Here is a 43,526-nt window from a genome sequence, read left to right as displayed (position 1 = left end):
TGTATAAGAGACAGGTGGGGAGTGGGGAGTGGGGAAAGTGGCGACAGTGAGGGGTTTACCTGGACTGATAGCTACAGACTGAATATGAATTTCCGCCCCCAGTGATTCCAGGATTTGATCAATATAGTCATAATCGCCTACTGATACACCACCAGACGATAAAACTATATCAGCATGAGTTATGGCATAGGCGATCGCCTCTCTCAAAGCATCTGGATTATCTTGAATAATACCTAACAATAATGGTTCTCCCCCCGTCTCTTTCACCAAAGCAGCTAAAGCGTATTGATTAGAATCGACAATTTGACCAGGTTCCAAAACTTTATCAGGCGTTACCAACTCGTCACCACTAGAAAAAATTGCCACACGGGGACGACGGTAAACACTTAATTCTGCACATTGCGCCGCCGCTAAAACTGCAATTTCTGGAGGATTTAATTTCACTCCTCTGGGTAATAATTGTTTTCCAGCTTGGTAAAAAGCCCCTTTGTGTCTAACAAATTCCTGTGGTTGGGGTGCAGCTAAAATAAATACAAGGTTATCTTCTCGGCGTGTTTTTTCCTGCATCACCACAGTATCCGCCCCCATTGGCATCACTGCACCTGTAAAAATTCGCGCTGCTTGCCCTGGTTGAACTATAGACTGGGGTTGATATCCTGCGGGAATTTCTTCGACAATTTCTAAACTTGTTGGCTGCTGGACATCTTCGTAACGAACTGCGTAGCCATCCATTGCCGAATTATCCCAATGGGGAAAATCTAATTTACTGGTGACAGGAGTGGAAATAATTCGTCTGTCTGCTGCCAATAAATCTATAATTTCTATATCCCGTTGCGGATCTAACGGTTGCACCAAATTTAAAATAATTGCCTCTGCATCGCTAACTGATAGCATGGCCAATGAGTCTGACTTTTTAGGAAAGCATATCATAATGGCAGTATGAGTGATGACACCCAACCAGAGAATGAAGGACAAGACGAATTTGATCCAATAACCGATACTAGAGATTGGTCAGCAGCAGCCACAGAATTAGCTTGTTTTGCCCTAGCTAGAAGCAAAGGTAAGCGATTGGTGAAAATCATCAATACCAAAAAACTAACCATGCCATTTATTTGTATTTTTGAGGACTACCTTGGATGACACCTGTAGCTACCCAAATCCCAATTATGACAATTATTCCGATACTAACTGCTATAGGCGATCGCTCCTGGCAACATTTCCAAGAACTGGAAGCAGATTTTGTCTCCCAGTATGAGTTGGAAGTGTGGCAAGAAGTTTTTAACTTCCGTGTTTTGCCAGCACTTGATCAGGATTCTCGTCGCTGGTTACTGGTGCAATGGTGTGGAGAAGGAATTAACTCGGTGCAAAATGTGGCTTAATGAACGACATTAGCCAAGCGATCGCCTCAGTCCTGACTTTAATATAAACAACAGGAGCCATAATTATTTTCCCAGCTAAATAAAAACACCTATTTTTTATGACTATAGAACGAGTCCCCGAAATACACTATCCCAAAGCTGATATTGGCCGGCGAGGAATGGCATTAGGACTGGATTTCCTGGGAGTCTGGTTAATCAGTTCTATATTGGGAGGCAATCAAATCGGTATCCAGTGGGTGCAAATTCTCGTTTTTCTGTTCTGCTGGGCAATTTTTCGGATACTGGTGGTTTACAACAATCAAGGACAAAGCTTAGGGCGTTGGGCTTTTGACCTGAAAATTCTCGAAGTCAGGAATGGCGAAATCACAGGCAGAGTTCCTACCTTGCGATCGCTGCTCAAACGAGAAGCTATAATCGGTTTTGGTGCGCTTTTGGTGTCAATTGCCCTGAGCAACATCAGAGCCAACCCCACCGCTATCATGCTATTGATTCCCCTGGCAATTGATTGTGGTGCTGCTTTATCTGACAATCAGATGCAGCAAGCTCTGCACGACCGCTATGGTAAAACTTTCATAGTTTCGTCGCGTCGGGGCTACTCGCTGGATATAAAAATTAAGCGATTAGTTGGAAAAATGCTCCGAAGTGTGAGAAGATAGTAATTTGTGTTAATTCTCTTCAGGCTTGACTGTTTGTAAGATTATGGCTAAGAGTAAAGGTGCGCGTATAATAATGACACTCGAATGTACAGAGTGTCGTTCTAACCCTGATAAGCGATCTGCTGGTGTTTCCAGATATACCAGCACCAAGAACCGTCGCAACACGACTAACCGTGTAGAACTGAAAAAGTTCTGTACACACTGCAACAAACATACTGTACACAAGGAAATTAAGTAAAGATGAGTTACTATCGTCGTCGCCTGTCTCCCATTAAGCCAGGAGATCCCATCGATTACAAAGATGTTGATTTATTGCGTAAGTTTATTACCGAACGGGGTAAAATATTACCACGTCGGATTACTGGGCTAACCTGTAAGCAACAACGGGATTTGACATTAGCAATTAAACGGGCGCGGATTGTGGCTTTATTGCCATTCGTCAATGCGGAAGCTTAAAAAAAAGTCACTCAATTTTGGATTTTAGATTTTAGATTTTAGATTGACCTCATACCTGAAGGTAGTTGCTCAAAATCTAGAATTTAGGATTTGGGATTTGGGATTTTAAATTTGTGCCATGAATCAAATCAGTGGCTTCAAAGTTTTTTAAATTTTGATTTTTCAATCCAAAATCCGAAATTTAAAATCTAAAATTAGGTGATGAGTTAAGAATCAAAACTCCTAACTCTGAACTTAAAACTATAAAAAATGTTCACCAAATAATTGCGAGAGTTGTGGATAAGGGTACGCTAGTTGAATTTAGGGTTCAAGGCGATCGCCGTCTGGGTGTCGTAGACCGCCCCGACGGTAAAACCCGTTGGTTTGTGGTAGATGAACGTGGTCAATCTCACAGCCTCGCGCCTAGACAAATTAGTTATACAGTTAACGGACAAACCTATAAGCCCACTGACATCAGCAGTTTTCAAGGGCAGGTTCAACCTTATATAGATCCCTCTAGTCTGGAAGTAGCTTGGGAATTACTGGTTGAGGATGGCGAAACAGTCACACCATCCCAAATGGCGACTCTGCTGTTTTCGGAATCAGAAGCGGCTACTTGTTATGCAGCCCATTGCTTGTTATCAGAAGATAAACTCTATTTCAAGCAAAAAGGAGACGCTTATGAACCACGAACTGCGGCCCAGGTAGCAGAACTCAAACACCAGACAGAAGTCAAAGCACTGAAAGCTAAGGGACAGAAAGAATTTGCGGATCGTGTAGAACAAGCCCTCCAGGGTGAAGTGGTAGAATGGCAACGCCACGACCGCCAGCGATTAGAAGCACTGGAAAAATACGCAGCATTGCTGGCTGATGTCGTCCGAATGGGAGTAAATTATGATACTCTCGCCCGTGCCTATCCGCCGCCAGCCCCAGTGTTAGAAACAATGAATATGCTGGAACGTCCAGCAACTCCCCCAGGAGCTTTTCAGTTATTAATAGACTTAGGTTGGTGGGATGCCCATGAAAACTTGTTTCTGCGTCGTTCGTCAATTTCGGTTCAGTTTCCTAGCAAGGTATTAGAAGTGGCGCAACAGCGTTTGGATTTCCCACCCACCGACTTAGATGCAGATCGCCTAGATTTGTCTCATTTAAAGGTCTACACAATTGATGATGAAAGCACTACTGAAATAGACGATGGTCTCAGTTGGGAATTACTACCAGATGGGCGAGAACGGTTATGGGTGCATATTGCCGATCCTACCCGGTGGTTAGTCCCAGAAGATGAATTAGACTTAGAAGCCAGAAAACGGGGCAGCACAGTATATTTGCCTACGGGGATGGTTCCCATGTTCCCGGAATTATTGGCAACTGGTCCCATGAGTTTGGTACAAGGAAGGGTTTCTTGCGCCTTGAGTTTTGGGGTGGTTTTAGATGAAACTGGCTGTGTAGAAGATTACACGATTCATCCGAGTTTTATTAAGCCGACTTATCGCCTCACCTACGAAGATGTCGATGAGATGCTGGAATTAGGTGTGGAAGCCGAACCAGAAATTGAGGCGATCGCTAACTGGGCAAAGCGACGGAAATCTTGGCGGTATAATCAAGGAGCCATCAGTATCAATATGCCGGAGGCGACGATCAAAGTCAAAAACGACCAGATCGATATTGATATCTTAGATGATTCCTCATCACGGCAATTGGTAGCGGAAATGATGATTATGGCTGGTGAAGTGGCCGCCCGTTACGGTCAAGCCCACAATATACCTTTGCCCTTCCGCGGTCAACCACAACCAGAATTACCTCCAGACGAAGAATTGCTGTTACTCCCAGCCGGATTTGTCCGCTCCTGTGCCATGCGTCGTTGTATGCCCAAGAGTGAAATGAGCATCACACCTCTACGTCATGCTGGTTTAGGTTTAAATACATACACTCAAGCAACTTCTCCCATTCGCCGTTACAGTGATTTACTGACGCACTTTCAGTTAAAAGCCCACTTACGGGGTGAAATTCTCCCCTTTACCGCCGACCAACTGCGAGAAGTAATGATGGCAGTTACCTCTACCACCCAAGAAGTGACAATGGTAGAACGGCAAACTAATAGATATTGGGCTTTAGAATATTTGCGCCGTCATCCCGATAAAGTTTGGGATGTGACAGTTTTAATGTGGCTACGAGAAGACAGCAACTTGGCACTAATTTTGTTAGAAGATTTGGGCTTGCAGTTGCCGATGTTCTTTAAACGTTCCGTAGGATTAGGAGAACAGGTATTAGTGAAAGTTAGTCACTCTGATCCGCAAAAAGATATGATTCAGTTTCAGGAAATAATTTATCAAGAAAGCCATCAAGCAACGAATTAGCTGTTAGGAATAATGGGAAGATTGATACTTTGTTAATAACTACAGCATCAGAGTTAGTTTTACAGATAACAGGCTAATAAGTCTAGTTATTTGTAGCACAATCTAAAATTCTTTCGCATGAGGAATTGTCAGATGAACGCTCATAAAATCGAAGTTATTTTAACTGAAGATGGAACTTTGACATTGCAAGGTTTACCCTTTCATGCGGGCGAAGCTGTGGAAGTGATAATTTTGGAAGCTAAAACGCTACAAAATCAAGCAGATCCAAAATACAAATCAGATAAAAATCTTTATCCTTTGCATAACACACAGCCATATCAGTATGATGACCCCACAGAACCTGTTGCTTTAGAAGATTGGGAAGTTTTGCAATGATTGTACTTGACACTCACATCTGGGTTTGGTGGGTACAAAACGATTCACGACTGACCGCAAAACATAGACAATGGTTACAAGATTATGAGAAATCCGGACTAGGAATCAGCATTCTTTCTTGTTGGGAAGTAGCAAAATTAGTTGAAAAAAATAGACTAATTTTGCCCTTATCTATTAATGAATGGTTAGAAGTTGCTTTGGCTTATCCTGGAGTACAGCTATTAAATTTGACTCTACCAATAGTTGTTGATTCAACTCAATTAAAAGGTTTTCATAATGACCCGTTTGACCAACTTATAGTAGCAACAGCCAGGTTTTATGATTGTCATTTATTAACTGTTGATGCAAAGATTCTTAATTATCCTGATGTCAAGACGCTCAAATAAATAGCGTTTGTGCTTTTAAACAGTCAAAAATTCCGAATTATTCCTCATTTGACCGTTGAAAGTGCGGAATATTGGCACGATATTGACAAACTTCTGGATAAAAAAGAATTTAGAGACGTTCCATGCAACGTCTCTACAAAGATTCAACTAACTAGCGATCGCCTCGGCTTTTTCCTCAGCTTTTTTCTCTACCAATACATAAGGTTCTTCTGTCCCTTGTGCCAAATACGCAGCTACCTGACTTTCTATTTGCTCGCGGACAATTTGGCGATACTCTAGAAAATGCTCGTTGTGAGCGCAGGCAGATATATAATGTTCCAGCACTCCTGGGTTACGCTTGAGGATACTAAACAAGTGATGCCAGAATTTCCAGCGAGTTTCGCGTTTAATACCTTGTCGCCAAATTACAATCAGTAGCGCCTTCACAACTATCCATTCCGGCATTTTGGAAGGTGCTTTCCATTTGGGTAAACCCATCATCAAGAAACAGCGATAGGTACGATCCAAATAGTTGACTGGATCATATAAAGTGCAGAACGCTTCAATATATTCTCTGCCAATATCTTCTAGAGGACGGGTAGGAAGGAAATTCATCAACGTTGTTTGGTTGATGTTACCATCTTGATTTTCCCGCAGTCGTCCTTCTCTTTTCAGACGATGCCACAATGCTGTATTGGGTAAGGCTTGCAACATTGCGAAGGTAGTAGAGGGAATTGCGGCTTGTTCGGCAAATCTGACAATGCGATCGCCTGCGCCTACTTTTTCCCCATCAAACCCGATAATAAACCCAGCCATTGGCCGCAATCCAGCCTTAATAATGGTTTGCACTGCGTCGGCTAGGGAACTGCGAGTATTTTGAAACTTCTTCGTTAATTGCAGACTCTCTTCATCGGGTGTTTCAATTCCCAAGAACACCGCAGAGAAGCCAGACTCCACCATCAACTCCAGCATTTCTGGATCTTGTGCCAAGTCAATAGAAGCCTCAGTATCAAAGCGGAAGGGATATTGATGTTCTTCCATCCAGACTTTCAACTCTTTCAGCAACAATTTCACATTGCGCTTGTTACCGATAAAGTTGTCATCCACCATAAACACACCCCGCCGCCAACCCAACTCATACAGACAATCTAACTCTGCTAATAGTTGTGCTGGGGTTTTGGTGCGCGGTTTGCGTCCGTAGAGAACAATAATGTCACAAAATTCGCATTGGAAAGGACACCCGCGCGAAAACTGCACCGACATCATGTCATAAGCATTCAATTCTAATAAATCAAACCGGGGAATTGGTGTACCTGTGACATCTGGTTTTTCTGTGGCGCGGAAAACACCAGAAGTTTCACCCCGTTGAATCGCCTCAATAAACATCGGTAGGGTGATTTCCCCTTCATCGAGAATCAGGAAGTCTGCACCGACATTTTCCACTTCATGAGGGACAGAAGTAGGATAAGGACCACCCACAGCAACTAACTTACCACGTTGTTTTGCTTCTTGAATTTGCCCTAATAAATCTTCCTTCTGGACAATCATCGCCGAAAGGATTACTACATCTGCCCATGCCCATTCTGCTTCTGTGATTGACCGAATGTTGCGATCAACCAGCTTGAACTCCCATTCTTGGGGCAGAATTGCCGCCACCGTCACTAAACCCAAAGGTGGTAACAAAACCTTGCGATCGACTAACTCTAGAATTTTCTCATAAGACCAAAAGGTTTTGGGAAATATTGGATATACCAGTAAGATTCGCATATAGTATTAATCCTCACACTGTGATTGTTATCCCAACTTTAACGAAAATTAAGACTTATTGACTTTTTATGAAATTTGCTTTAGTTTACCGTTATTTTTTTGACTTGGCAATTATACTACAGTGACCTGATAGCTAAGTTTTCTGTTCCAATTAAGAATAAAGTTATTGCAGAGGTTGTTTGAAATTGCAGGCGATCGCTTTCAGCATGACCTATTAACCACTCACTCGTAGCACATTATTTGACATTTTTGCTCAGAAAAATTAAATAGTTACAATAAGTGATATCATTAGTTGGTTGCAAAGAAAGTTATGGAACGCGAAGCTTTAACAATCCGTTTTCCTTCTCAACTGCTTGCGAAAGCCAGAAAACTCAAAGACAGTAGTGAATCATTTAATGATTTAGTGGTTAAAGCTTTAGAAAATGAAGTGCGACGTAGAAGGGGATGGGCTGCACATCAGCGAATTATTGCCCGCAGCGAAGCCGTCAAACTCAAAACCGGCATACAACCAGCTTCTACAGACTTAATTCACAGCTTGAGAGCAGGTGAGGGAAGACTTGACTAGACTTTTGTGTATAGATACTAGCGTTTGGATTCCCTACCTTGTCCCAGAGGTTTATCAACTCGAAGCCAGAACCTTAGTAACGGAGGCATTAAGCTTAAATTTACGCTTAGTATCTCCTGCTTTCGCCTGGGCAGAAGTAGGGTCTGTATTACGGAAGAAAACCCGACTAGGAGTCATTACAACCGAGGAAGCACAAGGATTTTTTGAAGATTTCTGCGAACTTCCGATTGATTACATAGAAGAAGAAGCAATTAGGACAAGAACTTGGGAAATCGCCGAGCAATACGGATTATCAACTCTCTATGATGCAGCTTTTCTTGCTTGTGCTGAGATTACATCTGCTGAGTTTTGGACTGCTGACGCTGCACTGGTTAGACAACTCACACCCAGACCTGCTTACCTGCGTGAAATAGGGTAAATAGAAGGAAAATATATCATTTTGAGGAAATTAAGGGTAATTTGCTAAACATGATCTGATTTCTCTTGACTAAAAAACTGACATTTTAACAGTGAGACCTGACTTAAGAATTGACATTGTTAAATTAATAGTCTAAGCTCATCATAGAAGCAGGCTCTTGTTGGAGGTCGAACCATGCCTGACGGGGATAGATTTCATGGGCTTTCAGGACTTTATCAGAAGCCATACAGAATCCTGTGTGAAGGAAAGTTTGAGCGCAACGAATGTGCCTGGATAATGATGGAAGCCTTTTTAAAGGATCTCAAGAGAAAAGGTGCTGCTGCTATTGTGTTAGCCAAGCAGATGGGAGAACTCCTAACCCAAGAAATTAAAGACTCTGGTAATAATGAATCTATAGTTTGGGGCGATTTAAATAAAAAACTTGATAGATTCGTACAAACAGCCAACATACCAAATCGAACTAAGTCACTTGTCCTTGATGCTGGAAAAAGTGTTCTCCATGATTTACGTTATGGCCAGCAATTTGAAACCAGCACGATTGCAGAGGCCATAACAGAAGGATATATGCAAAAAGTGTATGTATCAGAATTTGAAGGACGAATTCCACTCATTCCCAATCACCACGAAAAATTTGACATTTTAACTTTTACAGAGCGTGCAAAAGCAATAAGGAAAGATATTTATGACCAGATCAGTAAATGGGCAAAAAAGGCGAATATAGATGATGATGTAGCCAAGCTAAAACGAAGTCGGCGATCGCAAGTTAAAGCAATAGACCTTGAGGAGGATCTGCTATGAACTACAGACCTTCGTTTCAACAAAAATCTCATGAAAGTGATTACAGCGATTACACCTTGCACTTTCAACCTGTGTCTAATAAGAATGGATCTGTGCTGTTTGTTGATCACTCTAAGAATAAAAAGCTAATTATTGGTATTAATGTAGATGATATAGAGTTCAAATATAGGGTTAAGGTAGAGTTTCCAGCTATTGTTGCCGATCTCATTGACCTTGCTGTTGCCATATATACTTCAGACCGTCTTGCCCCTCAAAGTCTTACAGAGAAGCAGCGCCGCTTTCATGTGATATTGCCATTACGTCATCCAGAATTGCTGAGTGCTGAACCATTTCGCACAAAACTAGATGACCTGCTTAAATGGACAACTGATACCGAATGGGTTTTCGACTTTCAAAAACGGATTGCACCGGAACGCCTTGTTGAACACCAATCTCTTCCCATAGCACCCCAAGGATGTGAAGTGACGTTGTGGAGTGGTGGACTCGATGCGCTGGCGGGTTTGTACACTCGCCTGTTAATGTATCCAGAAAAACAGTTCGTCTTGTTTGGAACTGGCAGTAACAAGAGTCCTACATATCCCCATCAGGAAAGAGTATATAAGGAAATTCAGTCTATTTTCCCTGGTAGTTGCAATCTTTTCCGCGTCCCAATTAAGGTTAATAAAAGTAGTGAGCAGCATAAAAACAAACTTTCCCGTGCGCGGGGTGTTGTCTTCACTCTTATTGGTTCTGCTTGTGCGTACCTTATGGGGCAACAAGTTCTTTATCTTTATGAAAACGGAATGGGTGCAATCAACCTTCCATATCGTGAATCTGCTGTGGGGTTGGATCACTCTCGTTCTGTTCATCCTCTGACTTTGCTCATGGTAAGTGATCTAGTTTCTGAGCTTTTAGGAGAAGAGTTCCAGGTAAAAAACCCCTTTCTGTTTTGGACTAAAGCCGAAATGTGTAAAGCATTGGCTAAAAATGGGAGAGACGATTTACCACCTTTCACTATGTCCTGTGACAGTCCACATCGCCAAAAGCCAGTTCAATGTGGTTACTGTTCCTCTTGTATTTTAAGGCGACAATCACTTGCAGCCAGTAGCATAAAAGATAGAACTCGCTATGTAGTCTTGCATGGAAAGCGTCCAGTGAAAGAGCCAAGCTTATATTTCCTGAATATGCAGGCACAGATTCAAACCTTAGACTCTTTATTTGGTCTCTCAGATGAACCTTGGAAAAATCTGACTAAAAAGTTTCCTGAGCTGGATGACATTGTTGATCGAACTGCTGTAGCAGAAAATTTATTGCCTGCTGATATGCGAATTCGTCTAATTCAACTCTATCAAAATTACGTTTCCGAATGGAATGCTGTGGAATCGCAGATTGCAGAGGGATTATTAAATAAAAGTAGTTATCAGAAGGCATCTAGCAGATACGTAGTCTCATCTCAACAAGGTTGAGGGATAAAAATTATGGCTACCAACATCCTGGATAACATTGACCTGCGGATATTGGGTGAACTCCTGCAACAAGCACGCAAAAAGTGCGGAATGACTCAGGCTGATGCAGCTAAGGTGATTGATGCTGCACGCACTACTGTGATTGCTATTGAGAAAGGAGAACGCCGTCTCAAGGCCAATGAACTGATTAAACTGGCTCGCGCCTACGGACGTTCTGTGAGTGAATTCGTGCGATCGCGTCCTGTGGTACAACCTTTTGAGGTGCAGTTTCGGGCAGTCTATCAACGCAGTCAAGAGCAAGAAACTGAAATTAAGCCATTCATCGTTCATTTAGAGGAATTGTGCCAAAATTATCTAGAACTTGAGAAGATTATGGACGCACCACTACCGCAGAATTATCCTCTAGAATATGAGGTAACAAATATGCCCATCAAGGCAGCTGCGGAAAGTATAGCAGTTGCAGAGCGTCAACGGCTAGGACTGGGAGACGCGCCAATTTCCAGACTGCGGGACGTTCTAGAGCAAGATGTGGGTTTACGTATCTTCTATTTGAAGATGCCACAAAAATACTCAGAAGTATATAGTTACAACGAACAACTCGGCGGTTGTATGGCAATCAATGCGAATCACCCAGAGGAACGAAGACGTTGGTCAATGGCGCATGGATACCTTCACTTTTTAGCACATCGACAAAAACCTGAGTTTCACTATGATGGACAGTATCAAAGATTTCCCGAAAGTGAGCAATTAGCGGAGACTTTCCCCAAATATTTTCTGATGCCGACAAGTGGATTGCTCAAACGGTTTAATGATATGTATCGTACACACGGCAAATTCACTCCAACGAATTTATTTACACTCGCTCATTACTATGGTGTTTCTGTAGAAGCACTTGTTTATCGCTTAGAAGAAATGGAACTGCTGCCTTCAGGGACTTGGGATAAATTACGAGATAGAGGTTTAAAAGTCAGAAAGGTACAGGAAGAACTTGGCTTAGAACAAATCCCGCAAAGAATTGATATGATGCCACTTCACTATCAACACCTAGCAATTGAGGCATTCGATCAGGGTTTGATTACTGAAGGGCGTTTTGCTGATTTCCTTTGTGTTGACCGCTTAGAAGCCCGTCGCATTGCCGAAGCATTAAGAGAGTATTCAAGCGGAATGATGGAGGAAGATACAGATTTTGATTTGCGACAGACAGAGACTGGTGGGAAGTGAGGACAATTTATGCAAATTACTCACTCCCACGTTCTTCTTGATGCTTGCTGTATTCTCAACTTTTGTGCGTCAGGGGAATTTTTAGCAATCTTGAAATCTATTCCTGCTGAGGTTGTACTTACTAAAGTTGTACAAGACGAATTAAAGACTCTACAACGGCTGAAGGAAGAGGATAACGAGGGTGCAATCCAGTTTGAGGAAGCTATTAAACAAGGTCTACTAATGGTTGTAGATTTTGCAGCAGAAGAGGACGAATTATTTGTAAACTATGCTGCTATTCTGGGTGATGATGGTGAGTCTGCAACTTGTGCGATCGCAGTTTACCGAAAATGGGCGATCGCAACTGATGACAAACGAGCGATCCCGTTTTTTAAACAAACAGCCCCAGACCTGCAAATTTTATCAACTCTAGATATCATCAAACATTGGTCAGAGTCCGCAGGGGTTGATTCTTCAAAACTAAGTGATATACTCAATGCGATTCGGTTTAAGGCACGGTATTTACCAGGCACAGGTCATTCTCTCCGAAGTTGGTGGGAACAGGCTATGAAGAATTAATATTGAACTGTGATTTTGTCTTCAATTTTTCCCCCCTTTGACACCACTAATTTTTAAAACATCGCTCATAGTGGCACAGTAATTTGGTAAACCAAAGCTAGCGGGATTGATGACATTTTCATAACTAAAATGACGATTGTTCATGCAGAATCTATCCCAAGCAGCCATTTGAATCCGAAATACAGCAATAATCAAATTAGCTAATGCTAACGATAGCGGAATGCGGAAATAAATCTTTTTACCCAAATAGGCGCAGACTTCTTCCACTGCTTGATTAGCTGTTAACGCTTGTTGTCCCAAAACAAACTTGCGTGGTTCGTTTTCCTGGGGAGGAGAATCAATTAAATATTGTACAGCAGTCGCAATGTCTCGCCCGTGGATAAAATGAAAACTACCATCTACCTGCAAACATCGAATTAAATTAATATATTTGGTTACTTCTGGTATTCCCGATGTCAAATGAGAATAAGGTTTTTTATCATCACCACCTAAAACTAAAGTTGGGAAAACCTTAGTAATTTTCGGGGCTATTTCTAGCTGCGACATTTTTTGTAAACAATCATATTTGGAACGAATATAATCTGTCCCAATTTCCCCAGCTTCTTTCAGGGGTTGATTGTATCTATCCAAAACACTAGCTGTAGAAAAATAAATTACTTGTTCACAGCGCTGCGGATCTAACATTTGCATCAATTCTAGAGTCTTGGAGACATTAATATCAAATGTCTCATCACCACCCCAAGCCGTAGCAGTGAGGACTGCTGTATCAATTGTGGGGAGTAAATCAGCCAACAGGCTAATTTTTTGCATATCACCCTGCAAAACAGTGATACCTGGACGCGCCTGAATATCAACTTGCAATTTTTGCGGATTTCTTACCAGTAAATACAACTCGTGATTAGTATTTTGAATTAAGGCTTCTGAGATGTAGTGACCTACACAACCGCTTGCACCTGTCACTAAAATCCGTTTCTGATTCATAGTAAGATTTAAAATAAATTAGTAATTAAAACTTAAGAGTTAAAAATAAACTTAAAAGTTCCACTCTTAACTCTGTGTTCTCTGTGCCTCTGTGGTTAGATAATTGATTTTTTTACCACTGCTTTTAATAGACATCTGGTGACAAAGGATATAGAGACGTTCCATGGAACGTCTCTACAGTGGTTTTGACTAGATTCAAGCTTTCCTGATTAAACTTCTACAGATTTGAGTTGTTTTGCTGTTTCAAAAAAGAAAGCCACATTTTCTTCTGGAGTTTCTGGTAGTACACCATGACCAAGATTGAGAATATGACCCCAATTACCAGCTTTACGCACTGTATCCAGAATGCGATCGCGGATAAACTCTTTAGAACCAAATAACACACCTGGGTCAAGATTTCCCTGGACTTTGACGTGTTTGCCTAATCTGGCTCTTGCTTCCGCCATATCCACAGCCCAATCGACAGTGACAATATCTGCACCAGATTTAGGCATTCTTTCTAGCACACCTGCACTACCGCTAACCAACAAAATCAACGGTGTATCAGGATGAGTTTGCTTGACTTGCTGAAAAACTCTTTGCTGATAAGGCAGAGCAAAGGTGTCATAATCTTGGGGACTCAATTGACCAGCCCAAGAATCGAACATCTGCACAACTTGAGCGCCGCAGTCAATTTGATAGCGTGCATAAACGGCGATCGCATCAGCAAATTTAGCTAAGAGCTGATGTAACATCGTCGGATCTGAGAACGCCATATTTTTAATCACCGAGTAGGTTTTGGAACCTTTACCCTCCACTGCATAAGCAGCTAAAGTCCACGGCGCACCCACGAAGCCTAAAACAGTTGACTGATTGCCTACTTCTTGGCGTAACGCCTGCAATATGGTCTTAATAAACGGGAGTGATGCTTCTGGTTCTAAAGGACGCAGGCGGTCAATTTGTTCTTGGGTACGAAGGGGCGAGTTAATGATTGGGCCTTTACCTTCCGCAATGTCCATCTCAATGCCCAAACCAGGCAACGGGGTCACAATGTCGGAAAATAAAATCACTCCGTCTGGCTGGAATGCTCTCCAAGGTTGCAGGGAAACTTCTATCGCCACTTCAGGAATTTCCGAGCGATCGCGGAAAGAAGGATACTTTTCCCTTAAATCTCGATATGCTTTCATATATCGTCCCGCTTGTCGCATCATCCAGACGGGGGGACGATCTACTACTTCACCACGCGCCGCCCGGAGGAGATGAGGAGCCGTTAACGAAACACCCATTTAACACTTCATCCTAAGTCATTATATTTATGCCACTGTTTAGCTTATCATTCTGAGATTACGCTTTTTCAGGAGGTTCGCCTCAAACAACAATAGTTAACTTAATATGCAAACTGACTCGAATAGTCCAACTGATGCGGTATCTAGCCGCCACCCAGGAAAATTCTTGATTCCGCGCCCCCAAAGACAAAAGTTTTTTCTCCAGTTTACCTTGATGACAGTCTTGGGGTGGGTTGTCGGTGGCATTGCCAGCATAGGTTTAGAAAAAAACATCCTGGGAGGCCTACCCCCTGCGGATTCTTTTCATTGGGTCAAAATACTTGGTAACATCGTGTTTGCCGTAGTTTTTGCCGCCGATCAAGCCCTGATCCTGCGTCGTTATATCTCCGGTTGGCTATGGATACTGGCTACCAGTATAGGTTGGTTGATTGCTAACAGCATTGCGATCGCCTGGGTGAAATATATTTCCGCGATCGCCAGTTCCTTCAATGAAGGTGTATCTCCTGAGTTAGCCTTACTTTGGGGATTTTTGTCAACATTTTCATACATTTCCACGGGGATTTGGCTGGGACTGTGCCAATGGTTAGTGTTACGGCGCTACCTCAAACAAGCGTGGTTGTGGATTTTTCTCCCTTCCGTGTCCTTCTTCTTGATCAGTGTTTTCGTTTGGTTGCTGTCCCTTGTGCAAGATTTGATTCCAGAAATGAATCGGACTCCTATATTGTATTGGAGTGAACAAGGATTTACAGCGATCATTCTCGGAGTTATACCAGCAATTGGCTTATGTACCTTCAAAAGAAACTCTCATCGCCCAAATAAAAGTTCTCGTTCATCTTCCCTTCCCAACAGCTAATTGCTGGATATTTTCCCTAGGTTAAAAATTATGAATAAAGATAAGGTTTTACAAAAGATAGTCACGCCACCGATTGCTGAACAACAGCCAGAGGTTTTAGAATTGCATGGCGATCGCCGCATAGACAAATATTTTTGGATGCGCGATCTGGATAACCCGCAAGTTCCCGCCTATCTGGAAGCAGAAAACGCCTATACAGCAGCAATGACGCAGCATACCGAAGCACTGCAAACCCAGATATACAATGAAATGCTGGCGCGGATTAAAGAAACAGACTTATCAGTGCCATTCCGTAAAGATGAATATTATTATTATTCACGCACAGAAGAAGGCAAAGCTTATTCAATTCATTGTCGGAAAAAAGGTAGTTTAGACGCTCCCGAAGAAGTCCTAATAGATGAAAACGAATTAGCGAAAGGACATGATTTTTTTGAATTAGGTGTATTTGAAGTTAGTCCCAATCATCAAATATTAGCTTATTCCTGTGATACTAGCGGTTCAGAGCAATATACTCTCTGTTTTCTCGACTTAAACACACATCAATTATATCCAGAAACAATTGCAGAAACTTATTTTTCCTTTGCCTGGGGTAACGACAATCAGACGGGCTTTTACACCAAAATTGATGATGCTAATCGTCCTTACCAACTTCTCAAACACACATTAGGAACTTCCGCCGCCAAAGATGTGCTGATTTATGAAGAAAAAGATGATATTTATCATTTATACGTTGGTAAAACCCGCAGCCAATCATATATCTTGATGCTTTTGCAAAGTAGCATCACTACAGAAGTTCACTATTTGGATGCTAATTATCCTCAAGGCGAATTTCAGATAATTCACCCCAGAACTACAGGAGTAGAATATGATGTTGACCATCACAATCAAAACTTCTACATTGTTACCAACGACAAAGCCACTAATTTTAAATTAGTCAAAACTCCTGTAACTGCACCATCCCAAGAAAATTGGCAAACGATTATTCCCCACAGAGAAGATGTGCTGTTATTAGGGGTAAGCCTGTTTGCCAATCACTTAGTAATTTATGAAAGAACAGGCGGATTGCAAACTGCAAGGGTGCAAAATCTATCCACAGGCGAGGAAAATAATATTAGTTTTCCTGAACCCACATATGAATTTGATGAAGGCAATAACCCAGAATTTCATACTAATATATTGCGCTTTCATTACACTTCTTTAATTACGCCGCAATCTGTTTTTGATTACAACATGGAAACAAATCAGAGGGAGTTAAAAAAACAGACAGAAGTTTTGGGTGGCTACGATAAAAATCAATACGCAAGTGAGTGGCTAATGGCTACTGCGACCGATGGCACAAAAATTCCTATCTCCATTGTCTACAAACAGGGAATTAAAAAAGATGGCAAAAATCCCTTATTACTCACAGGATACGGTGCTTATGGTTCTTCTTACCCGGCATCATTTTCATCCACGAGATTAACACTATTAGACCGGGGAGTAGTATTTGCCATTGCTCATATTCGTGGTGGCGAGGAAATGGGGCGAAAGTGGTATGAAGAAGGCAAATTTTTACACAAGAAGAATACCTTTACTGATTTTATCGCTTGTGCAGAGTATTTAATTGCTAAAAATTGGACAGCAAGCGATCGCCTAGCAATTACTGGTGGTAGTGCAGGGGGTTTATTAATGGGTGCAGTCATCAATATGCGTCCTGATTTGTTTAAAGCCGTAATCGCCAATGTCCCCTTTGTAGACGTAGTAACAACAATTCTGGATACCTCTCTACCTCTGTCAGCAATGGAATGGGAAGAATGGGGAAATCCCAACGACAAAGTTTATTATGACTACATGAAATCTTACTCACCCTACGATCAAGTCGAAGCCAAAGAGTACCCAGATTTATTAATTACCGCCGGCTTAAATGATTCTCGCGTCAAATATTGGGAACCCGCCAAATGGACAGCCAAACTCCGGGAACTCAAAACAGATAATCATCTGCTGTTGCTGAAAACCAATATGGGTGCAGGACATAGCGGCGCATCTGGACGTTATGAAAGCTTGCGAGAACTAGCTTTTGAAGACGCTTTTATTCTCGATAGGTTGGGTTTGGGAAATACTTGATCTAAATGATTCGTGATTAACTAAAATCCTGGTATCTTGAAGATAAGTAGCTCAAACTAAAAAAACGTAACACCCAGATCCCCGACTTCTTAGAGAAGTCGGGGATCTATATCCTCAATGTTTTATGTTTAATTATGTTGACCTACTTACTAGGATTGTAAAAGTTATAACCAACTCTGAGATATATCGCACATCCTGATCAAATTGAGACAGATTACCGACTCTCAGAAAAAATGATTAATCATATCCACTCATTGCCAGTATTTGTTTGATGATCAATACTGATGCAATTCCCATGATCACAATCAATGTCACTCTACCACCAGGAACGAGCGGTTGATTCATACTATTTAATTGTTGTTCTTGACGTTGTTTCCAAGTCATTAATGCTGGAATTATCCCGCCTAACACTGAAATACTAAAGGTTCCCGCGAAATCCAGGGCGTTAAAGAAAATGCTGGGATTAATTGCGCCCAAACTCATAGGAGGTAAGAGAATTAGTGAATAAAGCGGTAGGCGGCTGGAAGCTTTATCCTGTGCAACTGGGAACACATCTTTAAAAAAATCTAGCAACCCGTAGACAAAACCAATAAACGAAGTTGCGATCGCAAACTCTGAGAAAATAGATAATAAAATCCCCAACCATTCCCCAGCACCACCCGCCCGCAGTATTTGCAGTGGGTCAAGATTAGCTGTGCTGTTGACAATATCAGGACTAATACTGCCCAAAATTACCGCATTCCATGCCAAAAACATGATTAAGGGAATCAGAGAACCAATAATAATCGACTGCCGAATTTTGGGAATATCTCCTTCCAACTGAGTCACAACTACTGGGACAACATTATGGAAAAACAGCGCCACCAACATCACTGATACAGCACTCCCCAAAGCTGTCCAGTTGTGAGTCAACAGTTGCATACTCTTCACCTGTCCTCCTCCTAGAAACAATAGTCCCAGAAATGAAGTAATCACAATTACCACAAAGACGCTGTTGAGTTTCTCAATGAATTTTTGTCGCCCCAGGTACATCATGCCACCAAATAAAAAGGTGAAGGTAATTGTCCCCACCCAAGCCGGCGGAATGTTTTCTAGTCCCCACACCTGAGAAGCCCCAGAGACTAAAATATTTCCCCCTTGAGTCATGTAAGCCACCAGCAAAGCATAGTGCAGAAACAGATACGCAGCGCCAGCAATTCGCGCCCCCACAAACCCCAAAATCCCCTCGACCATTGCCAACAACCCAACACTCAAACGCCCTTCTAGACGCATAGCATTCACACAAACTTCTGCCAGCAACAGACCAGAAATTACCGTGTACAGCCACACAGCAATTAACAACACTGTAGATGGTACAACCCCAGACGGTAGAGTTACCGCAGGTAGTGCCAAAATACCAGCCCCAACCGTTGTTCCTGCAATCAGCGCAATATTTCCCAACACACTACCCGGTTGATGATTGAACTTATTTTCATCAAATTCGACGTGAGAACATAATCGAGTAACTTCCTCTGGATGCAACTGGAAAACAGTTTTTGTAGGGGTCATGCTGAAATAAGTGTCCGAACTGAGTGCAGACTGTTAAGTTATGTGACTAATTTTAGCAAAAGCTTCAACTTACTGCTTTTACAGTCAAATAAGCATGAGCAAAAGTATTGAGGATTTACGCAAAAAACCACACTTCGACAAGCTCAGTGACCACTCAAACTCTCATGACTCGGTTTACTCTGCGTCTGGTGTGGTTCGTTCCTCAATAAAATTTCATCCTAAAAAATAGAAAAATTGACTAGACAGCTAAGTATCGTACTTTGACCAATAAGCATAAACTGGATTAATAAATTTTGATCGCGTTTACTGGTCTAGTGACTACTAAATTAGCCGTATTAATCTGTGTACCCTGTGTTCAGCCACAACCTGTCTAAATCTGGGTTAATTAACTTTTATGTTTACCTTACTTAGGCGATAAATACTATATTCATGACCAGAATTTGAATCAAAGGTGATGACAATTCTGTATCTTTAACTCTACGGTAATCAGTAGAACTGGAGATACTACGGTGAATTAGAATTGAGATATCGAGTTATTATAAAGTCGGTGAAAAATATTCTGTAATTTTGCGTATAATCAAGAGGTACTTGCTAAACCTATAGCTTGGAAGTTTTCTGTTCCCGATGTTTTTTACGTGGGTAAGAATCATCAAATAGGCAAAAGCAAAACCTGAGCCAATCCAGGATCAGATCGATTCTATCCTTGCGGGATGTCTCGGTTATTATCTCAAGCAAGACTATAAAACCCCATTCAATCTTCTGGAGAAGAGATGTATCTGGCACATTCATTCATGAGTGATGAGAAGAAGCAAAATCCTCAGCAGCCCTTAATCTTGGTAGTGGAAGATCATGATGATAGTCTACTGCTGATTGGTTATGCCCTTGAGTCACTTGGCTGTAGATTCATTTGTCAAAATGACAGTTCAACTACGTTACTAGTGGCAAAAGAGTATCAGCCAGACCTAATCATGTTAGATATTCTATTACCAGGTCTTAGCGGCACCGATGTTGTGCATTATCTCAAACAAGAACCTCTAACTTGCGAAATTCCGGTGCTTGCAGTTACGGCTTTAGCTAGTAGAGAGGATCGAGAACGCCTCCTATCAACCGGCTTTGATGACTACATCAGTAAACCTTACATGATCGAGGATCTAGAGGCAATAATTCGCCGCCTGCTACGTGGTAAGCTCAATTCTCCCTCGACTCTTAAGAGTGCTGAGTGCTAAGTCAAAAGAGGAAAAATAACTCTATGATTAATGACTACTATATTTTGGTAGGGTGACGGTGAATACACTACCTCGCCCTTGTTCAGAGGTCAGTGCAATTGTGCCACCATGTGCTTCTACAATTCGGCTCGATAGATGCAGACCTAAGCCACTACCAGAGCGTTTATTTCTACCTTGGCGAAACCGCTCAAAAACAGTTGGTTGGTCTTCAGGCGCAATGCCATAACCGGTATCTGTAACCTCGATAATTACCCAATCCTTTTCCTGAGAATTAGCTGATTTTTCCCAAATACAAACTTCTATCCCTCCGGTATCTGTAAACTTGATGGCGTTGCCAATTAAGTTATTAAATACGCGTCGTAGTTCTAGGGGATCGCCCATTACTACACCAGCAGTTTTTTTGTGTAAATCTAATTTACTCACATCTATTTTCAGCACTAAGTTTTTCTCGCTAGCAAGGGGAGTCAGTTCGGCACTGACTTCTTGAATAATTTCTGGTAGATTGCACTCCACATCGTTTAAAGTCTTTTTACCTGCCTCGAAGCGATAGACTTCTAATAAGGTGTTTACCATCTGCATTAAATTTTCATTACTGCGAATCATCACAGCGATCGCTTGTTTCATTTCCGGAGAAATTTTGCAGAAGGTTTCCTCTTGAAACAACCCCAACATCCGGTCAGCAGCGACTAACGGGGTACGCAAATCATGAGTTAAACGCGAAACAAAGTCTTCGCGCTGACGTGCCATCTTTTTTTGTTCGTCCAGACTGTGTTTGAGGCGCAACAGCGATCGCACTCTGGCTAAAAGTTCATCTGTATCAAATGGTTTACGAATAAAGTCATCAGCCCCAGCATCCAACCCTTCCACTACACTGGATTGGTGAAAAGCAGTAATTAGCAAAATGGGAATATAGCTGACATTAAGATCAGGATTATTACGGATGCGCCGAGTCACTTCATAACCATCAATTCCTGGCATCATCACATCTAACAAAATCAAATCGGGAGGAGATTGTTCAATTTGCTGCAAAGCTGTTAAACCATCTGCAACCAAATCAATCTCATAACCCTCACTTTCTAGAATCGTTTGCACCAAGATGAGATTATCTCTAGTATCATCAACGGCGAGAATACGGTCAATTTTTGGCTTTTCCACAACAGACATGGTTTATCAACGGTTTATGAGAATAAATAATTTATAGCTTCAGATGGGGAAAACCCATTGATGCTTTACTGGATTTGGGGAGGGACTGATGAGGATTCTCAACAGAGCAAAAAATATCGGGACTATCGAAATTTAAAGCTGGAAGGCTGCCCACTTTGGTTGGTAAGGATAGTTGCCGTGGTATTTCAATTCTAAACATAGAACCAACCCCTAATTGACTTTCCAAAATAATTTTGCCGCCCATCATTTGCACCAAGGAATCTATAATCGCTAAACCTAGCCCTGTACCAGGATATTTGCGCGTCATACTTTGATCCACTTGTCGGAACGCTTCAAAAATATGTTTAAAATCTCTGGGTGCTATCCCAATACCTGTATCCCGAACGGCGATCGCCAATTGGTTTTGCGGCAGTTCTTTAACTTCCACCCAAATACAACCGGAATCAGTAAATTTAATGGCATTGGATAATAAATTGATTAAAATCTGCCGCACACGCACTGAATCATTAAATATCAGAGGTTGTTGCATATCTATATCGACTCGCAAAGACAACTTCTTGGCTTCAGCCAAAGAACGCATTTCGGCAACGGCGATTTTGATAGTTTTTGTTAAATCAAATAATTCCGGCTTTAACTCTAGTCGTCCTCCTTCCAGCTTGGAAAAATCAAGCACTTCATTTAACAACATCAGTAAATTCTTACCATTATTCAATATCCGCTCCACCATGTCTATTTGCTGATGGGTAAGCTGACCGAACTTAGGGCGCAATAATATTTGAGAAAATCCAATAATGGCATTCATCGGAGTCCGCAATTCATGAGACATCGTTGCCAAAAACTGGGATTTGAGCCGTGATGCTTCCAACAGCTTGAAGTTTTGTAACTGAATTTGTTGTCTTTGTTGTTCTAGTTCTTGATTTTTCCGAACTAGTTGCTCATTAGTTTCTCTCAGTTGCTGGTTTGCCAAAGCTGTCTGCATTTCAGCACGGTGGATGCGAATGGCATGGCGTAAAACTTGTGCCAAAGTTTCTGAACATACCCTAGATTTAGAAAGATAGTCTGTAGCACCAGCTTTCATTAATTCGACAGCGCTTTGTTCATCTTTTTGGGCTGCTAGGACTACTAAAGGAACTTTGATTTCCGCAGCGCGTAATCTTTGGATCAGTGCTAACCCGTCCTGATCTGGTAAGCGATCATCGAGGAAAACACAATCATAAGTAGTAGTTTTTAAAGTAGTCAGGGCGTTATATCCATCAGTTACCTCAGACAGTTCCATACAAACACCGGTTTGAGTCAATGCTCGACGCACTGCCATGCGATCTACTTCATTATCGTCTACAACCAAAATTCTCAGCGTTTCTTTCATTGGTTTTTATTTTCGCTGTCAAATACAGGTTGATGTATGGCATCACTATTTTCCAACTATCCCACTCAATAATTTTGTTTGAATTTGAGATATGATTTTCATCAAGTTTTGCCCTCTCATCTATTGATTTTTATTTTTAGGATCAAATTCGCTAGGATTCAGAATAGGGAATTTCGGATAATATCCTACATTTATGCAGTCATGCCATAGTTTTACCCCAATTAGTCCCGATCCCAGGCTGAAAAATCTAGCCAGCAACTTTTAAGTTTTAACTTTTCATCCTCCTCTCTGTCTTGATCCTGATTTGATTCGCGATCGCAACTACAGAGGTTGATCTCGGTTTACTATCGCTGTTTGCTCAAGTCAAGGAAATTGACATAAAGTCAGAGAAAATACTTTATTAACCCTCAAAACAATTGTAAATGAGTGTGCTAACGCCCGTCGTCAGTCATTAGTGAGAGTTACGTACTAAAATCATGTACCGTAAGCCTGAACAGTTTGACTGACTCGGTAGCTGAGGTTAAGTAAAGCTCAAATTCTTGCCAACGCCAGTCATACACATCTACCGAATTGAAATTCGCCTCTGACAGAACCCTTGTAGATAGGTGACATGGAATGTCTTTACTTTCTGGGAAATGTCTTATGGAATCCCCATTCATGGTGCTTTTTGCGGTTTCGAGGCTTTTTGTGAGCGGCGCTGGACTCATGCCTGTATTTTTTTGGCGATCGCTAACTGGCAAAGTTATAAAACTCACAAAAACTTCATCCTGAAACACTTGGGGAATAGGATGATGATCATCTGCTATGATCAATTGGGATAATCTTCCTCAGTATAGAAGTTTTCAATTGTTTTGATTTATTCATCTTTTTTGGGAATTTCTATTAAAGCTTTAGAATATTATTAAATAACTTTCTACTCCTGGAGATATGACATCAATTAGAACCTCGTCTTAATTTTCCTGATTTATGGGCAAAATGACGATATATCTTTAGTTAGATTTTTAACAAAATTTAGGGTGAAAAAACCGCAGATTTACTATTTCTACCGATGGATGCGGAATTGCAAAAATATCATCTACCTTTGGTTTGGGAAAATAGGATAAACTGCATAAAAAAGGTCATATTCCGCAAGATGCAATTATCAACAGCGAGTGTAGCAATGAATGAAATAAGCATTATTTTAATTGAAGATCATGATCTGACTAGAATGGGACTAAGAGCGGCGTTGCAATCTCACAGCTCTCTCAAAGTCATTGGTGAGGCGGCAAATGCCACTCAAGGACTAAAACTTTTGGAAACGGCTAAACCAGATGTGGCAGTGATCGATATTGGTTTACCTGACATGGATGGGATTGAACTCACCCGCAAATTTAGACGCTACCAAGCCGAAACTGGGCAGAACGCCACCAAAATTCTGATTTTGACAATGGATCACACAGAAGATGCCGTACTGGCAGCGTTTGCGGCAGGTGCAGACTCTTATTACATGAAAGAGACAAGCATTAATAAATTAACCGAGGCCATACAAGCAACTCATGGCGGTAACTCTTGGATTGATCCAGCGATCGCCAATGTGGTACTACGGAAAATGCGCCAAGGTATTCCCGGAGAAAACCAACCTGCGGATAAACAGAAAACCGTAAAAATTGAAGCCCTGGCTTCGGAATACGAACAAGTTTTAGAAACCTATCCTTTGACTCAACGCGAACTAGAAATCCTAGAGTTAATTGTCGCTGGATGCAGCAATGGGCAAATTGCTGAACAACTGTATATCACAGTGGGTACAGTCAAAACTCACGTTCGGAATATCCTGAATAAACTCTGTGCTGATGACCGGACTCAAGCCGCAGTTCGGGCTTTGCGTTCTGGTTTAGTTGGGTGAAAATTTAACTTGTCTCTATTGGCACCATTTTTGATGTAAAAAATCAGCAATCCTGCGCGCTGCTCCTGGTTTACCCATGCGCCTGATGCCGTTTTCGGTAATCATTTGCAAACTATCAGGATTTTGCCACAGAGATTGCACCACCTGGGGAACTTGTCCCGGATTGTCAACTACAAATAGAGATGCTCCTAAAAGTCGGCTTTGAGCTTCGGCAAAGGCTGGGTTATATTGGGGACCATGACCAGGAATGGCGATCGCCGGTTTTCCTAAACCAACAAATTGTTCCGTTGCTGTACCAGCCATAGCGATCGCTAAATCTCCCCAATATAGACAATCATTATAGGCTTGTTGTGTGAGCAGGAAATAAGCATTTTTTTGCTTAAATATCAAGGCATGAGGATCAGTAATGGGGATAGGAGATTCTGCATGGACTTGCCAGCCTTGGGATTGAATAGTTGGCAATAAAAGACTTTGATCTAAACCAGGTGCGATCGCCCCCAGAAATACCACATTTCCAGAACTTTGTAAAATCGCATTTCGTTCCGAGAAACTGGCCATCAATGCAGACACAGCAGTCATAATCACTTCCCAATTAGCGTAAGCTTCCGGGGGACGGGAACCAGGTAATAAAGTGATCACTAATGGTCTGGCTACTTCTTGTTGAGCTGCTGCGGAACTAGAAAACTGTGGTGATGAAAAACTGGATTCGAGATCATCCATCATCGGATTACCCAAATCAAAAGCCGGAATTGACCACTCTTGTAATATTTCCGTAGTTAACGAATCTCTAGGGAACACACCCTGACAACGGCGACGACTCATCAACCAACGTTCCCAAGGATGATAAATTGAACCAGAAAAGTTTTCCCAACGTGCAGCTTTTGATTTCCTCGCTAATAGTCCCTCTTCATCCCGCACGTAATATTCGGATTTTGCCGTCCCGACAAAAGCATAGTTAGCACCACTAAAACAACCAAATAACAGAGGAACAATATCACCTACAGCTAAAACAGCGCTCTTGTTACCTAATTCTTTTTGGGAACGCACCCAACGACGCACAGCTTGAATTTGATTCAGGGTAAGCGCTAGCAAACCGCCACGGACATCCCTGACTAATTGCCTTCCATCCATATAAATAAAGCCCCCAGAAGGCATGGTGCGTACCGAACCAATACAGGGGATGCCTAACTTTTGGTAAGCACGCCCTTCACCCACCAAAGGTAATGCAAAGATATCTGGGGGGTGTTCTTGTTCCTGGAGTTGCTGCAAAATACTGACAGCAATGACATCTTCTCCATGACCGTTGCTTAAAACTAGTAACTGCAACTTATCGTTGGCTTTTGGGGTCAATAGGGATACATCACTCATACTAAAGTTAGGTGATAGTGGCTGTAATATATACCAATTCTAGACGAAGGTACGCTATATTCCCCCACAAGCTCAAGCCACAGGCTCACAAACATAAGATTTGTTTTGTACAATCAATTACTGAAATTTTAGGAATTAACAGATGAAAATAAATGTTTAAGCTCAAGTTCATTCTATTAATAACAGCTAGTCTCATCCTCATCAGTGGATTCACAATCACGCAAGTCATACAAGCTGAAAATCACAATCTGCTGCGATCGGCATCACTCAAAGAAACAGAAACTGAATTAGTCAGCATTGCTGAAGCTGCCTTAAAAACCGACAATGATATTTTGGTAAATGGCAATATTCCAGCTGCTTTAAATCGCCATCCTCGATCTGCAAGAGCTACAGTCGCGCTGAAAACGCGTTTTGAAAAAACATTGGAGCGGCGAAACTTTTTAGCTGCGCGTAAAATTGGTTTTAGTGGCTTTCAAACCAAGCTAGAAGTCAAAAACATTCAAATTAATGGAGATACAGCAACTTTAGAAGCTATAGAAAAAACTGTTCGCAATTATGATTTAGCTGTTATGGCTCCTGATGCGCCTCAGACAACTGAATCTCACATAGATCATTTATTCACATTTGTTTTACGAAATGGTGAGTGGGAATTGCTCTCAGATCAATTACTGAATCTTCCTGGTCCTCCTAGCAAGCCTGACGCACAATCAGTTCCAGTTGATCCTAGCGTCACTCCAGCAGATCCTCTGTAAGGTAAACAAGAAAGTTAATTAACCACAGATGTAGACAGCGAAAAGTTTTTCAAGACAGATCAACACAGATAATCTAGTACCTACTAGATAGGGAAACGCTATATACCAACTCTGACGGGGGACAATAGAAGAGACATATATGACAATTCATGAATTGTCCCAACAAAGGTTCTGGAAGACGCATATTTAATTTATGCAAATGTTTAATCTTGTTTGCACCGTCCTATTTACCAAGAATACGGAATTGTTGTGAGTGCATAAGAAACAAAATATTCAAATTAACTGTCTGTTTGAGTAAGAGGTATAAATGAGGATATCAATCGGCCAAGTAGCTGGAAGTTAGTATTATCCTCATTATTTCACCTGACTACAACTAACTACCAGTGATTTGGGCTAAATATCATGCGAGTTTCTTCTGCGGCAATTCTTACTTTAGCTACTTTGGCAGCTAGCAATCTTACCCAACAAGCAAAGGCGACATTGATCACAATTGCTTCTCAGGATCAAGCTGCTGAAAATTCAGTAATTCCAGTTATTGAAGAAACACCTGTACGAATTGAAGCTATTTCATCCCCAGAAACTTTAGCTACTCCACAATTTTCTCAAAATAATGTAGTTCTGCAAACAGGTGGACAAAAAAAACCCACAGTCGCCCTAAAGCCAACAAATCCAGAAAATTCCCTTCCCTCATCTCCCCCTCTCCTGATTTCTTCGTCTGCCACTGACAGTAATTTAGTCGTCACGGCTACAGATGTACAAATAGTGGGAACTACCCCAGAATTGCAGCAGATTGTCCGCCAATTGATTAAAACCCAAACAGGTGGGGAAACTAGTCAAAGTCAACTACAAAGGGATGTGGCGGCGATTTTGGAGACTGGTTTATTTGCTAGTGCGAACGTCAATAGCAGCACCACGCCAAATGGATTGAATGTAGTTTACCAGGTGCAACCAGTGGTAGTGCGATCGCTGCAATTGTCAGGAGCGAAAGTACTCACTTATCCGGTAGTCCAAGAACGTTTCCAATCGCAAATCGGTAAACCTATCAGTCCCGAAGGACTCAAACAAGCTGTAAAACAAATTGATCAATGGTACGCCGACAATGGTTATCAGTTAGCAAACGTGCTATCGATTAAACCCAACCGCGAAGGAATCCTCACAGTGAATGTAGCTGAAGGCGTGGTGGGTGACATTAAGTTTCGCTTTATTAATGACGATGGTAAAACCATTGACAGCAAGGGTGAACCAGTCACAGGACGCACCCAACCCGATTTCTTGCGACAGCAATTAAAACTCAAACCTGGGCAAATTTTTCAAGAAAATACTGTCCGCCAAGATGTGCAGCAGTTATATCGTACTGGCTTATTTGAAACTGTGAATGTTGCCCTCGACGAAGGTGAAGCGAATCAAGTTGATTTAGTTTACGAAGTTAAAGAATTGGGAGCGCGTGCGATTAACGTAGGTGGTAGCTATAACGCTGACTTGGGATTATTGGGGACATTAAATTATCAAGACCAGAATATTCGGGGGATTAATGATAATTTGTCTGTAAATGTGGGTGTCAGTCGGAATGATTTGCAGTTTAATACTAAATTAACCAGTCCTTATCGTGTAACTGAACCAGACCGCTTAGGCTATACAGTGAATGCTTTCCGTCGCCGGGAAGTTTCCGAAACCTTGGATGAAAAGATTACATTTGCTAATGGCGACAAAGTGCGGGAAGGTCAGATTGGTACTGGAATCAGCTTCCAGCAACCCCTGGATAATTGGGATACCACTTTGGGATTTAACTACACTCGCACCAGTATTCGCGATCGCCAAGGTAATGTTACCCCAATAGACGCACAGGGCAATCGCCTTTCGGCAAGTGATACCGGCATAGATGATCTGGCTACGGTATCCTTTACCGCCTCCCAAGATAACCGAGATAATATTTTTAATCCTACCCAAGGTTCCTTACTCAGTTTGAGTACAGAACAATCTGTACCAGTTGGTCAAGGTAATATTTCCATGAATCGCCTCAAAGCCAACTACACTCAGTACGTGCCAGTCAAGTTATTTAACAGTAATAATACACAGCCACAAGTATTCGCTGTCAACTTTCAAGCTGGTACAGTCATTGGTGATTTACCACCTTATGAAAGTTTTAATTTGGGTGGTTCTAACTCAGTCCGGGGTTACGATGGCGGAGAAGTTGGTAGTGGTCGCAGTTATGTATTAGCTACCGCCGAATATCGCTTCCCCATTGTGCCAGTATTGGGGGGTGTAGTATTTGCCGATTTTGCCACAGACTTAGGTTCTGGTGATACCGTATTGGGAGATCCCGCCGGCGTGCGGGGCAAACCCGGTCAAGGTTTTGGTTATGGCGCTGGAGTCCGGATTGACTCACCTCTGGGCTTAATCCGGGCTGATTATGGCATTAATGACCAGGGAGAAAGCAAAGTGCATTTAGGTATTGGTCAGCGATTTTAAATGGTTTTCGTCGCGGCGAACAGTCTTTGATTCCTACTGTATGATCAAAAAGATAAAACTGTTACTATAATCAAGAGGTTTTCCATTTCGGAAGTTTAAAAATCAAGATCCCGGAAAAATTGGTGATTTGGAATTGCCGGCAGACTCAAGAATCAGTCATATTTGCTTACTCAGCACTCAGCATTCAGCACTTCCTATGTTAGCAGGCACAACTTTGCAGGATGGCAAATATACCCTGATCCAAGAAATAGGGCGTGGTGGCTTTGGCATTACGTTTAAGGCTACTCATAACTACTTGGGTCAGGAGGTAGTTATGAAAACTATCAATGAAAAACTGCGCCAACATCCTGATTTTGCCAAGTTCGAGCGGCAATTCCAAGATGAAGCCAGAAGATTGGCTACTTGTATCCATCCTTATATTGTCCGGGTCAGTGACTTTTTTGTCGAAGAAGGTCTGCCGTACATGGTGATGGAATACATTCGTGGCGATACCTTGGGAAACGCTTTTGTATTGCCAGCCATCCCCTTAGCAGAAGCCACAGCCATTCATTACATCCGTCAAATTGGGTCAGCATTACAGGTAGTACATAATAATGGTTTGCTGCACCGGGATGTGAAACCAGATAATATTATCCTCCGTGAAGGAACTCAGGAAGTAGTGCTGATTGATTTTGGCATTGCCCGCGAATTTAATAATGGTGTTAGGCAAACTCATACTGGCATGGTTTCTGAGGGCTATTCTCCCCTGGAACAGTATTTGACCCAAGCACAGCGCACACCCGCTACAGATGTTTATGGTTTGGCAGCAACTTTGTATGCTTTGTTGACAGCACAAGTTCCCTTACCCGCATTATTGCGCGATCGCGAAAAAATGCCCACGCCCCGCGAACTGCAACCCCACCTGAGTGCAGCAGTGAATGAAGCAGTCATGCGTGGTATGGCTGTAGAATCTCAATTTCGTCCAGCAACAGTGGCCGAATGGTTGCAATTATTGCCAGGAAGTAGAATCAATACACCCGCCGCCGTTCCCACTCAGGCAGTGCCAACGATAGTTTTACCTGTCCAGCGGCCGGGAAAAAAAATTCCGCAACCAACTCCGATTAGTCGGCAAAAAAACTCCACAATGCCTCAGAAGCCGGGAATTTCTAAAATAGTTATCGGTATAATTGTCGCCTTTGTTGCTGGCACAGCAGGTTTTGGCATCACTAGCCTATTTTCTAATTCTCCGCCACAGTCAACTTCATCGCCTTTGTTTGAAAAGCCCACAATCGAGCCGGAACCAAAAAAACCATTAGCTGATTCGCCATCTTCATCTGAGGAAGATGAGAATAATCCCAGACGAAATCCTCGCACTTCTTCGCCGCGTAACTCTGCACCAGTCAGAACCCCCAGAGAACGCCAGCGGAATATTCCTGTGGCTCAAGATGATCAAACTCCAAATACCAGTAGCAGCAGTTCCACGGAAAACAAGCCACAACCTAGTTCTACTGAGGCAACTAGGGTTGAGCCGACACCCTCATTAGTAGAGAGGCTGCGAGAAGTCCGTTCAACTCGTGAGGCTTCACCCACGCCATCGGTTGAAAACACTTTACCCACTACTAACAAAGATGCCACTTCACCCCCACCTGTGAAGCCATCAAATCCGACAATCATCCCAACAGTGCCACTACCTACGGAAGTCAAACGCTCAGACCCTCCGACGGTAGTCGTCCCCACCGTGGAAAACAAGCCAAATCCATTAGTCCTGCCGAGCGATTAGTACCGCCGTCAAATCAAAAGTTGATTATATAGGCTTTTGAAAGACTTCAAATGGTGAAGCAGCGCTGCGAAAGGGTTTTCCTCACCAGGTGACTGGTGAACCCGTAAGGTTGTGTTATTCACCTCGTGCTGTACTAGTTCAAAAGATGGAAGAAAATAGAATTTGAAATTTATAAAATAACTGGAGCTATAGGAAATGTACATAATTTATGCCCCTGCTGGATTAGTTTATTAGGGATAGCAAATATGTACTTCACCTCAGCAACTTCCCGATAAAATCAGCCGCCCAAGCCTCAAAATACCCAAAAATTAGGTGATGAATTTCTGGAAACAGGCATTATTAAACCTCCGCTTGATCAAACTGCGACGGTTTTTAGGCTCATTCTTTTATCCCCTGCAACGGGATGCTTTAGAGCGTCAGTTCCAAAGTTTGCCCACTGTAGAGGTATTTACAGAAATCGGAAACATCCTTAGCTCTCTACCTACCCAAAGAGGTGGAAAATTCTACTTCCAGAATGTGGAATTGGAAATATGCTTTTTGAGTGCTGATTTAGTGCGGATTGATTGGCAACCTGGAGTGCTGCCGATTCCCTATGCGATAGCCGGAGGCGGGGCTTTGCCCATCGCTCAACCAGACTGGCCAGAGATAGCGGTAAAATTTCAGGAACTAGGCGATCGCTGGCTGATTTCCAGTGCAAGTCTCCAGGTGATTCTATCCGCCAATGGTAGTTTGGAATTACAAAATGCCCTTGGGCAAACAATCCGGGAAGAATTACCTCCCCAACCAAAAAGTTCTGGTTGGCTGCATCAGGCAAAATTGCGATCGCTTGAACATATTTACGGATTAGGAGAACGAGCTGCTCCTCTTAACCTCCGCACAACATCAGCCACCAGCAGTTACCAAATGTGGAACTATGATGCTGGCGGTAAGTATGGCCCAGGAACTGACCCACTTTACCTTTGTATTCCGGCTTATTTGGGTTTACATGACTCTGGCAGTTACTTCATTTTCTATGAAAATACTTATTACGCCACATTTAGCTTTAATGGTTATGCCGCAGCTGATTTTACAGGCGGAGCGCTGCGTTATTACTTCAGTGTTGGCACACCCGCCCAATTACTAGACCGTTACACAGAATTAACAGGTCGTCCAGCCTTACCACCGCTTTGGGGACTGGGGTATCATCAGTCACGCTGGGGGTATGAAACAGAAGCAGCAGTCCGAGAAGCTGCGGAAGGATTTATCACCCATGACCTACCCTTAAGTGCTATTCATCTAGATATTGATTGCCAAGATGGATTTCGGGCTTTTACGATTAACCCGGATCGCTTTCCCAAATTAGCTGATTTTAACCATGACTTGGTAGCCAGGGGAGTACATTTAATTGCGATCATCAATCCAGGAGTAAAAGCTGACCGCAACAGTGAATTGTTTGAGGAAGGTCGCGCCCAAGATGTATTTTGTAAACTTCCCAATGGCAAACTAGTGATTACTCCTGTCTGGCCTGGACTGTGCGCTTTTCCAGATTTCACGAACCCCCAAGCCCGCCACTGGTGGAGTCGCCAGTATGAATATCTGCTCGATTTAGGTTTTACTGGTTTCTGGCATGATATGAATGAGCCAGGCGTATTTGTCCTCTGGGGAGATCCCAGTTTACCGCAACACTCAACCCAGCATTTTCTCGAAGGCAGAGGTGGCGACCACAGAGAAGCTCATAATGTTTATGGATTACTCCAAGCTGAGGCTGCTTATGAAGCACTCAGTGAATATCAACCAGAACACCGCCCTTTCATTGTTTCACGGGCAGGTTGGGCAGGTTTACAACGCTACGCCTGGACTTGGACTGGAGATATTGAAACCAGTTGGACAGGGTTACGTCAAACCATTCCTACGGTACTGAATTTGGGTCTATCAGGGATTCCCTACAGTGGTGCAGATATTGGTGGATTTAAAGGTAATCCCAGCGCTGAACTGTATTTACGCTGGTTCCAAATGTCAACTTTTTTACCATTTTTTCGCACCCATTCTGCTAATAATGTCCAACCGCGTACACCCTGGGGTTTTGGTGAACCAACTCTGAGTATTGTCCGGGAATTCTTACAGCTGCGCTACAGTCTCCTGCCTTACTTATATACTCTAGCCTGGGAAGCTAACCAGAGAGGATATCCTCTCATGCGTCCATTGTTTTGGGCTGATAGTGCAGATCAGGATCTTTGGGATGTGGAAGATGCTTTTTTGTTGGGTGATGCCATGTTAGTGGCTGCCATTGTGGAGTCAGGCGCAACCTCTCGTGCAATCACGTTACCCAAAGGGTATTGGTATAATTTCTGGAATGATACCTTATTAGAGGGTGGCAAAACAGTGAATATGGCAGCACCCATTGAGCAGATACCTGTACTTGTCAAGGCGGGGAGTATTCTGCCAATGTCAGCAGGAGAAAAACTGATACTTCACATTTACGCACCTATGACTATAACTAGTGAAGGTCGGGTTTATAGTGATGCGGGAGATGGATATGGCCAATGGCGCTTAGATGAATTTTACCTCAAGCGCGATCGCGATATTCTCGAAATTACATGGCAACAGCAGGGAAATTATGCTTTTCCCTACAACATAGTTAAACTCCACTTTCACGGTGTGGAAATTGAACAAGCCTGGGTAGACACTCGAAAAGTTAATTTTCAGAACAATTGTTTAGAAGTTGAACAGTTTCAGCAAGTTCGCTTGCAGGGGAAAATGGCAGAATTATGAATTTTTACCCAGAGAAAAACAAGATCCACCTAAACATCTGACTGTTTGGTGGACTAGTTTTTGATATTTAGTGGATCCGAGCAGAGTCGAACTGCTGTCCAGACTGGGTATTTACCCCCCGCTCATTCACAGGTTTAGCCTATCTAATCCTCAAGGCGGGAATCGTTCATTATCCCGAACGTAGGATGCTCTGATTGAGTCTTAGCTAACAAGCTAACCAGAGAACACTTGTTAGAGCGTCCGTTGGGGGTTGGTCTCTAGTCCTTAACGGAGTCAAACCAGAGACGCTCGAACCTGTAAGAGGTTTTTAGGCAGCTGCTACTAGAGCAGGCTTACGAGCAAAGCTAACGATGTTATTCGCATTTACTTTTTGTTTTGAGCCTTTGATTTGCGAGAGGAGACTCACTCTCGACCTGAATCACAGAGTAGCGTTCGCCAACCTGTCGAAACCGTGACGGACCCATGATGTTCATATGTCCATTATAATACGCCCTTTGGGAAATGTGTTGAGAGCCAAAACATTTGCTCTGGAAAATTTGCGCCTTTTTGATCAAGCAAGTTGTTGGGGCGTGGTGGTACCATGCCCCAGGGGATGAGGATGAAAACTCTCTACTAATTTTCGTTCGCGACGACTTGGGGGAGTCCCATGCTGTAGTTAGTCACACGAGCCGAGAGATTGTAGCTGATTTCACCTTTTTGCAGGAGCGATCGCAGATAATGCTCCAAGTCTGATCCAATGCGGCGTAAGTTATAATCTGTGAGATCAGCGCCACTAGATGCTTCTACTAGTTGATCAAACAGGCGATAAACCTTTTGCAGTGCATCTTCGTTCCAATTGAATTCGTTGTCTGGATCAATATCCAACGTTAAGACCTGATTACTAGGAACCAGTTCGCCATCCCGGTCAATTTCTGCCGCGAAAATTCGGATATGCCGGGTTGTGGACTTGAGCAGCATTGGGTTGTCCATAAAAGGGTGTAAGGTTTGCTTGAATTACACTGAAATAATTGTAGACGTTATGCGTGGGCTTAAATGCCCGCTAATTACAAGCTGGGAGCGCAAACGTTTTCTTTTCTGCTTTAAATATCTATCACACTCAAAGCCGCAGTCATTATAGTGGAAAACTCCTTCTCTTCGTTACCGAGATTATTTTTGAGCCTCAGATAACTTTATGAAAGCATAATTGTCCAGTATTATTACTCATCAGGTCTATAAGACTGCCAGTTCCGGTACTCTCCCGGCATAGATGAGCTTGCCGTTTTGATCATCTTGATCACACTACGATTTTAGTTTTGCTTCATTTGTGGATCAGCCTCTGTGAAATTTTCCGGTTGAACAAAACATACATAAAGTAATTTTACGTAATTATGGTACAAGTACCTCTGGCTATAATAAAAGCCAAAATATCAGAAATTTAAGTTACGTATAAACACTACAAACTTAGTAGTAACTAAAACTATTATTAAATGAAAAATAAAGTTAATGTAAACAGCTTTAAAAAGCTTTAACAAGTTCTTACAGAAACTTTATTGTATAAGATATCAAAAACTGAATAATAGTTATGGTTTACCTAAAAGCACATCTGGCTCAGGAAGATCACGACTTAGCCCTGGAAACTGAGCTAAAAAAAAAGACAGGAGAGTGAATATAGAATACAACTGTTGTGGATGGAAGAAAGATTTTTAATTCCAGCACTGTAGATACAAAAGAAATATAAAAGATTTTGGCTGGGGATCTAGTTCCTCACTCTCACGACCACCAAGCAACCTAATCCTCAAAATTATGAACTCGAAAGCATTACCACGCCAAATAAATAATATCGAAGTAGGTGTTTATGAGTGCGAAATACATCTCAAATTCCGGTTAATTGAGGAAAAAAGTCTATTAGGCGATCGCGAACAACTGTTACAGGTGTTGCTAGACGCATTGACAGAAGGCTCTGATGAGTTTCTGGAGACGCTGCAAGCATCGGTGAAGGCGCAGGAAGTCTCTGAGTTCAAAGCCTCACCCCAAATGCGCCGCCAGTTGATGCGCTTACGTAATGCGGTTGACAATAATCAATAGTTAAAAAGCTAAAAATCTTAACCTGTAATTGACACAAAATCATTAACTGGGCATAGAATGATGAACTTTTTTACAGTTATTCCATTTGCCTATGTAGTTTGATTCAGGGTTGGCTTGTATAACTTTACTCCAAGGAGACAAGCTAAAATTTACCCTACTCTTTGAGAAGCCAAATTTAGCATCTATACACAGTAAGTCTCACCGTTTGCACTACGGAAATTATTCAGTGTCTACTCATATACTCATACCTGATTTTCAAAGCAGGTAACAGTTTTTGAAGATGCACATTTTAGTACAAGTGCTTTAACCAGGGTTTGGCTTCGTTTTGCCGAAATATGAGGTAGTACCGCTACTTTTGAAGTTAAAAGTTAAACAAATAAATCTTTGATACTTCCAAATGTCCAGGAAATAAAGATTAGCTCATATTTTGAGCGATGTTTGTGATTTTATGTCCTATTTTTGCAGGTTATACCCTGATTTTGTCCTTTAAAAAAGCAGTCAAAATTTTCCTGTAGAGCGGGCAAAATACCCGCTCATCGACAAGGAAGTACAGGAAACCCATCTGACAGAATGGGGTCATTTATTTTCTGGTGTTCGCCTACTCACCGCGCTTTGTGGAAGTCACAATTTTGGCGGAAGTTTTCAATTGTTTGGCATCTTGAACAAATGACTTCGTACTGAAACAGTCGCGGCTACGCTAAAAGTAGTTAAGTTTCTACTTAGCAAGACCGTGTTCCAATGCAAAACGAACTAACTCAGTGCGACTATTCGTGCCAGTTTTACTAAACAAACGGCTGACGTATTTTTCGACGTTACGGACACTGGTTTCTAAACGTCTGGCGATTTCTTTGTTCATTAACCCTTCAGCTACGAGATTTAAAACACTTTGCTCTCTGGGAGTTAAGTCAATTTTAAACGGGGCTGGGGATTGAGAGATTGCACTTCTTTGAGTTAACAAAGCTTTAATTTGAGCAATTTGATTAGCTAGTTCAGCTATGTCAATGGTTTCGCCCTCTTCACCAGTGCTTGTAGCTTTAGTGAGTTTGCGAGACAGTAAATTTTCAACTATTGCCACTAACTCGTCTGGATCGAAAGGCTTAGGTAGGTACGCATCGACACCGGCTTGGTAGCCTTGAATGCGATCGCCTGTCATCCCTTTAGCAGTTAAAAATACAACTGGGAGTGTTTGAAAACGGGGGTCTTCTCGCAGTTGTTTGAGGAACTGATAGCCATCCATTTGGGGCATCATCACATCAGAAATCACTAAATCAGGTGTATTCTGCTGCATCCAATCCCAACCTTCACGGGCGTTACTGGCAACTTGAACGCTGAAACCGCTTTCTTGTAAGTAGTCTTTCACGGCTTCCCGCAATCCCGGTTCATCATCTACCAGTAACAATTGTGCTGACATTTAAGTTTCCCTGTGTTTACTTTTTTCCAATTTAGCGAAAGTTGGTAGGTATTGCGTTAAATTCACTCAACAGAAATCACAGCTATGGTCTACTGTTTCCACCAGGAATGAAATTGATCACTGTTAAAGCCAGTCAATATTTTTGGCATTATCTGGCAATTTAGCATCTCTTTGTCCGGCAAAACGCGCTCTAGCAGTGAACAAACCCAGGGGAGTATTTAATAAGTCTACAAGAGTGGCTTTACCTGCGATCGCCTGCAAAATATCCCTTGGTAGTTCCTTCAATAACCAACGCGCCAAACGATAACTGTAATCTTTGGCTGTCATCTCTGGCATTAAATTTACACCGTGCAGTTCATGTAGATAGCGATTAGAGCGGCCGTAGCGTCGCCATTGACTTTCTAATTCCGGGAATGTGGCGCGGTGGCGGTGCTGGATAATGGCATCTGGGGCAAATTCTAAACGCCCGATATCTGACCGCAGAATCCGCCAACAAATATCGGCATCGCCACCAGTGGTCAGATATGGTCGAAATAGACCGACTTTTTCTAAAGCCATGCGGCGAATTGCTAAATTAGCGGTTTGACCGTAAGGACAAAAGGAATTAGCCAGAGTATGCTTCTGGGATAAAGTTTCTTGATGTTCTGCGTGTTGTTCGAGGATGGTGTCGCCAGGTAGCGCGGCAATTTCACCAGCTACAATCACCACATTTGGCTCACTAAAAGGCTGGATTAACGAGTGTAGCCATTGTGGTTGCGGATGACAATCAGCATCCGTAAAAGCGATAATTTCGCCCACAGCAGCGCGAATTCCAGTATTTCGGGCAGCGTAAGAGCTTTGAATTTGGTTTTCGCTCAAAACATGAATAACAGGGGAATTTTCCGCAGCAGCTTTCAATAGAGTAAAAGTGCGATCGCTGCTGTTATTATCCACCAGTAAATACTCTACCCGGTTTTCAGGGTAAGTTTGCGATCGCAGACAATTGACTAACTCTGTTACATCTGCCTCACCGTTATAAATAGGAACAACCACTGATACCATTGGCAAAAAGCTGTTGGCAGTGGTTGGATCAACTGGCTGATTCATAAAATATGAGATTTATAGGAATGGGATACTAACTATTACAGCCCAGCGTCAGTGGCACAACTATCTTAAATCAATGAAAAGTCTATATAATCAGCTTTTTGATTTTTGACTTTTGACTTTTGACTTTTGACTTCACGGCGGTACTAGTATTCCCAGTCCCAAATCCTCCTATCTAAAATTTTAAATCTCTAGCACCAGCACTGACTGGTTGGTTAGTTTGGCTAGCTGGAGGTTGCGCGAAGTTCCTACTTGATAGTGCGGCGATCGCTCTAGCATATTGCGGATCGTTTCGAGTGCCAACTAAATTCGGATTAGTCGCCAGCTGACGCTCTTGTGCTGCTGTCAAGTCGAGCTTGATATCTGGGACAATCCCTTTTTTATTAATATCTGTGCCATCGGGGGTGTAGTAGTGGGCAATGGTAACTGCCAAACCTGAACCATCGGCGAGTTCATGAACAGACTGCACCAGTGCTTTGCCAAAAGTGTTACTACCAATCACTACGGCTCGGTTATTATCCTTCAGCGCTCCGGTGAGGATTTCACTAGCACTAGCCGAATTGCCATCTACTAGTATTGCCAAAGGTCGTTGAGTCAGAGCGGTACGATTGGCGTTAGTCACCTCACTACCTCCTGTACGGTTAACTGTGCGGACAATGCTGCCATTATCCAACCACATCCGAGCAATTTCAATGCTGGAATTTAATAACCCGCCAGGATTCCCGCGCAAATCTAAAACAAAAGCATCGGCTTGTTGAGTGTTTAAATCTCGAATAGCTCGGCGCATTTGATCGGATGCATGGCCGCTAAACTCCCGCAATCGAATATAGCCAACGCGACGATTTCCTTCTTGCTTGAGGGTATAAAGTACTGTTGGGACTTCAATTGTTGCCCTTGTCAGTCGCAAATCAAAACTACTCCGCCCAGTTCTTCCTAATTGCAGCGTGATCGGAGTACCAACTTTACCGCGAATTAACGCAGAGGCCTCTTCCACTGCCATTTTTTGAGTAGATTTGCCATCAATTGCCAAAATCTCATCGCCTGCTTTGATCCCACCTTTGAGTGCGGGAGAATTTTCTATAGCTTCCACAACAGTCAGGCGCTTGGTTTGCTCATTCATTTCCATGCGAATGCCAATTCCTGAGACTTCGCCGGATGTTTGGCTGGTGAGAGTTTGATATTGTTTGGGGTCCATAAATCGCGTATAAGGATCACCCAGTTTTTGCAAAGCTTCGCGAATTGCCACATAAGCTTGTTCATTAGAAGCATATTCTTTGCTTAACAAGCTCTGCCTAGTGGCTAGCCAATCTTGTTGATTAAAACTGCCATCAACATACTCACGATTTACCAATTGCCATACTTGGTCAACTAACGTTTTCGGGCTATCTTGTAAGGCGGCAAGTACGCAGCGAGTCCAAGCAGAGCCAAATACAGATACAGTGGCGGTCGTGGCGATCGCTCCACCAATCAAGACTACTTGGAGCGGCGAGTAACGTTTCGCAGATTGGTTCATGTATATCAGTGGAATATAGTTTTATTGTTGACAGTTTAGCAATCAGGACATTTGGGAATTTTTCAGTTATTATTTAATCTTCACTTATGTTCCCCGCATCATTATTCTCCTGATAGTTTATTAAGGATGATTGCTATGACGATTAGCTTTTTTAGTAGTCTAATATGTCACTATGAAGTTGCAGTAACGTTACTGTGACTTTATTATGACAATTTTATAGATATCAGCTTTACACCCTATATTATTTTTATAAGATAGCACTTCGCCGACTTAATTGTAGGATTTATCGATATTATTTAACCAAGCTTTTATTACCTATGTCATGAGACATAAATTTACAAAAACCTCGTCGATTTCTCCCTGGAGAAAATTCCGTAAACAGTGGCAATTGCTACAAAAAATAGCTTGTGGGTTATGCCTGGTATTTGGTGGTTGGCTAATTTTTACCACTATAACTCTAGTTTGGGCATCGTCTGTGCCAGTAGATGCCTTTTTTGTGCTGGGTGGTAGTATTCGCCGAGAAATTTATGTTACCCAAATCACAGAAAAATATCCACAAATTCCCGTTTTAATTTCCAGTGGTTCCGAACCGCCCTGTATCTGGCTAATTTTTCAGAGGGAAGCGGCAGAGTTACAAAACGTTTGGTTAGAAAATTGTGCCAATTCAACTTTTGAGAATTTTTACTATGGGATTCCCATTTTGCGGCAATGGAAAGTACATAAGGTCAAACTGATTACTTCACCCACTCACCTACCCAGAGCTAAATGGATGGCACAGATTCTCTTCGGCGCTCATGGCATTTGGGTTGAGCCAGATATCGTTTCAGAGCAAGGCATTCCGGGTAATTATGAATCAGGGTGGAAAACTGGCTTAGATATTATCCGCAGCTTATTCTGGGCAGTATTGAGTCACATTATGCAGCCACAATGCTCAAATGTCACAAGACTGGCTGAGGTAGATATGCAAGCTTGGCAGAGTCGAGGTTTTCAGTGTGAACGTCAGGGGGGTGTAGGAAGTAGAGATGAGGGAAGACAGGGTAAACCGTTCTGAATCACAACCAAAGTTAAGAACCGACAAAAAAAGCGGCCTTTATCCTGTTGTTGATTGAGATACAGCACTTCCTGCTGCTATGAGGTACAAATACTCGCGATGCTATTAAGACAGATAAAGGGTCATCCGATGAATTGGTTTACCTCGTAACTCCGGGAAGTGCTGTAATGGGTTTTCCTCCTCAAACAAGATTCGTCGAACTTAGCTAAACAAGAAATTCGCACCCAACAGATTGACATTCACATCAGTCGCAATCAAGTCAGATGTGCCGGATAATGTCATTAATAACTGACCATTTCCAAAACCAGCGTTACCAGTAGTACCAAACTTAGCGAAAATCGCCTTTTCATCTCTAGGGGTATCTATCTGATTGACTTCTGGGAGCGCTTTACTTCCCGCTTCTGGTGTGGGAGTGGTCAGAAAAGTATCTGATAGATTGATTTTATTTGTGTTGGTAAGCTTACCGATTAGACCGACATAAGATATGCGATCGCTCTTGTTATCTCTGCTATCCAGATTACTATTACTATTATGTAGCAAAATTGACTCAACGTTCCAGGTTGTGATTAGTGACTGATAATTCTGTAAATTATCTAATTTCAGTGGTGTATTACCTAAATATAAAGATTCTGGAGAACCGTGAGAAATTATATGTAAGTAGGACTTACGCACTGTACAAAATAATTATCTTGTGTATCAACGTAAATACGTTGTTTCAGGCTTTTATCAATCTCCCTTGATTGGGTGCGATCGCCAAAATATCATTGAAAAATCTCGCTATAAGCCTTGAAAACTATATTTGCTATTTTGGCTTTTCTGTCAATGCGTAAGTCCTAGTAAGTTGGTAATTTGAGAATTTTGTTGTAAGACTTCGGTAATTTCTGCAATCCCGTCTCGGTTTGGGGAAAGAACAAATGTTTTCACTCCCTCTAGTACTCCGTCTTGTAAAGAGGGGATAAACCTTTTTTAACTCCGCCCTCAAATTTTTGGTATTACGGGCTGCTGCTGCGTTTTCTATGCACCCACCTATACCTAATGTCGTCAGACTCTCCTTTGCGATCGCAGCGCTGAAGATATCGCAATCCAAAACACTCCAAAATCAAAGGGTGGGCAAACATTTGCCCACCCAACAAACTTAAACAGAGATAAAGTCGTTCTGAGTCAAGGTAGTAGTATTAACCCCAGCCAGTATCGCTAAAGTTTGATTACCTAAACGAATCTCATTACCAGAGAAAGACAACTGATTGAAACTCAAGCCAGACAAGCCGATTTTATCGCCCTGACCTAAACTAAAGTCGTTGATTCTATCCCGACCTCCGCCTGTCTCCAACACGAAGATATCGCTACCAACATCGCCCAAAAGTAAATCATCTCCTAGTCCGCCAACCAGTAAATCATTACCTATGCCGCCAAAAAGTGAATCATTCCCGTCATCACCATAGAGAATATCATTCCCGTTAGTGCCATAGAGAATATCATTCCCGTTACCGCCATAGAGAATGTCATCTCCTTGGTTACCGTTGAGGGTATCATTCCCGTCACCGCCAACCATTAAATCTCTACCGTCACCGCCAACCATTAAATCTCTACCGTCACCGCCATAGAGTTCGTCATCTCCGTTACCACCGTTGAGGACATCATCTCCCTGATTACCGTTGAGAATATCATTCCCGTCACCGCCATAGAGGATGTCATTACCGTTATCGCCATAGAGGATATCGTTACCAGCATTGGCATAGAGTGTGTCATTACCATTACGACCTGCAAGGATGTCGTTACCAGCGCCGCCAAAAAGGACATCATCACCGTCACCGCCATCGATAACGGGTATTACCGTCAAATCAAACGTGTCGCTAACACTAGCATTGCTGCTGTCAGTTGCGGTAACTATGATGCTAATTGTGCCGTTATTTGGGTCATCGGGAGTACCGCTAAAGGTGCGGGTATTGGAGTCGAAGGTTAACCAGGTAGGTAGAGGGTTGCCGTTAGCGAGGGTGGCATTGTAAGTTAAACTGTCACCAGCATCGACATCAGTAAAGGTATTAGCAGGAACGGTAAAGCTGAAGAAATCATCTTCTTGAGTTGTTTGATTGGCAATGATATTTGCCACAGTTGGCGCATCATTAACAGCTGTTACCGCAAAGGTGTTGCTTTGTCCAGTCAAAGTGGCTGTACCATCAGTGACATCGTAGGTGAGGGTGACAGAACCATTAAAGTCGGCGTTGGGAGTGAAGGTATAAGTCCCGTTATTGTTGTTAACCAATGTGCCGTTATTAGCAGTTAAGTTAGCAACGGTAAGAATATCACCATCCACATCACTGAAACCTGCTAATAAATCCGCCTGATTAATAATAATGGCAGTATCTTCGGGGGTGTTGCTGAGAGTTGCTGTGGGTGAACCTACAGGAGCATCATTAACAGGAGTGACAGCAAAGGTGTTGCTTTGTCCATTCAAAGTGGCTGTACCATCAGTGACATCGTAGGTGAGGGTGACAGAACCATTAAAGTCGGCGTTGGGAGTGAAGGTATAAGTCCCGTTATTGTTGTTAACCAATGTGCCGTTATTAGCAGTTAAGTT

The 43,526-nt window shown here is 42.4% G+C and carries 40 protein-coding genes and 1 other RNA gene; 24 read left to right on the top strand and 17 right to left on the bottom strand.

The genetic code is table 11. The annotated features are described in order from the left end of the window. A partial coding sequence (locus AACX33_RS15610; RefSeq protein WP_227789140.1) for a molybdopterin molybdotransferase MoeA occupies window positions 1-894 on the bottom strand: 894 nt, incomplete at its 3' end. A 45-nt stretch (window positions 895-939) separates the two neighbouring features. Here AACX33_RS15610 and AACX33_RS15605 point away from each other — a divergent pair. From AACX33_RS15605 to AACX33_RS15570, 8 genes are all read left to right on the top strand, one after another. Beyond that, complete coding sequence (locus AACX33_RS15605; protein WP_193996989.1) at window positions 940-1,140, top strand: hypothetical protein; 201 nt, start codon at window positions 940-942, stop codon at window positions 1,138-1,140. Then, window positions 1,137-1,379 (top strand): hypothetical protein, encoded by a 243-nt coding sequence (locus AACX33_RS15600; RefSeq protein ID WP_193996990.1) that lies wholly within the window; start codon window positions 1,137-1,139, stop codon window positions 1,377-1,379. Before AACX33_RS15605 ends, AACX33_RS15600 begins: the two co-directional genes overlap by 4 nt. A 98-nt stretch (window positions 1,380-1,477) precedes the next feature. Beyond that, window positions 1,478-2,035, top strand: a complete 558-nt coding sequence (locus AACX33_RS15595) for an RDD family protein (RefSeq protein ID WP_193996991.1) — start codon at window positions 1,478-1,480, stop codon at window positions 2,033-2,035. A gap of 43 nt (window positions 2,036-2,078) precedes the next feature. After that, window positions 2,079-2,273, top strand: a complete 195-nt coding sequence (gene rpmG, locus AACX33_RS15590; RefSeq protein WP_193996992.1) for a 50S ribosomal protein L33 — start codon at window positions 2,079-2,081, stop codon at window positions 2,271-2,273. Window positions 2,274-2,275: 2 nt separating this feature from the next. Then, window positions 2,276-2,491: a 30S ribosomal protein S18 gene (rpsR, locus tag AACX33_RS15585; protein ID WP_089092213.1), complete on the top strand. Its 216-nt coding sequence runs from the start codon at window positions 2,276-2,278 to the stop codon at window positions 2,489-2,491. 275 nt (window positions 2,492-2,766) lie between these two features. Further along, window positions 2,767-4,827, top strand: coding sequence for an RNB domain-containing ribonuclease (locus AACX33_RS15580; RefSeq protein WP_193996993.1), 2,061 nt, complete (start codon window positions 2,767-2,769; stop codon window positions 4,825-4,827). Between the two features lie 132 nt (window positions 4,828-4,959). After that, window positions 4,960-5,202 carry a hypothetical protein gene (locus tag AACX33_RS15575; RefSeq protein WP_193996994.1) on the top strand — a complete coding sequence of 81 codons (243 nt, stop codon included), beginning with the start codon at window positions 4,960-4,962 and terminating at the stop codon, window positions 5,200-5,202. Further along, window positions 5,199-5,588: a type II toxin-antitoxin system VapC family toxin gene (locus tag AACX33_RS15570; RefSeq protein ID WP_193996995.1), complete on the top strand. Its 390-nt coding sequence runs from the start codon at window positions 5,199-5,201 to the stop codon at window positions 5,586-5,588. The genes AACX33_RS15575 and AACX33_RS15570 overlap by 4 nt, the downstream gene beginning before the upstream one ends. Before the next feature lie 147 nt (window positions 5,589-5,735). Here the strand turns inward: AACX33_RS15570 and AACX33_RS15565 are convergent, their stop codons facing one another. Then, window positions 5,736-7,334 (bottom strand): B12-binding domain-containing radical SAM protein, encoded by a 1,599-nt coding sequence (locus AACX33_RS15565; protein WP_193996996.1) that lies wholly within the window; start codon window positions 7,332-7,334, stop codon window positions 5,736-5,738. A gap of 310 nt (window positions 7,335-7,644) precedes the next feature. Here AACX33_RS15565 and AACX33_RS15560 point away from each other — a divergent pair, with 310 nt between their 5' ends. The 6 genes from AACX33_RS15560 (at window position 7,645) to AACX33_RS15535 (ending at window position 12,339) form a co-directional block, all read left to right on the top strand. Continuing rightward, the gene (locus AACX33_RS15560) at window positions 7,645-7,899 is read left to right on the top strand and encodes a YlcI/YnfO family protein (RefSeq protein WP_193996997.1); all 255 of its coding nucleotides are present in this window, start codon (window positions 7,645-7,647) and stop codon (window positions 7,897-7,899) included. After that, window positions 7,892-8,317 carry a type II toxin-antitoxin system VapC family toxin gene (locus AACX33_RS15555; protein ID WP_193996998.1) on the top strand — a complete coding sequence of 142 codons (426 nt, stop codon included), beginning with the start codon at window positions 7,892-7,894 and terminating at the stop codon, window positions 8,315-8,317. Before AACX33_RS15560 ends, AACX33_RS15555 begins: the two co-directional genes overlap by 8 nt. 174 nt (window positions 8,318-8,491) lie before the next feature. Then, window positions 8,492-9,115 carry a hypothetical protein gene (locus AACX33_RS15550; protein ID WP_193996999.1) on the top strand — a complete coding sequence of 208 codons (624 nt, stop codon included), beginning with the start codon at window positions 8,492-8,494 and terminating at the stop codon, window positions 9,113-9,115. Next, a complete protein-coding gene (locus tag AACX33_RS15545) occupies window positions 9,112-10,560 on the top strand; it encodes a 7-cyano-7-deazaguanine synthase (protein ID WP_193997000.1) in 1,449 nt (482 codons plus the stop codon). Before AACX33_RS15550 ends, AACX33_RS15545 begins: the two co-directional genes overlap by 4 nt. Before the next feature lie 12 nt (window positions 10,561-10,572). Then, entirely contained in the window at window positions 10,573-11,781 is a 1,209-nt protein-coding gene (locus AACX33_RS15540) for an XRE family transcriptional regulator (protein WP_193997001.1), read from the top strand. A gap of 9 nt (window positions 11,782-11,790) precedes the next feature. Next, window positions 11,791-12,339: a hypothetical protein gene (locus tag AACX33_RS15535; RefSeq protein ID WP_193997002.1), complete on the top strand. Its 549-nt coding sequence runs from the start codon at window positions 11,791-11,793 to the stop codon at window positions 12,337-12,339. A 21-nt stretch (window positions 12,340-12,360) separates the two neighbouring features. Here AACX33_RS15535 and AACX33_RS15530 read toward each other — a convergent pair whose 3' ends face one another. Together AACX33_RS15530 and hemE are read right to left on the bottom strand one after the other, a co-directional pair. Further along, window positions 12,361-13,320 carry an NAD-dependent epimerase/dehydratase family protein gene (locus AACX33_RS15530; protein ID WP_193997003.1) on the bottom strand — a complete coding sequence of 320 codons (960 nt, stop codon included), beginning with the start codon at window positions 13,318-13,320 and terminating at the stop codon, window positions 12,361-12,363. 209 nt (window positions 13,321-13,529) lie between these two features. Then, window positions 13,530-14,585: a uroporphyrinogen decarboxylase gene (hemE, locus tag AACX33_RS15525; protein WP_193997004.1), complete on the bottom strand. Its 1,056-nt coding sequence runs from the start codon at window positions 14,583-14,585 to the stop codon at window positions 13,530-13,532. Between the two features lie 106 nt (window positions 14,586-14,691). On the opposite strand from hemE, the gene AACX33_RS15520 reads away from it, so the two are divergent. Both AACX33_RS15520 and AACX33_RS15515 read left to right on the top strand, forming a co-directional pair. Beyond that, window positions 14,692-15,438 carry a hypothetical protein gene (locus tag AACX33_RS15520; protein WP_193997005.1) on the top strand — a complete coding sequence of 249 codons (747 nt, stop codon included), beginning with the start codon at window positions 14,692-14,694 and terminating at the stop codon, window positions 15,436-15,438. A gap of 30 nt (window positions 15,439-15,468) precedes the next feature. Continuing rightward, window positions 15,469-17,541 (top strand): S9 family peptidase, encoded by a 2,073-nt coding sequence (locus AACX33_RS15515; protein ID WP_193997006.1) that lies wholly within the window; start codon window positions 15,469-15,471, stop codon window positions 17,539-17,541. 237 nt (window positions 17,542-17,778) lie between these two features. Here AACX33_RS15515 and AACX33_RS15510 read toward each other — a convergent pair whose 3' ends face one another. Continuing rightward, window positions 17,779-19,089, bottom strand: coding sequence for an amino acid permease (locus tag AACX33_RS15510; protein ID WP_193997007.1), 1,311 nt, complete (start codon window positions 19,087-19,089; stop codon window positions 17,779-17,781). A 770-nt stretch (window positions 19,090-19,859) separates the two neighbouring features. On the opposite strand from AACX33_RS15510, the gene AACX33_RS15505 reads away from it, so the two are divergent. Further along, a complete protein-coding gene (locus AACX33_RS15505; RefSeq protein WP_193997008.1) occupies window positions 19,860-20,315 on the top strand; it encodes a response regulator in 456 nt (151 codons plus the stop codon). Between the two features lie 27 nt (window positions 20,316-20,342). Here the strand turns inward: AACX33_RS15505 and AACX33_RS15500 are convergent, their stop codons facing one another. From AACX33_RS15500 to AACX33_RS15490, 3 genes are all read right to left on the bottom strand, one after another. Further along, window positions 20,343-21,479 (bottom strand): hybrid sensor histidine kinase/response regulator, encoded by a 1,137-nt coding sequence (locus AACX33_RS15500; protein WP_193997009.1) that lies wholly within the window; start codon window positions 21,477-21,479, stop codon window positions 20,343-20,345. A 31-nt stretch (window positions 21,480-21,510) separates the two neighbouring features. After that, window positions 21,511-22,845: an ATP-binding response regulator gene (locus AACX33_RS15495; RefSeq protein WP_193997010.1), complete on the bottom strand. Its 1,335-nt coding sequence runs from the start codon at window positions 22,843-22,845 to the stop codon at window positions 21,511-21,513. A 461-nt stretch (window positions 22,846-23,306) separates the two neighbouring features. Then, window positions 23,307-23,657 carry a hypothetical protein gene (locus AACX33_RS15490; protein WP_193997011.1) on the bottom strand — a complete coding sequence of 117 codons (351 nt, stop codon included), beginning with the start codon at window positions 23,655-23,657 and terminating at the stop codon, window positions 23,307-23,309. A gap of 347 nt (window positions 23,658-24,004) precedes the next feature. On the opposite strand from AACX33_RS15490, the gene AACX33_RS15485 reads away from it, so the two are divergent. After that, complete coding sequence (locus AACX33_RS15485) at window positions 24,005-24,727, top strand: response regulator transcription factor (RefSeq protein ID WP_193997012.1); 723 nt, start codon at window positions 24,005-24,007, stop codon at window positions 24,725-24,727. A 15-nt stretch (window positions 24,728-24,742) separates the two neighbouring features. Here AACX33_RS15485 and AACX33_RS15480 read toward each other — a convergent pair whose 3' ends face one another. After that, window positions 24,743-26,095 carry a lipid-A-disaccharide synthase-related protein gene (locus AACX33_RS15480; protein ID WP_193997013.1) on the bottom strand — a complete coding sequence of 451 codons (1,353 nt, stop codon included), beginning with the start codon at window positions 26,093-26,095 and terminating at the stop codon, window positions 24,743-24,745. Between the two features lie 152 nt (window positions 26,096-26,247). On the opposite strand from AACX33_RS15480, the gene AACX33_RS15475 reads away from it, so the two are divergent. The 4 genes from AACX33_RS15475 (at window position 26,248) to AACX33_RS15460 (ending at window position 33,826) form a co-directional block, all read left to right on the top strand. Further along, window positions 26,248-26,847, top strand: a complete 600-nt coding sequence (locus AACX33_RS15475) for a hypothetical protein (protein ID WP_193997014.1) — start codon at window positions 26,248-26,250, stop codon at window positions 26,845-26,847. 402 nt (window positions 26,848-27,249) lie between these two features. Continuing rightward, window positions 27,250-29,316, top strand: a complete 2,067-nt coding sequence (locus AACX33_RS15470; RefSeq protein ID WP_193997015.1) for a BamA/OMP85 family outer membrane protein — start codon at window positions 27,250-27,252, stop codon at window positions 29,314-29,316. Window positions 29,317-29,512: 196 nt separating this feature from the next. Continuing rightward, complete coding sequence (locus AACX33_RS15465; protein ID WP_193997016.1) at window positions 29,513-31,075, top strand: serine/threonine protein kinase; 1,563 nt, start codon at window positions 29,513-29,515, stop codon at window positions 31,073-31,075. A gap of 315 nt (window positions 31,076-31,390) precedes the next feature. After that, window positions 31,391-33,826 (top strand): glycoside hydrolase family 31 protein, encoded by a 2,436-nt coding sequence (locus AACX33_RS15460; RefSeq protein ID WP_193997017.1) that lies wholly within the window; start codon window positions 31,391-31,393, stop codon window positions 33,824-33,826. A 68-nt stretch (window positions 33,827-33,894) separates the two neighbouring features. Here the strand turns inward: AACX33_RS15460 and ssrA are convergent. Beyond that, window positions 33,895-34,288, bottom strand: a transfer-messenger RNA (tmRNA) gene (ssrA, locus tag AACX33_RS15455). A 150-nt stretch (window positions 34,289-34,438) separates the two neighbouring features. Then, window positions 34,439-34,795, bottom strand: coding sequence for an NAD(P)H-quinone oxidoreductase subunit M (locus AACX33_RS15450; RefSeq protein ID WP_193997018.1), 357 nt, complete (start codon window positions 34,793-34,795; stop codon window positions 34,439-34,441). 813 nt (window positions 34,796-35,608) lie between these two features. Between AACX33_RS15450 and AACX33_RS15445 the strand changes: the two genes are divergently transcribed. Beyond that, window positions 35,609-35,890 carry an Npun_R1517 family heterocyst differentiation transcriptional regulator gene (locus tag AACX33_RS15445; protein WP_006198627.1) on the top strand — a complete coding sequence of 94 codons (282 nt, stop codon included), beginning with the start codon at window positions 35,609-35,611 and terminating at the stop codon, window positions 35,888-35,890. A 715-nt stretch (window positions 35,891-36,605) separates the two neighbouring features. Here the strand turns inward: AACX33_RS15445 and AACX33_RS15440 are convergent. The 3 genes from AACX33_RS15440 to ctpB all read right to left on the bottom strand — a co-directional run bounded on the left by AACX33_RS15440 (window position 36,606) and on the right by ctpB (window position 39,897). After that, a complete protein-coding gene (locus AACX33_RS15440; RefSeq protein ID WP_193997019.1) occupies window positions 36,606-37,301 on the bottom strand; it encodes a response regulator transcription factor in 696 nt (231 codons plus the stop codon). 123 nt (window positions 37,302-37,424) lie between these two features. Further along, window positions 37,425-38,387 carry a glycosyltransferase gene (locus AACX33_RS15435; RefSeq protein ID WP_193997020.1) on the bottom strand — a complete coding sequence of 321 codons (963 nt, stop codon included), beginning with the start codon at window positions 38,385-38,387 and terminating at the stop codon, window positions 37,425-37,427. A gap of 172 nt (window positions 38,388-38,559) precedes the next feature. Then, window positions 38,560-39,897 (bottom strand): carboxyl-terminal processing protease CtpB, encoded by a 1,338-nt coding sequence (ctpB, locus tag AACX33_RS15430; protein WP_193997021.1) that lies wholly within the window; start codon window positions 39,895-39,897, stop codon window positions 38,560-38,562. A 322-nt stretch (window positions 39,898-40,219) separates the two neighbouring features. Here ctpB and AACX33_RS15425 point away from each other — a divergent pair, with 322 nt between their 5' ends. Further along, on the top strand, window positions 40,220-40,948 hold the full coding sequence (locus tag AACX33_RS15425) for a YdcF family protein (protein ID WP_193997022.1): 729 nt from the start codon (window positions 40,220-40,222) through the stop codon (window positions 40,946-40,948). Window positions 40,949-41,149: 201 nt separating this feature from the next. On the opposite strand, the gene AACX33_RS15420 is transcribed toward AACX33_RS15425, so the two are convergent. The 3 genes from AACX33_RS15420 to AACX33_RS15415 form a co-directional block, all read right to left on the bottom strand. Continuing rightward, entirely contained in the window at window positions 41,150-41,620 is a 471-nt protein-coding gene (locus tag AACX33_RS15420; RefSeq protein ID WP_193997023.1) for a DUF4347 domain-containing protein, read from the bottom strand. A gap of 147 nt (window positions 41,621-41,767) precedes the next feature. Continuing rightward, window positions 41,768-41,905, bottom strand: coding sequence for a DUF4347 domain-containing protein (locus AACX33_RS26530; RefSeq protein ID WP_193997523.1), 138 nt, complete (start codon window positions 41,903-41,905; stop codon window positions 41,768-41,770). Between the two features lie 178 nt (window positions 41,906-42,083). After that, the coding region (locus tag AACX33_RS15415; protein ID WP_227789139.1) for a cadherin-like domain-containing protein at window positions 42,084-43,526 on the bottom strand (1,443 nt) is incomplete at its 5' end.

Origin of the sequence: Nodularia sp. LEGE 04288 (assembly GCF_963896525.1) — a bacterium.
Lineage (GTDB): Bacteria > Cyanobacteriota > Cyanobacteriia > Cyanobacteriales > Nostocaceae > Nodularia.
This window is presented reverse-complemented; position numbering and strand designations above follow the sequence as displayed.

Bases quoted from the DNA above. Each gene is read 5' to 3' on its own strand.
- AACX33_RS15605 (WP_193996989.1), top strand. From the start codon at position 940: ATGAGTGATGACACCCAACCAGAGAATGAAGGACAAGACGAATTTGAT.
- AACX33_RS15600 (WP_193996990.1), top strand. From the start codon at position 1,137: ATGACACCTGTAGCTACCCAAATCCCAATTATGACAATTATTCCGATA.
- AACX33_RS15595 (WP_193996991.1), top strand. From the start codon at position 1,478: ATGACTATAGAACGAGTCCCCGAAATACACTATCCCAAAGCTGATATT.
- rpmG (WP_193996992.1), top strand. From the start codon at position 2,079: ATGGCTAAGAGTAAAGGTGCGCGTATAATAATGACACTCGAATGTACA.
- rpsR (WP_089092213.1), top strand. From the start codon at position 2,276: ATGAGTTACTATCGTCGTCGCCTGTCTCCCATTAAGCCAGGAGATCCC.
- AACX33_RS15575 (WP_193996994.1), top strand. From the start codon at position 4,960: ATGAACGCTCATAAAATCGAAGTTATTTTAACTGAAGATGGAACTTTG.
- AACX33_RS15570 (WP_193996995.1), top strand. From the start codon at position 5,199: ATGATTGTACTTGACACTCACATCTGGGTTTGGTGGGTACAAAACGAT.
- AACX33_RS15565 (WP_193996996.1), bottom strand. From the start codon at position 7,334: ATGCGAATCTTACTGGTATATCCAATATTTCCCAAAACCTTTTGGTCT.
- AACX33_RS15560 (WP_193996997.1), top strand. From the start codon at position 7,645: ATGGAACGCGAAGCTTTAACAATCCGTTTTCCTTCTCAACTGCTTGCG.
- AACX33_RS15550 (WP_193996999.1), top strand. From the start codon at position 8,492: ATGCCTGACGGGGATAGATTTCATGGGCTTTCAGGACTTTATCAGAAG.
- AACX33_RS15545 (WP_193997000.1), top strand. From the start codon at position 9,112: ATGAACTACAGACCTTCGTTTCAACAAAAATCTCATGAAAGTGATTAC.
- AACX33_RS15540 (WP_193997001.1), top strand. From the start codon at position 10,573: ATGGCTACCAACATCCTGGATAACATTGACCTGCGGATATTGGGTGAA.
- AACX33_RS15535 (WP_193997002.1), top strand. From the start codon at position 11,791: ATGCAAATTACTCACTCCCACGTTCTTCTTGATGCTTGCTGTATTCTC.
- AACX33_RS15530 (WP_193997003.1), bottom strand. From the start codon at position 13,320: ATGAATCAGAAACGGATTTTAGTGACAGGTGCAAGCGGTTGTGTAGGT.
- hemE (WP_193997004.1), bottom strand. From the start codon at position 14,585: ATGGGTGTTTCGTTAACGGCTCCTCATCTCCTCCGGGCGGCGCGTGGT.
- AACX33_RS15520 (WP_193997005.1), top strand. From the start codon at position 14,692: ATGCAAACTGACTCGAATAGTCCAACTGATGCGGTATCTAGCCGCCAC.
- AACX33_RS15515 (WP_193997006.1), top strand. From the start codon at position 15,469: ATGAATAAAGATAAGGTTTTACAAAAGATAGTCACGCCACCGATTGCT.
- AACX33_RS15510 (WP_193997007.1), bottom strand. From the start codon at position 19,089: ATGACCCCTACAAAAACTGTTTTCCAGTTGCATCCAGAGGAAGTTACT.
- AACX33_RS15505 (WP_193997008.1), top strand. From the start codon at position 19,860: ATGTATCTGGCACATTCATTCATGAGTGATGAGAAGAAGCAAAATCCT.
- AACX33_RS15500 (WP_193997009.1), bottom strand. From the start codon at position 21,479: ATGTCTGTTGTGGAAAAGCCAAAAATTGACCGTATTCTCGCCGTTGAT.
- AACX33_RS15495 (WP_193997010.1), bottom strand. From the start codon at position 22,845: ATGAAAGAAACGCTGAGAATTTTGGTTGTAGACGATAATGAAGTAGAT.
- AACX33_RS15485 (WP_193997012.1), top strand. From the start codon at position 24,005: ATGAATGAAATAAGCATTATTTTAATTGAAGATCATGATCTGACTAGA.
- AACX33_RS15480 (WP_193997013.1), bottom strand. From the start codon at position 26,095: ATGAGTGATGTATCCCTATTGACCCCAAAAGCCAACGATAAGTTGCAG.
- AACX33_RS15475 (WP_193997014.1), top strand. From the start codon at position 26,248: ATGTTTAAGCTCAAGTTCATTCTATTAATAACAGCTAGTCTCATCCTC.
- AACX33_RS15470 (WP_193997015.1), top strand. From the start codon at position 27,250: ATGCGAGTTTCTTCTGCGGCAATTCTTACTTTAGCTACTTTGGCAGCT.
- AACX33_RS15465 (WP_193997016.1), top strand. From the start codon at position 29,513: ATGTTAGCAGGCACAACTTTGCAGGATGGCAAATATACCCTGATCCAA.
- AACX33_RS15460 (WP_193997017.1), top strand. From the start codon at position 31,391: ATGAATTTCTGGAAACAGGCATTATTAAACCTCCGCTTGATCAAACTG.
- AACX33_RS15450 (WP_193997018.1), bottom strand. From the start codon at position 34,795: ATGGACAACCCAATGCTGCTCAAGTCCACAACCCGGCATATCCGAATT.
- AACX33_RS15445 (WP_006198627.1), top strand. From the start codon at position 35,609: ATGAACTCGAAAGCATTACCACGCCAAATAAATAATATCGAAGTAGGT.
- AACX33_RS15440 (WP_193997019.1), bottom strand. From the start codon at position 37,301: ATGTCAGCACAATTGTTACTGGTAGATGATGAACCGGGATTGCGGGAA.
- AACX33_RS15435 (WP_193997020.1), bottom strand. From the start codon at position 38,387: ATGAATCAGCCAGTTGATCCAACCACTGCCAACAGCTTTTTGCCAATG.
- ctpB (WP_193997021.1), bottom strand. From the start codon at position 39,897: ATGAACCAATCTGCGAAACGTTACTCGCCGCTCCAAGTAGTCTTGATT.
- AACX33_RS15425 (WP_193997022.1), top strand. From the start codon at position 40,220: ATGAGACATAAATTTACAAAAACCTCGTCGATTTCTCCCTGGAGAAAA.